This window comes from Microvirga guangxiensis, from assembly GCF_900102135.1.
Lineage (GTDB): Bacteria > Pseudomonadota > Alphaproteobacteria > Rhizobiales > Beijerinckiaceae > Microvirga > Microvirga guangxiensis.
Genome location: NZ_FMVJ01000002.1, coordinates 169,434 through 210,788, shown reverse-complemented (window position 1 = coordinate 210,788; position 41,355 = coordinate 169,434). Strand labels below are relative to the sequence as shown.

Here is a 41,355-nt window from a genome sequence, read left to right as displayed (position 1 = left end):
GGGGGCTCGGTGTTCCTGGAGGGCATCAAGGCGGAGCAGCTGAAGGGCGGCATCGTGGATGGCGCTTGGCAGTGGTGGATGTAAGAGGCATCCTCTCGTCACGCCCATAAAACACACAAGTCCGCGGAGAAATCCGCGGGCTTTTTCTTTGAAATCAGTTCCGAGTTACGTCAGGCCTTCGTGTGCTTGGCCTGCGGCCCGTAGGCTGCAAAGAACACGCGGATCGCGTTGGCCACATTCCGCTCGATTTCTCCATCGGTTGGCGGATCGCCTACGGAGAAGAGCAGGCGGCGGATGAGGCCGGATTGACAGAGGTCGAGGAAGTGCTGGGCGGCCACTTCCGTGTCGGCAATGGCAAGGCGACCTGCCTCGTTCTGGCGCTTGAGATAGGCCGCAAGCCGCGCGGTGCCTTGGCAGGGGCCTGCTTCGTAGAAAGCCTGACCCAGCCTGGGGAACTTCTCGGCGACGCCGATGACCATGCGGATCGAGGAGATGTGCTCAGGCTTGCTGAAGTGGTCGATATACGTCTCGCCGAGCTTGGTCAGGACAGCGCGGACATCCGGATCCTCCGCGTCCAGCTTGAAGAGAACCTCGGCCAAGCTGCGCTTCTCTTCAGTCGTCAGCGCTGCGAACAGGCTTTCCTTGCTGTCGAAGTAGACATAGAGCGTGCCTTTGGAAACGCCGGCGGTCTTCGCGATCTCGCCCATGCTGGCCCCATCGAAGCCGCTTGCCAGGAAGACCTGACGGGCGCCCTCGAGGATCTGGCGGCGCTTAGCGTTTTCCGCACCTTCCTCAACGACGGAAAGGTTGGCCGTCACAGCCTCTGCGCGGGCAAGGTCTTTCAGGTCGCTCATGTGCGTTTTGTCACCTTCCGGCTATTGACCGAACGGTTCGGTCAAATCATATGGGGGTTACTTAGTCATTATAGTCCATAGCCGCAAGAACGGGTCCAAACTTCAGGAACTGGTCAGCGAAGGCTGTTGAAGAGGTTTCCATGGCGTATCGGGAAGAGTTCGAGCGAGGCGGCAAGGGTGACTCCAGGCCCGTCATGGATCGGCAACCCAGTCAGGTTCCTGAAACAGAGCAAGCCGCGCAGGAAGCGGGGCAGGGGACTCCGGCTCAGGCAGCAGCCTCGCCCAAGGCTAAATCGCGCAAGAAGCCTATCCTCATAGTGCTTGCCGGCGCGGCTTTGCTGTTTGGCGGCTATGAGGGCTTCCACTGGTGGACCGAAGGGCGTTTCATGGTCTCGACCGAGGATGCCTATGTGCAGGCCGATATCACGATCCTCTCGGCTAAAGTGTCAGGCTATGTGTCTTCCGTGGCGGTTACGAACAACCAGAGTGTCAAGGCCGGCGATTTGATCGCCACGATCGACGATGGCGACTACCGTTTCGCCCTTCAATCCGCCAAGGACAAGCTCGCTACCCAGGAAAGCGCCATCGAGCGCATCGGGCGTCAGATCGAAGCGGGCCGGGCCTCCGTAGCTCAGGCCGAGGCGCAGATCGCGTCTGCGCAGGCCGGCTTCGAGCGCGCCGAAAGCGATTACGGCCGTCAGCAGCAGCTTGCCCGTTCGGACTACACGAGCCGTGCAGCGCTGGAGAATGCCAAGGCTGCCCGCGATCAGGCTCAGGCCAGCGTGAAGAGCGCGCAGGCGGCACTCGCCGCCGCCTCGGCGAATGTCGATGTGCTGGGTGCGCAGCAGAACGAGGCGCGCCGGGTGGCGGCGGAGTTGCAGACTTCTGTCGAGAAGGCGCAGCGCGACCTCTCCTTCACGGAAATCCGCGCGCCTGCCGACGGTGTGATCGGCAACAAGGCTGTCGAGATCGGCACCTTCGTGCAGCCTGGGGCTCGCCTCGCCGCTCTCGTGCCGCTCACCAGCGTGCATGTGGATGCCAACTTCAAGGAAACGCAGCTTGCTTCCCTGAAGGTCGGCCAGAAGGTGAAGATAGAGGTCGATGCATTCCCGGACGCGGACATTGTCGGCACGGTGGAAAGCGTCTCGCCTGCGTCGGGTGCCGTGTTCAGCCTTCTGCCGCCGGAGAACGCCACCGGCAACTTCACCAAGATCGTGCAGCGCGTACCCGTGCGCGTGGCCGTGAACCCCGAGGTCGCGCGGCAGGGACTGCTGCGTCCGGGCCTGTCGGTCGTGGTCGATGTGGATACCCGTACCTCGGCCGAGCCGCAAAAGACGGCGAGCGTCAAGCCGTAACGAAAGAGAACAGCTCCCATGGCCGCTTCCGCTGCCATATCGAACCCGTCGGCTGTGGCGGCCGAGAAGCCTGCGCAGGTGAGTCCGCGCAGGACCTTCGCGTTCTTCTGCATGGTCTTCGGCATGTTCATGGCGATCCTGGACATCCAGATCGTCTCGGCTTCGCTTGCCGAAATTCAGGCGGGCCTTTCAGCCTCGTCGGATGAAATTTCCTGGGTGCAGACGAGCTATCTGATTGCGGAAGTGATCATGATCCCGCTCTCCGGCATGCTCTCGCGCGTGCTCTCCACGCGCTGGATGTTCGTGATCTCCGCGGGCGGCTTCACGTTCATGAGCTTCATGTGCGCGACGGCGACGAACATCGACCAGATGATCGTGTATCGCGCGCTGCAGGGCTTCATCGGCGGCGGCATGATCCCGACCGTGTTCGCCTCCGCCTTCACCGTCTTCCCACCGGAGAAGCGGCCCGTGATCTCGCCGCTCATCGGCCTCGTGGCGACGCTCGCGCCCACCATCGGCCCGACGCTCGGCGGTTACCTGACCGATCTGTTTTCCTGGCACTGGCTGTTCCTGATCAACATCGTGCCCGGCATCTTCGTGACGATCTCCACTTACCTGCTGGTGGATTTCGACGAGCCGAACTTCGAGTTGTTCAAGAGCTTCGACTGGGCGGGGCTTGGCTTCATGGCGGCGTTCCTGGGCAGCCTTGAATACGTTCTCGAGGAGGGGCCCCTGAACGAATGGTTCCAGGACGAGATCGTGCTCGTCCTCACCATCGTCTGCGTGATCGGCGCCATCGGCTTCTTCTATCGGGCGTTCACGGCCAAGCAGCCGATCGTGGATCTGCGTGCTTTCTCCGACCGCAACTTCCTTGCCGGTTCGTCCTTCAGCTTTGTAATGGGCATCGGCCTTTACGGCCTGACTTATCTCTACCCGATCTATCTCGCTCGCGTGCGGGGCTATTCCTCCCTGCAGATTGGCGAGACGATGTTCGTGTCGGGCGCGGTCATGTTCCTGATGGCGCCTGTCGCGGGGTTCCTGTCGCGCAAGATGGACCCGCGTGTCATGATGGGCATCGGCTTTGCAGCGTTTGCCTTCGGCACGTTCCTGATGAGCGGGCTCACCAAGGATTGGGATTTCTGGGAGCTGTTCATCCCGCAGGTCTTCCGCGGTGTGGGTCTCATGATCTGCATGGTGCCGATCAACAATATCGCGCTTGGAACTCTTCCGCCCGAGCGCATCAAGAATGCGTCCGGCCTCTACAACCTCACCCGCAACCTGGGCGGTGCCGTCGGCTTGGCGCTCATCAACACGATTCTCAACAATCGCTTGGATCTCCACCTTCAGCGGTTGCGCGAGAACGTGAACTGGGGCCGCTCCACGGCGGTCGAGACGCTGAACGCCATGACCATGAAGTTTCAGTCTCTCGGCACCGATGCGAGCGCGGCGGCGATCAAGACCATGTCCAACATGGTTCGGCGTGAGGCCATGGTCATGTCCTTCGCGGATGTGTTCCTGCTGCTGACCGTGCTGTTCCTCTGCCTGATCCTTGCCTTGCCCTTCATCAAGAAACCGCGTGCGGCTCCCGCCGGTGCCGGCGGCCATTGATGACCTCCCGGGACTAACCTCCAAGAACTTCAGCCCGGCTGTCCAAGCCGGGCTTTTTTATTCCTTGCGGGTTGGAGAACGAACTGCTCCCATTTCATCTTTAATCCCGTCGATCTGCCCTGCATCAGTTCGATGCTTGAGATTGCGCGTTCGTTCCAGTCTCCGACACAGCACCTAGCGATGTGTCGGCGCTCACCACCACGGACATGCCGGGGGACAGACGCTCTGCGAGAGGCTGGTTCGGGTCGATGGAGATGCGCTCCGGCACCAGCGTGAGAAGCTGCGTGCCTGCGGATACGTATTGCCAGGGCGCGCTCCCTTCCCAGGCCTTGCGTCAAGGACAGGAGAAGGGACGCCAGCATGTACAGGCCTGCCCGCGGCCAAGGCCTGGGAGGAGCCATGGGGGCAGGCGCCGCCGGGGAGGCGGGCGGCACCTGTTGTTCCTGACTGCCCTGGGTTTCCGAGAGGAGCACAATCTCGGAAGCCTCGGCGGGGCGAGCGGAATCGTTCGAGCGATCCCCTCCAGTCGTTGTCATCGAGAAAGCACCACTCTCAGCACGCGGCTTCCATATTCCGTGCTATGGCATGGAAAACGCGGATCGCGGCTTTTAGGTCGTCTTCGCTGACGTCCTTTAGAACATCGCTGCGGAAGTCCTTGACGAGACCGTTCACGTGAGAAGCCTGCTCCTGGCCGGCTGCGGTAAGAGCGACCTGCTTGGCGCGCCGGTCCCCGTCGACGGGCTTACGCACGATGAGACCCTGCCTCTCAAGCCCATCGAGGAGGGGAACGAGAGTCGGTCCCTCAATCTCCAGGGCTTCCGCGAGCTCGGTCTGGTTCACGCAATCCTTCTTGGCGAGAAGGATCAAGGCGCGCGCACGGGGAAGGGTCAGGCCCTCGGCGCGAACGCGAGCGTCGAACAACGTCCGCATCTTGCGGCTAACCTTCCACAGCTCCTCGGAGAAAATCATCTTTGCGGTCATCGGCGTGCCTGATGAGAGTGCATATTGATAGTATACTAATTATATGGAGGCTTTATATGCATCCTCTCATGGACCTTCAAGGGCCCGCCCCAAGCTTGGCCGGAGACCCGGGCATGCGCGGAGGGCGGAGGTGGTGGAAATCCGGTTTTTAAGTTGTTGTTCTTGCAGCCCGGACGTCATAGCTTGCGCGGCAGGTTCTCTCGCTTAGGTGAAGTTCAAACATCTTGCCTCCTCCAGTACGCCAATCCGCTTCTGCTTCCGTCGGCGCCGTGCGCCGCACCTTCGCTCCCTGGGCCGATCCCCAAGCCAAGCCGCTGATCCGTGTTGATAACGTAACGAAGCGCTTCGGCGACGCGGTCGCGGTGGATCACCTGACACTGGACATTTTCGAGGGCGAATTCTTCTGCCTGCTCGGCCCTTCCGGGTGCGGCAAGACGACCCTCATGCGCATGCTGGCGGGATTCGAATACCCGACCGAAGGCGTGATCACCCTGGCGGGCCAGAGCCTGGAAGGAGTTCCGCCTTACCGGCGCCCCGTGAACATGATGTTCCAGTCCTATGCGCTCTTCCCGCATATGAGCGTCGAGAAGAACATCGCCTTCGGCCTGAAGCAGGATGGCTTGCCCAAGCCCGAGATCGCCGACCGTGTCGGTGAAATGCTGCGCCTCGTACAGCTCGAGAAACTCGCAAAGCGCTATCCGAGCCAGCTCTCCGGAGGCCAGCGTCAGCGAGTGGCCCTGGCCCGCGCGCTCGCCAAGAGGCCGAAGGTGCTCCTGCTCGACGAGCCGCTCGGCGCCCTCGACAAGAAGCTGCGCGAGGAAACCCAGTTCGAGCTCATGGACATCCAGCACGAGCTTGGCATGACCTTCGTGGTGGTCACCCACGACCAGGAAGAGGCGATGACCATGGCCGACCGCATCGCGGTCATGGACCATGGGCGCATCGTGCAGGTGGCCGACCCCGGCGAGATCTATGAGCAGCCCAAGACCCGCTTCATCGCGGAGTTCGTGGGCGATGTTAACATCCTCGAAGGCCATGTGATGGGCCAGGAGAACGGCCTCTGGCGCGTGAAGACCGCGTCCGCCGAAACTCCGCTCACCATCGACGATCCGGACGAGGTGCTGCATTCCGGTCAGGCCGTCGCCATCGCGGTGCGGCCCGAGAAGATGACGATCCAGCGCGAGAAGCCGGGCCCCGAGGCTGTGAACGTGCTGACCGGTGAGGTGTGGGATATCGGTTATCTCGGGGACTGGACCGTCTACAGGATCAAGCTGGCCACCGGCGAAATCCTCCGCGTGTCGCGTGCCAATGTCTCTCGATTCGTGGAAAGTCCCATCGATTGGGATGAGCAGGTTTATGTCACCTTCGAGCCGGGTGCGGCTGTCATCCTGGCGGAATAAGCCATGAAAGAGCGTTCCTTCATGAAGAGCCTGAGCGCAGGGCTCGTGCCCGCCGTGCCATATCTCTGGCTCGGCGTGTTCTTCCTTGTGCCGTTCCTGATCGTCCTCAAGATCAGCCTGTCCGATCCCGCCGTCGCACAACCGCCCTACAGACCGCTCTTCGAGTGGAGCGACATCATGGGCTTTTTCAGCGCGCTCGATTTCGAGAATTTCGAGCTGCTGACCCAGGACGATCTCTATTTCCGCGCAACGCTTTCCTCGGTGCGGATCGCAGCGATCTCAACCCTGCTGCTTCTGCTGGTCGGTTTTCCCATCGCCTATGGCATGGCGCGCGCACCCGAGCGGCATCGCTCCCTGCTGGTGGCGCTCGTCATTCTGCCTTTCTGGACGAGCTTCCTCATCCGCATCTATGCGTGGATCGCCATCCTGAAGCCTGAAGGTCTGCTCACGCAGGCTCTCTCGGGGATCGGCCTCATCTCCGAGCCGATCGAGATTCTCAATACGGAATGGGCAGTCTATATCGGCATCGTCTACGCCTATCTGCCCTTCATGGTGCTGCCGCTCTATGCGACGCTCGAGAAGATGGACGACACGCTTCTGGAAGCAGCCCTCGATCTCGGCTCGACACCTTGGCGTTCGTTCTGGACCATCACGGTGCCGCTGGCGATGCCCGGCATCATTGCAGGCTCGCTGCTCTGTTTCATTCCAGCTGTGGGCGAGTTCGTGATCCCCGACCTTCTCGGCGGATCGGAAACCCTCATGATCGGCCGTCAGCTCTGGAGCGAGTTCTTCTCGAACCGTGACTGGCCGTTGGCGTCGTCCGTCGCCATCCTTCTGCTCATCATCCTCGTTCTGCCCATCGTGATCTATCGCGATGTGGAAGCACGGCGCTTGGAGACACGGCCATGACAAGGCGTCTGAGCGTTTTCAACGTCACGTCCCTGGTTCTGGGTTTCGCGTTCCTCTACCTGCCGATCCTGCTGCTCGTCATTTATTCCTTCAATGCTTCGCGGCTCGTGACGGTGTGGGGTGGCTTCTCGACGCAATGGTACGGCGCGCTCTTCCGCAATCAGGCGCTCATGGAAGCTGCCTGGGTGACTTTGCGCATCGCGCTTCTGTCCGCCAGCATTGCGACGGTGCTCGGCACGCTCGCGGCGCTTGCGCTTACCCGTTACGGCCGCTTTACGGGGCGCACGCTGTTCACCGGCATGATCTATGCGCCGATGGTCATGCCTGAGGTCATCACCGGCCTGTCGCTGCTGCTGTTCTTCGTGGCCATCGACCTCGACCGCGGCTTCTGGACGGTCACGCTCGCGCATACCACGCTCACCATGTGCTTCGTCACGGTGGTGGTGCAGTCGCGCCTCATGACCTTCGACCGCTCGCTGGAAGAGGCGGCGATGGATCTCGGCGCGCCGCCCTTGCGCACGTTCTTCGCCGTGACGCTGCCGTTGATCGCGCCGTCCATCGTGGCGGGTTTCCTGCTCGCCTTCACGCTGTCCCTGGATGATCTCGTGATTGCGAGCTTCAACACGGGTCCGGGCGCGACGACGTTGCCGATCAGGATTTACAGTCAGGTCCGCCTCGGCCTGTCGCCTGAGATCAACGCAGCCTCGACGATCCTGATCGGTCTCGTGACGCTCGGCGTGATCTCAGCGACCCTGCTCAGCAAGCGCTCGGTGCTCCGCTCCCAGCGGAACGCTCACTGAGCGGTCGCCTGCGGCCTCTGTTCGTTTGGAAGAATGCGATTGGGGAGGAGCGGCTTTGCCGCTCCCGACCGCTCGATGAGGGAGCGGGCCTTCGGTGAAATGCTCACGTTGTCCCAGCCGCCGCCGATGTCGAAAGCGATGGCGGGCACGGCCTGCGAGGCGGCGGGTGAGATCTCCGCCTTCAGGTTGAGCGTGCGATCAACCATGAGCACCTGGCCCTTCATTTCGGCCATGACCTCTTCGGATACGAGACTGCCTTCCGTCACCTCGCCGATGCCGTCCCGAACGACGATCTGGGCCTGCGCCTCCTGAAACGGCGTGCGTCCGCCCTTCCAGTTCAGGGAGGCGAGGAGAGGGTGCTTCTCGACGCGCTTCAATGCGTCTCCGAGGGCGATGCCGACGAGCTCGCCGCGATGAATGGTGACAGAGCTGCGCCCCTGCGCCTTCCGCACCACCTCGACCGGATTGCGTCCCTTGCCTTCGAAAGAGAATTGCCCCTGGGCATGGCCGGTGATCCAGCGCGGCTCGCCGATGCTGGCCAGGAAAGGCGCAATCTCGACACCGGCGAAAGTGCCCTGACTCTTGAACTCTGTTTCCCCGCCGATGGAGGCGAGCGACAGGCGGCCCTTGAGAGTGCCGTCATGAAACCCGGCGCGGCCGATCGAGGCTTCGATCTCACCGGGACGTACGAGGACGCTGGCAGCCATGTCTTCGACGCGTAGCTTGCCCAAGCGGGCCGAGGCCGCCGAGAGGCGCAGATCGAGATCGCTGCCGGTCACATGAGCCAGATCGAGCGTCTCCTCGCTCCAGGCTCCGGACGAGGTGCGGGCCTGTGAGAACGGGGCGAACAGATCGGCGAGGTTCAGGTCGTCCGCCGCAAGGGTGCCCGTGATCATGGGGCGCTCGGTGTCGATGCGAACCGCCATGGTGCCTTCGAGCTTGTCGTTGCCGAGCATGACTGCGACCGACGGCCAGGACAGGCGGCGGCGGTCCATGGAGAAGTCGCCCTTCACGGAAAAGGCCTGAACCAGAGAGCCGAAGGGCAGCTTCATGCCGCTCCAGCGCGTGAAGTCTCTCATCGAACCCGTCTCGATGGAGCCGTGGCCGGTGAGGCTGGGGTTCACGCCGAGCTGCGCCTCGCCCTGCAGGTTCAGGCGCAATGTTGGAGCAATAACGCTCAGTTCGATGGGGCTGATGCGGTCGGTCGTGAGACGATCCGGGTGAATGGCGGCTTCCTCAACGACGATCCGCTCGCCCCGCCAAAGGGCTGTGCCATAAGCCGTGAGCGGCTCTTTCTCGCCGACCCAGCGGATCACGAACTCGGAAACATCCAGGTCGGCGTCCTTCAGGTCGGTCCATCGGATAGCGGTGCGGCTGAGGATCAGGCGGCGGGCGTGGAGCGCGCTGGAGCGGCTCTTGAACACGTCGTTCCACTTCACGTTCCGGAGCGCCTCGGCCGAAGCCGTGACCTTGCTGTCGCTCAGGTTGAAATCCGACAGCTCGACCCGCCCCAGCAGGAGAGGAAGCACGCGGATCTCGCCGCGAAGCGTGCCGCCTTCCGCCTTGAGAGCCTGATCGGGGAAGCGGATGGTGACATCCTCGAACTTGACCCGCGGGATCGGCAGCACGGCAAAGGTGGAGCGGCCCTCGACCGTCAGGTCCAGTCCATAACGCTCCTTCATGTGGTCGGAGAGGGCAGACGACAGGCCGTTCTCCCTGAGGGTCCAGGGAGCAGTGGCCGCTCCGAGAGCGGCGAGCGCAATCAACGCGATGAAAAAGACGACGCGGCGAGACATGAGCTTAAGTGTTTAAACCTTGTGCCCCACCTCGCAAGTAACGGATGGTCAACACTTTGTGGGCGGCGGGGCGATTATCATTTGTTCCCATATATCCATAGGAAGGGATTGTCTAAATTGAGGCCAAGTTGCAGGGTGCGACCCGATTGCATGAGGGCCTTGAAGGGCAGGTTGAGCCCTAGGAGGAATTGTTGATGAATAAGGTTTACAGCGACGCGCAAGCCGCGCTGGCTGGTATCGTGAAGGACGGGATGACGATCATGGCCGGAGGCTTCGGCCTGTGCGGCATTCCCGAGACCCTGATCGAGGCGATCCGTGATTCGGGGGCAAAGGACCTCACGTTTATTTCCAACAATGCTGGCGTCGATGGGGTGGGGCTTGGCCGCCTGCTCGAGACCCGCCAGATCCGCAAGATGATCAGTTCCTATGTGGGCGAGAACAAGCTCTTCGCCCAACAGTACCTGTCCGGCGAACTGGAGCTTGAGTTCAACCCGCAGGGGACGCTCGCCGAGCGCATCCGCGCCGGCGGTGCGGGCATTCCCGCCTTCTATACCAAGACCGGCGTGGGCACCCTGATCGCCGAAGGCAAGGAAGTGCGTGAGTTCAATGGCGAGAAATACGTCATGGAAACCGGCCTCTTTGCCGACATCTCCGTCGTTCACGCCTGGAAGGGCGATACGGAGGGCAACCTCGTCTACCGCAAGACCGCCCGCAACTTCAATCCGATGATGGCGACCGCATCGCGTCTGACGATTGCCGAGGTCGAGCATCTGGTACCTGCCGGCGAGATCGACCCCGACTGCATCCACACGCCCGGTATTTTCGTGAAACGCATGGTGCATGTGTCGAACCCGGTCAAACACATCGAGCAGCGCACCACCCGCAAGCGCGAGGAGACAGTCTGATGGCATGGACCCGTGAACAGATGGCGGCCCGCGCCGCCAAGGAGCTGCGCGACGGCTATTACGTGAATCTCGGCATCGGCATTCCGACACTGGTGTCGAACTACATTCCGTCCGGAATGCACGTGCAGCTCCAGTCGGAAAACGGCATGCTCGGCATGGGTCCTTTCCCGTTCGAGGGAGAGGAAGACGCCGACCTGATCAATGCGGGCAAGCAGACGATCACCGAACTTCCCACCACGAGCTATTTCTCCAGCTCGGACTCCTTCGGGATGATCCGCGGCGGCCATATCGACCTGTCGATCCTCGGCGCCATGCAGGTGGCGAGCAATGGGGATCTCGCCAACTGGATGATCCCCGGCAAGATGGTGAAGGGCATGGGCGGCGCCATGGACCTTGTAGCCGGCGTGAAGCGCGTGGTCGTGGTCATGGAGCATGTGGCTCGGGCCAAGGACGGTTCGGAAGAGCCGAAGCTCCTCAAGGCCTGCTCCCTGCCGCTCACGGGCGCGGGCGTCGTTGATCTCGTGATCACGGATCTCGGCGTGTTCTCCATCGACAAGAAGGGCGGCAGCGGCATGACGCTGATCGAGCTTGCCGACGGCGTGACGGTGGACGAAATCAAGGCGAAGACGGAAGCCGAGTTCAAGGTGGACCTGAACGGCAAGCAGTCAAACGCGGCCTGAGCCGACGGCCCAAAACGAATGTGACACTTCAGCAGGCCTCGGGAGCTCCCCGGGGCCTGATTGCTGTCGGAGGGAACCGGGGCAGGGCCGTTCCGTTTGCCTCACATCATTCCCATTCGATCAGCGAACATGATTCCTTTCGGCCCCAACACGCTTCACCTGTGCATCGACATGCAGCGCCTCTTCTCCTCCGAAGGGCCGTGGCCGACCCCCTGGATGGAGCGTGTCCTGCCGACCGTGGCGCAGATTGCCGAGCAGGCGCCGGACCGCACGGTCTTTACCCGATTCATTCCGCCTTACCGGCCCGAGGACATGCCGGGCGCATGGCGCATCTATTATGAGCGCTGGCGCGAGGTCACGCGCGAGCATCTCGATCCGCGGCTTCTGGAGCTGATGCCGCCGCTGCAGCGGCTCGTGCCGCCTGCTACCATGCTGGACAAACCGGTCTATTCGGCCTTCGCCGGTCACAAGCTGCGCGATCTCGTGAGCGAACGCGGGATCGACACCTTGCTGGTCACCGGCTCCGAAACCGACATGTGCGTTCTCGCCACCGTGCTCGGTGCCGTCGATCTGGGACTGCGTGTCGTGATCGTGTCCGATGGCGTCTGCAGCTCCTCCGACGAGGGTCACGATTCACTGCTCACGCTCTATACCAAGCGATACAGCTATCAGGTCGAGACCGTCAGCAGCGAAGCCGTGCTGGCGCAATGGCCTTCCTGAAGGGTCGAGAGAGTGCCTTTCACAGGCTCGGGCTGCTCGATGGCGAATCCGGGCGCTCCGGCCTCCGCAGCCGCGTCTCGGCGCTGCGCACGAGTTGAATCACGGGGACAAGGCCGATCAGCACAATGACGAGCGCGGCAAGAGAGCCGTCCTCGAAGCGTCCGCGCGAGGCGTAAGTATAGACCTGCGTGGCGAGGGTTTCCGTGTTCAGGGGGCGTAGCAGCAGGGTCGCGGGCAACTCCTTGATGCAATCCACGAAGATCAGCAGGGCTGCGCTCGCGAGCGCAGGGCGCATGAGCGGGATCTGGATGCGCCAGACCATGTCCTTGCGGGATGAGCCCAGGGTACGCGCCGCATCCTCGAGACTCGGCGAGACCCGGTCGAGACCTGCGGAGAGCGAACCGGTCGCAATCGACAGGAACCGCAGCACATAAGCGATGATGATGGCGGTTGCCGTGCCCATGAGAAGCAGGCCCAGACGTTCGCCGGTGAGATAGCGCCAGATCGTGCCGATCAGACCGTCGATCGTGACCAGCGGCGTCATGAGTCCGAGGGCGAGGACCGTGCCAGGGATCGCATAGCCCAGGCCCGCGATGAACAGGGTGCTTCGCGTGAGCGGTGACTTGGCGATGCGTGCCGCGGAGACGAGCAATGTCGCCACCGCCAGAACTGCGAGGGTCGCCGTGATCGACAAACCCAGCGTTGTCAGAAGGTGTTCGAGAAACTCCGCATCGAACTGCTCGAACAGGCTTCCGCGCAGGATCTCACGGATCAGGAATGCGCAAGGCAGGATGAAGCCGAGGAAAACCGGAACGCTGCACAGCATGGCGGCGATCCATGCCCGCCCGCCGAAGAGGGGCGCCGGATGCACCACGCGCGAACGTTTGGCCGATGTGGCATAGCGGCGATCCTTGCGGCCATAACGTTCGATCAGGATGAGCGCGACGACGAAGGCAAGCATCACGCAGGCGATTTGCGCCGCGCCTGGGAGGCTGCCGCGGTTGAGCCACGTGTTGTAGACGGCGACGGTGAGAGTACGCACGCCGAGATACTCGCTCGCGCCGATATCGTTCAACGCTTCGAGCAAGGCGAGCGACAGGCCCACGGCCAGGGCAGGGCGAGCGAGGGGAAGAGCGATGACGGTGAAGAGCTTGAAGCGACCCGCGCCGAGAACCCTGGCCACTTCAAGCATGCTCGCGCTCTGCGTCAGGAACATCGCCCGCGCCGCGATATAAACATAGGGATAGAGGACGGCGGACATCACGAGGATGCAGCCGTAGAGAGAACGGATCTCGGGAAACCAGTAATCGCTGCGCGACGTCCAGCCCATGACATCCCGCATAGCCATCTGAACGAGGCCGGCGGAGTCGAAAATCTCCACGTAGATATAGGCCGTGATGTAGGTCGGCACGGCGAGGGGGAGAGGCAAAAGCCACACGAGGATGTTGCGGCCTGGAAAGCGGTGAGCGGTGACGAGCCAGGCGGACGTGATGCCCATGGAGCCTGCGACGACTGCGATGCCCGCAAGCAACGCAAGCGTGTCCACGATGCTCGATGGCAGGACGTTCCGGATCAGATGCGGCCAGATCTCCGCATCGCCTTGTGCGGCTATTCCGGTCAGCGCCGCAACCGGCATGAGCACGAGAAGTCCCACCGCAACCACTGCGGCGGAGAGCCACCAGGGAATGCGGTTTATCGCCCCGAAGGGAATGGCGCGAAAAAGGTTCTGAACTTCTGCGGTCGCTTTCAACGTGAAACGGCGCTGCCGTTGCCGGCAGCGCCTCCTATCAAGAGAGCAGCTCTAAGGACTGCTCTATGGATTACTGATCGAAGCCGACCTTGTCGACCAATTCGCTGGCCTTCTTGCGAAGCTTGGCGATCTCCGCAATCGACACGTTGTCGGCCTTGAGTTCGCCGAACGAAGCAATCGTCGGGTGGATCTTGATGCCGGCCTTGACCGGATACTCGGAATTGGCTTCGGCGTGAATGCGCTGCGAGTCGTCGGAGACCATGAACTCCATGAACTTCACGGCATTCGCCTTGTTCGGCGCATTCTTGGCAAGGGCAAGGCCCGAAACGTTCACGTGCGTACCGCCGCCTTCGAAGGTTGGGAGGATCACGTTGATCGCCTCGCCCCACTTCTTCTGTTCCTCGTCCTTGCCGTTGCGCATGAGCGAGACGTAGTAAGTGTTGCCAATGGCGATGTCGCAGACACCGGCGAGGATGTCCTTGGCCTGCTCGCGGTCGCCGCCCGAAGGCTTCTTGGCGAGATTGGCCTTCACGCCCTTCAGCCATTCCTCGGCCTTGGCTTCGCCCATGTGAGCGATGGCGGCGGCGATGAGGCTGACGTTGTAGAGATGCTGGCCGGAGCGAATGCAGACCTTGCCCTTCCACTTGGGATCGGCAAGCTCTTCATAGGTGATCTTGTCCTGCTTCACGCGCTCCTTGGAGGCGTAGACCACGCGGCCGCGCAGAGCGATGCCGAACCAGTGGCCTTCCGGATCGCGATAGGCGGCGGGGATCACCTTCTCGAGCACTTCGGATTTTAGAGGCTGGGTGACGCCGTAATCCTTGGCGGCTGCCAGGCGGCCGATGTCGACGGTGAGGATGATGTCCGCCGGGCTGTTCTCGCCTTCGGTGCGAACGCGCTCCTCGAGGCCGTTATTGATGAAAATCGTGTTGACCTTGATGCCGGTCTCTTTGGTGAACTCATCGAGAACCGGCTTGATCAGACCCGGCTCGCGGGTGGTGTAGATGTTCAACGCCTGATCGGCGGCCTGCGCCGAACCGGCCAGAGTGCCTATAGCAGCCGCACCGACAAGCAGGCCGCGAGCGAATTTCATCGTCAGGTTCATGAAGTTTTCCTCACCCACAATTCGGGTCATCGCAACGATGCACCCCGGTTGCGCCGGAAAAACCACGGTCGCCATGTCGGGTCAAGAAAAAACTTAATTAAAACAATAACTTATAAGAGTTCTAAACTGGGTGCTGATTTGAGGAGTTCTAAGCTGAAGCCATCTGCTTGAGAGGGGCGGCTTCCGCAGCATCCCTTTTCAGCCGCTCGATTTCCGCTTCCATTCTCTCCATGTTCTTGAACAGCCGCTCGCTGGTGAGCCTGAGGAAGTAGAAGCCGAACTCGGGGTTCTGGAAATAGAGCTGGCGCACTTCGTCATAGGAGATGTTCAGTATCTCCCCGCTCTCCAGGCACTCCAGGGTCTGGGTCCGCTTGTTGTCGGGGGACATGAAGCCCATCTCGCCGACCACCTGCCCCTGCAGCAGTTCGATATTCAGCTCCTTCAAGCGGTAGCGGCCCGAGAGAGTATAGAACATGCAATTGGCGCTATCGCCCCGTGCAAACAGCACTTCGCCTGCCTCCACCTTGCGGCGTGTCATGAACGGTTTGAGCCATTCCATCGAGAGGTCGCTCTTGGAGGCCTGCCTCACCTGACGGATCAGGCGGATCATCTGATAGAGCCGCATCGAGTTGAGGGGCAGGAGGATCAGATTGACGGTCATGCTGGGATAGAGATTCATGACCACGGCATAAGTGAGCCCGACGCTATTGGCCGCGATCCCTATGCAGCGCAGAGGGATGATCGTGCGCATCGCGCTGCCGGTGATGGTGAGAGTGGCGCCCAGCCACCCCAGTGCATCGATCCAGGTCAGTGAATAGAGCCAAGACATGAAGCCCCCTCAAATCATTCCGCTAGGTCATATACGTAACATTACCCTTCGCAAGAGCGATACCTGTGCTTTGGCGCACTCTGCTGAATTTCCTGCGCCATCAAATGAAAAAAGCCCCCGTTCGGGGGCTTTGAACATCTGCGCCGAGGCAGAAGCCGGGGATCGTCAGGAGCGCGGGGCAGGGCGCGGCGGCACGAGCGTGCTCGGTACGCTCAGGCCGCGGCGCTGCGGCTGCGCACCGACCGATGAAGTGGTTGCGCGGTCCCGCTGGCTGCGGCCGATGGAAGGCGGCGGGGGAAGATCGGTTCGCGGCAGCACGCCTTCGGGCGTAGCCGAAGTCGAACATCCGGCGAGAGCCAGACCTGCTAGTCCGAGAAGGGAAACGATCATTATCCGATGCATGCGATCACTCTCCGATTTTCCGCTAAAGCTAGGCCATAAGAATGTGAAGTCGAGTCGCCGACGCCTTAAAATTCCTAAGATCGGACCTCCAAATGGAGCATGCAAAGACCTACCTTTAGAGAGAGTTTCGAGGATCCTGCGAGCCCAAGAGAGGAGATTGTTGTGCCTGACCGCTTGAATGGGAGTGCCTGGGCGTTCGGCAAAGGATGCAGTCTGCTCGCGGGAGCAGGGCTGATCATGGCGGCTTATGTCAACGTCGCCGAAGCGAAATGCCAGGACGCGCCGGGACCGGGAGCCGATTGGTCGGGATGCTCGAAGGCGCGGATCATGCTGACCGGCGAGGATCTCGCCGGCACGAATTTCCAGCGCTCCCTTCTGACATTGAGCGATTTCGGCGGTTCGAAGATGATGGGAGCCAATCTCAGCGAGACCGAGATCAGCAGGACGCGTTTCGAAAAGGCCGATCTGACAAAGGCGAATTTCACCAAGGCGCTCGGATGGCGGGCGAATTTTTCCGAGGCTCTACTAGTCGAAACCAATTTCAGTTCGGCGGACATGAACCGTTCGAACTTCGCAAAGGCGAAGGCTTCCGGAGCCAACTTCCAGAAGGCGGAGCTGAACCGATCGGATTTCAGCGGTGCGAACCTGGAGCGCGCCGATATGGGGAAAGCCGAGCTCGCACGCGTGATCTTTCAGCAGACGAAGCTCGCGGGCGTCGATTTCAACCACTCGAACCTCTCCCGCGCGCAGCTTCAGGGAGCAGTGCTGCAGGACGTCAACATGGCCGGAGCCTATCTCTACCTCACCCAACTGGGCGGAGCCGATTTGACCTCCGCGAAGGGGCTTACGCAGGCGCAAATCGACATGGCCTGCGGCGATGCGCAAACCAAGCTTCCTTCGGGCCTGACAGCTCCCAAGACTTGGCCTTGCAGCAGCGAAGAGGATTGAGGCGCCTGCCGGCTGAAACAAAAGTGCCAGCTTAACCGTTGGATTCCTTGAGATACGACGGCCCGAACCACCAGAAATCTCGGGAGTAGGCCTAAGTGACGACGCTCAAGGAATTCGAGGATGCGCTTCGAGAGCAGGGCATGAACATGGCCCTCGCGATCCTGCAGAAGTTGCGTGAGAGGGATAAGGGCAAGCGTTCCGTGGCGCCGGCACGCCGCATCACCGGGCGCAAGATGACGCCCGAATTGGCCCGGCGCATTCTCGAGCTTCATGCCACGACGGAGATGACCCAGCAGGAAATCGCCTTCGAACTCGGAGTCAATCAGGGCCGGGTCAACGAGGTCATCAAACGCGGTAAGTGGCTCGATGACGATCCCAACTCGCCGGAGGCGGTCGCGCGGGACAAGGCGAAGGCGAGGATGAGCGCTGCTGCAGAGCGAAAGCGCCCCGTTCGGAGCGCAGGGGCTCCTGCTCCAAAACGTCAGCCTCAGAAGCCGCGCAATCAGGCGCAGCTGAGCCTCGGAGACCTTTAGCGCGAGCAAGGCCTATGACAGGCCAGAAAAAACCCTGCCCGGAGGGCAGGGTGGATAGTTGTCTCCTCGCCTTCGGTTAGTACCCGAAAACAGGGTCATTACGGCATGTAAAAAAAGTAAAGTCAATTTAATCTATTGCAACTTTCTTCTGTATTTGAATATATACCTGTAGTAGAGTGGATATACAAAAGTAGTACCACTTTTGATTATTAGCAATCTGAGCGCTAGTAGATGGCTGTTGCTTGTTTGCAATAGCTTTTTCTTGTCGAAAGAGCGAAGTTTTTGCCGTGGATCCTCACACTAGGGGTTACGGTTATGAGAAAGTGCGTACTAAGCCTTCTTGCAGGGGTTGCAAGTGTTACACTTGTTGCAGCCAGTGCTACAGCCGCGGACCTTCCGGCCCGCGCAGCGCCTCCCGCTCCGATTATCGCAGCAGCTCCGATCTTCACGTGGACGGGCTTCTATGCTGGTGTGAATGCCGGCTGGGGCTGGCGTAGCGATGATCGGGAATCCGTGGTTCTCGGCGGAGCGGTGCCAGGCACGCTGATCTTTGACAACAACAGCGACGGTGGCTTCACCGGCGGCGCGCAGATCGGCTACAACTACCAGATCGGCTCCTTTGTCATCGGTCTCGAGACCGACATCCAGTGGGCCGACACTGATCAGAATGTGGATGTGGCCTTCCTCCCGGCTGCAACCCCCGGCGTCTTCGTCCCTGGCACGTTCGACAACAACCTGTCCGATTGGTTCGGCACCGTGCGTGCCCGCGCCGGTGTGGCCTTCGATCGCGTGCTGATCTACGCCACCGGCGGTCTTGCCTATGCTGATGACAATACCGGTTGGGTTGTCGGCGGCGGTGTCGAGTGGGCGCTGCCGACCGGCCTGTTCGGGTCGTCCGCAGTCACCTTCGGTCTTGAAGGCCTGTGGCTGAACTTCGATAGCGATGACGACAACAATGGCGGGTTTGTCGGTACGTTCACGCCTGTGGGCGGAGTGGCAACCAACGTCTTTGCCCCGGATATCGGCAACGACGACAACGAGTTCTTCGTGGCCCGCGCCAAGTTGAACTTCAAGTTCGGTACATACTGATCATCCATCCTCCCAACGACTGGGCCCGGGAGAAATCCTGGGCCCTTTTTGTTGGGAGATCCTGCGATGGAGTGGTCGGCCGCGACCGGTCCACTAACGGGAACCTGATCGCGGCCTCGGCCCGGGTTTGCCCCCACGGGAAGTTCACTGCTAAACCGTTCAAACGTGACCTGAATAGGGCGAAGGGGGAGGCAAAATTTTTTCAAAAAATTTTGGAACCAAGAGGCCGGATGCGCGTTTTCAAGCATCTCCGGTCCTTTTTGCCCCTACGGCCGGACACCTCAGAGCGCCCTCAAGGCGCTCTTTTCTTTTTCTAAATCAAGTCTTTAGCGCCGGAGTCCAGGCAAGCTGAGACTTCTCAGCCGTAGCTTCGCTCATCAGCAATGACTTTGCCGTCGTTTGGCAAAGTTCCGGGCTCAACGAGGGCAACCGTGCCCTTGAGCTTAGTGACGGATTGCAGCGTAGCCGTGACGGCTGCGGCAAGATCCCCCGATACCGCCGCACATTCGGCTAGGAGCGTCATCTTGTCGGTTTCGTCTTCCCGCTCGACGCTCAGGCGGAGGCGGCCGAGTTCCGGATGCCGTCGGCCGATTTCCGCGACCTGTTCCGGACGGACGAACATGCCCTTCACCTTGGTGGCCTGATCGGCGCGCCCCATCCACCCTTTGATGCGCATGTTGGTGCGCCCGCAGGGGCTCAGCCCGGGCATTGCGGCTGTGAGATCGCCGAGGGCCAGACGGATGAAGGGATGGTGCGGGTCAAGGGTTGTCACCACGATCTCGCCGACCTCGCCCTCGGCCACAGGATCACCCGTGCCTGGGCGGACGATCTCCACGATGATGTCCTCATTCACCACCAGCCCCTCGCGAGCCGAGGTCTCATAGGCGATGAACCCCAGATCGGCGGTTGCATAGGCTTGATATGCATCGATGCCTCGGGACTGAAACTCCTCCTGCAGCGACTTCGGAAAGGCCGCGCCGGAAACGAGGGCACGTTTGATGGACGATGCATCCCGCCCCGCTGCGGCAGCCGCATCGAGCAGGATCTTCAGGAAATCCGGCGTGCCGCAAAAAGCCCGCGGGCGGTAAGCCTCGATCAGCTCGAGCTGCTGCTCGGTGTTGCCGGGTCCTGCGGGGATGACCGCACAGCCGAGCGCGCGTGCGCCGGAATCCATGATGAAGCCGCCCGGCGTCAGATGATAGCCGAAGGTGTTGAGGACGATGTCGCCCCGGCGAAACCCCGCAGCGAAAAGCCCGCGCGCCGAGCGCCAGGGATCAGTCGATGCAGGCTCTGCCTCGAAGATCGGGCCGGGCGAGGTGAAAAGGCGTCCGAACGAGCCCGGAGCGTCGGCAATGAAGCCGCCGAAGGGCAGGGCGGCTTTCTGCAATGTGGAGAGTTCGCTTTTACGCAGGATGGGTAGCGCGGCCAGCGCCTCGCGGCTCGTGATGCTCGCCGGGTCGAAGCCCTTGAACCGCTCCGCATAGGCCGGAGCGTCCAAGGCTTTACGAAGGATGTCCGGAAGGCGGTGAAAGAGATCAGCCTCCCGTTCCGCCGGGTTGCGCGTCTCGAGATGATCGTGATGGTCAGTCATCGGCTTTAAAAGAGCTCCAAATTGTTGATCATCAGTGGCGAACCGCGCTTCGACGGTGTTGATCAGGCGGCAGGCTGGATGCCCGCCCGCGTTGCAGGAGCCGATAGAGGATCGGCACCGAACCGGTTCGGTCCAACATTTCCGCGGGTGCAGTACCAGACGAGCAGGACGATCCAGCCAACCAGCGGAACGAATAGGAGCAGCTGCCACCAGCCCGAGCGGTCGATGTCATGCAAACGACGTGTGGCGACCGCGATGCTCGGGATCAGCAGACCGAACGTGGCGATCATGTCCAGTCCCACAATTCCAATAGACACAGCCAGAAGAGCATCCAGGATCTGTGCGACGATAGAGATGAGGATCGTGAAGAGCGCAAACCACCAATATTCAGAGCGCGATGCACGCCCCGAGAATGTAGCGTACTTGGATAGGCAAGTTGAGACCGATTGACCAAAGTCCATTTTCGAAGCCCCAGAATTCAAGATAAGTCCTGTGAGTCTCTGCTCACAGGACCAGGGACGCTATGAAGAGGTTGCTGTACCGTCAAGCAAGGCGGAAAGGCTTTCCGTTGTTTTCAAGCCAACCAGCGCTTGCGGCGCTTGTAGCTCTTAACGGCGCGGAACGATTTGCGGTCTCCCTCCGAGACGCCGAGGTAAAATTCCTTCACGTCCTCGTTCTCGCGCAGGGCCTGCGCCGGGCCGTCCATCACCACGCGGCCCGTTTCGAGAATGTATCCATAGGTGGCGTATTTCAGCGCCATGTTGGTGTTCTGCTCCGCGAGCAGGAAGGAAACGCCTTCGCTTGAATTGAGGATGCGAACGATCTCGAAGATCTCTTCCACGATCTGCGGGGCCAGGCCCATCGACGGTTCGTCGAGCAGGATCATGGAAGGCTTCGACATCATGGCGCGGCCGATGGCGCACATCTGTTGCTCGCCGCCGGAGGTGTAGCCCGCCATGGAGGTGCGCCGCTGTTTCAGGCGCGGGAAATACTCGTAGATCGCCTCCAGGTCGCGCTTGATGGCGGCATTGCCATCCTTGCGCGTGAAAGCGCCGGTCAGGAGGTTTTCCTCGATGGTGAGGTGGCCGAAGCAATGACGGCCTTCGAGCACCTGAATGCAGCCGCGCCGCACCAGCTCGTTGGGCGAGAGCTTGTCGACGCGCTCTCCCTTGAATTCGATGGAGCCCTTCGTCACTTCGCCGCGCTCGGCGTGCAGAAGGTTGGAGATGGCCTTCAGCGTCGTCGTCTTGCCCGCGCCGTTCGCGCCGAGGAGCGCGACGATCCCGCCCTTCGGCACGGTGAGCGACACGCCTTTCAGCACGAGGATCACGTGGTCGTAGACCACCTCGATGTTGTTGACGGTCAGAACGGTTTCGGCAGATGCGGGCTGCATCTGAACGGCGCTGCTCATGAGTTGTTTCCTCTGTTGTCCCTCTCCCCCGAAGGGGAGAGGGTTTGCAGCTCACTTGCCTCAGCTTGCCTTGTCGCAGGCTTCCGTGCGCTTGGGCCAGCCGGCGTTCTTCTCGGCATAGTCCTTCGCCGCGGCGTCGAGCTGGGCCTTCACCCGGTCGGTCATCGGCTCGATGGGGTCAGAGATCTTCACCCATTTCGTGCCGTCCCATTCCTGCATGAAGGCGGGACGATGGCCGTTATGATCGGAGCAGCTGAGGGTAAGGGTTTCCGTAAAGCCCTCGAGGCCGAGCTCCTTCAGGCGTGCCGGATCGAGCTTGATGTTCTCGATGCCGCGGCGCACATCCTCGCCGGTGACGGCCTTCTTGCCCGTGATCTTCTGCGCCTGCGCGATGCCTTCCGCGATCAGCAGCGAGTTATAGACGCCGCGATTGTAGAGAAGCTCGCCGACCTTTTCCTTCGGAGACTTGGAAAGTCCCTTCTCCACCACGTGCTTCTGAATGTCCTGGAGCGCCGGGAAGTTGGTTCCCACCGCATGCCAGTTGAGCATCTTGAAGCCCTTGGCGCCTGCGCCGCCGCTCTTCGCGTCGTCCTCGCTCGGCCACCACACGGAATAGAACTTGTCCATCGGATAGCCGGAGCGCACCGCTTCCTTCACGGCTGCGCCGTTCATGGTGCCCCAGCCCCACATGATCATGTAATCGGGGCGGTCGCGGCGGGCGCTGAGCCACTGGGAGGACTGGTTCTGCATGTCCTGCGCGGCGACGGGATAGAGCGCCACCTCGAAGCCGATTTCCTTCGACAGTTCCTGCAGCAGCGGGATCGGTTCCTTGCCGAAGGCCGCATCGAGATGGATGAAGCCGATTTTCTTGCCCTTCAGCTTTTCAAGGCCGCCTTCCTTCTCGCCGATGTACTTGATGATCATCGACAGGCCGTCCCAATAGGTGGCCGGCGGATTGAAAACCCAGGGGAAGATGTCGCCACGCGCGGAAGCCGAGAGGCCGTAGGCCATGGAGAGGATCGGGATCTTGTCCACGGAGGCGCGCGGAATCAGCGGCAGGGTGATGCCGGTGGACCAGGGGTTGACCATGACCGGGTTCTTGCCCTTCACCGCCTCATAGCACTCGACGCCCTTCTTGGTGTCGTAGCCGGTCTCGCATTCCTCGATGACGAGCTTCACGCCGCCGATGCCGCCGTCGCGCTGGTTCAGCATCTGCAGGTAGTCGTGCATGCCGTCGGCAATGTAGGTGCCGGAGCCCGCGAAAGCGCCTGTGCGGTAGGTGAAGAGGGGGACGTAGATGGAATCCTGCGCGAAGGCAGGCAGTGCTGTGCCGGCGAGCATGGTTGCGGCGGCCAGTCCGAGGCTCATTTTGCGAAACGACATTCTCGTTTCCTCCCGTTGTTGGTCCGGCTGAGCCGGTTTTGTTGAGTTCCCGTCTCCTTTGAGCCAGCCGTCAGTAGGGGAACGGCCAGACCAGGAGCTTCTGCTTGCCGATCTGCCAGAGCCGCGCGAGGCCGTGCGGTTCCACGATCAGGAAAAAGATGATGAGCGCGCCCACGATCATGAAGCGCAGGTGTTCGATGACGTCGGACCCGACCGAGATTCCGAAGGGCGACAGGACCGCCGGCAGGACGATGCCGAGAACGATGGGCAGGATGAAGATGAGGGCCGCGCCGAAGAACGAACCGATGAGGCTGCCCAATCCGCCGATGATCACCATGAAGAGGATGAAGAAGGACTGGTTGATGTTGAACACGTCGTATTCCGCGCCGCCGTACCACATGAACACGAGAAGCGCGCCCGCAACGCCGCAGTAATAGGACGAGACGGCAAAGGCCAGGAGCTTGGTCTGCAACGGGCGGATGCCCATGAGCTCCGCCGCGAGATCCATGTCGCGGATCGCGATCCACATGCGCCCGATGCGGCCGTGGACGAGGTTGGAGGCAAGCCAGGTGAGCACGATGACGATGGTGAGCACCAGCAGGTAGCGCGTCTGCGGCGTGGCGTTCGGCCCCATGATCGGAATGCCGAAGAGGGTGCGCAAAGGCGCGTCGAGAGCGCCTGAGACGTTGTAGTTCACGAGCCACGGAATACGGATGAAGCACCATTGCAGGAAGAACTGCGCGGCAAGCGTTGCCACGGCGAGGTAGAAGCCCTTGATGCGAAGCGAGGGCAGGCCGAACAAGGCGCCGATGGCGGCGGAGAAGAAGCCGGACACGAAGATCCAGATGATCACGTTCACATCCGGAAAGGCCGTCATCAGCTTGTAGCAGGCATATGCGCCCACACCCATGAACGCGCCGGTTCCCAGCGACAGAAGGCCGGTATAGCCAGTGAGGATGTTGAGCCCGATGGAGGCGAGCGAGAACACCAGAAACGGGATCATCACCGCTTGCAGCAGGAAGCTGTTGCCCAGGAAGGCGAGCGCATAGGCGGCCAGGATGATGAGGCCGAGGCCGATCCTGTCCTGGCGCAAAGGAAAGATCGCGGAATCGCTGACGTAATTCGTCTTGAATTGACCGGCTTCGCGGTAGAGCACGTCAGAACTCCCTTAAATCCGTTCGATGATCTTCTCGCCGAACAAGCCCTGCGGCCTGTAGAGCAGGAAGAGGAGGGCGATGACATAAGCAAGCCAGGTCTCGATGCCGCCGCCGACCAGCGGGCCCCAATAGAACTCGCCGAGCTTCTCGCCCACGCCGATGATGAGCCCGCCGATGATCGCGCCTGGAATCGAGGTGAAGCCGCCGAGAATGAGGACGGGCAGAGCTTTCAGGGCGATGATCTGGAGCGAAAAGGATACGCCCGAGCGCGCGCCCCACATGATGCCCGCCACGAGGGCGACGAGGCCCGCGGCGAACCACACGATCACCCAGATCTGGTTGAGCGAGATGCCGACCGAGAGCGCGGCCTTGTGGCTGTCCGCCACCGCGCGCAAGGCGCGTCCGATGCGCGTCTTGGAGAAGAACACCGCGAGGATGCCGATCATGATGGACGCGATAATGGCCGCGGCGATATCGAGATGCTGCAGGCGGATGGAGCCGCCGAAGGCGTCGAGCTCCGTCGTGCCCTGCGGCAGGAGAAGCGCATCCGTGATCATCTCGCGCGGATTGCCGCCGAAGATCAGCTCGCCGAAGCCGATGAGGAAATAGGTAAGGCCGAAGGTGGCCATGAAGAGGATGATGTCGGGCTGGTTCACAAGGGGGCGCAGCACCACACGCTCCACAACGATGGCGAGGACCAGCATCGCGACGGCGGCGAGGATCAGCGCCAAGAAAGCGGGAACGCCTTTCTCGTAAAGGCCGACGAGGATCAGGGCCGCGAACACGACCATAATGCCTTGCGCGAAGTTGAACACGCCCGAGGCCTTGAAGATCAGCACGAAGCCCAGCGCAATGAGCGCATAGAGCACCCCGGAGACGAGGCCTTCCCAGAGGGTCTGAATGAGAAGGTCCGGCGCTTCGCCCATGAAAAGGAACGGCTCGACGAAGACCTTGTAGAGAATGTCCATCGATCAGCCCCTCAATGCGCCACGCCGAGATAGGCGTCGATCACGCGCTGGTCGCGCTTCACTTCATCGGGCGTGCCGTCGGCGATCTTGCGGCCGTATTCCAGCACCACCACGCGGTCCGAGAGGTCCATCACCACGCCCATGTCGTGCTCGATCAGCGCGATGGTGGTGCCGTATTGCTGGTTCACTTCCAGGATGAAGCGGGACATGTCCTCCTTCTCCTCGAGGTTCATGCCGGCCATCGGTTCATCGAGGAGCAGCAGGTCCGGCTCCATGGCGAGCGCGCGGCCGAGCTCCACCCGCTTCTGCAAGCCGTAGGGCAGGCGGCCCACGGGAGTCTTTCGAATGTGCTGGATTTCGAGGAAGTCGATGATCTCCTCCACGAACTTCCGGTGCTCCACTTCTTCCTTCATGGCCGGGCCGTGGCGGAAGAGCTGCCAGAAGAAGCTGGAGTTCATCCTGATGGAGCGGCCCGCCATGATGTTGTCCAGCGTCGACATGCTCTTGAAGAGCGCGACGTTCTGGAAGGTGCGGGCGATGCCGCCGCGGGCGGCCTCATAGGGGCGCATCTTCGGGCGCTTGACGCCTTTGAAGGTGATGCGGCCTTCCGTCGGATAATAGAAGCCGTTGATGCAGTTGAGCATCGAGGTCTTCCCAGCGCCGTTCGGGCCGATGATGGCGCGGATTTCGCTCTTGCGGATGTCGAAGGATACGTCGGTCAGCGCCTTCACGCCGCCGAAGCCCAGCGAGACGTTCTCGACGGCGAGCAGCACGTCGCCTTTCGACATGACGGGATGATCGGGCGCTCTCATTCGGCGGCCTCCGGGATGAGAGTAGTCTTATCAATGGGATAGAGCTTCATGTCCCTGATCTTCACGCGAGCGGAGATCACGCCTTTGCGCCCGTCTTCGAAGGTGACTTCCGTGGAAATGTCGGCCTCGGGCGAACCGTCGTAGAGCGCCTCGATCAGCGGCGCGTAACGCTCGGCGATGAAGCCGCGGCGCACCTTCTGGGTTCGGGTCAGCTCGCCGTCGTCGGCGTCGAGTTCCTTGTGCAGGATGAGGAAGCGCTTGATCTGCGCACCGCCCATGAGCGGCTCGGATGCAAGCGAGCGGTTCACCTCGTCCACGTGCTTCTCGATCATCTCATACACGCGGGGGTGGCCTGCAAGCTCCTGATAGGAAGCGTAGGTGACGCCGTTGCGCTCGGCCCAGTTGCTCACGGCCACGAGGTCGATGTTGATGAAGGTGGAGACGTAATCCCGCCCGTCGCCGAAGCAGACCGCCTCTTTGATGTTGGGATAGAACTTCAGCTTGTTCTCGACATATTTCGGCGGGAAGAGCGCACCGTCGCGCATCTTGCCTACGTCCTTGGCACGGTCGATGATCTTCAGATGCCCATTGGCGTCGAAGAAACCCGCATCGCCCGAATGCACGAAGCCGTCCGGCGTCTTTGTTTCGGCGGTCTTCTCGTCGTCCTTGTAATAGCCGATGAAAACGCCGGGCGAGCGGTAGAGCACCTCGCCGTTCTCAGCGATGCGGATCTCTACTTCGGGGGCAGGGCGGCCCACGGTATCCGCGCGGATCTCGCCGTCCGGCTGCATGGTGATGTAGACGGAGGCCTCCGTCTGGCCGTAGAGCTGTTTCAGGTTGACGCCGATGGAACGGTAGAAGCGGAAGATCTCGGGGCCGATGGCCTCGCCCGCGGTGTATCCCACCTTCACGCGCGTCATGCCGAAGCGGTTGCGCAGGGGCGCGTAGACGAGCACGTTGCCAATCTGCCAGAGCAGGCGGTCCCACGCGCCGACGCCGGGCTCCTTGTTGAGGATCTTCTCGCCCACCTTGTTGGCGTGCTTGATGAAGTAGTGGAACATGCGCCGCTTCAGCGCGCTCGCATCTTCGATACGCACCATGGTGAGCGTGAGAATGCTCTCGAACACGCGCGGCGGGGCGAAGATGTAAGTCGCGCCGACCTCCCGCCGATCTTCGGCGACGGTCTCGGGACTCTCGGGGCAGTTCACACACAGTCCTGCAAGGAAGGCCTGTGCATAGGAGAAGATGTGATCGCCCACCCATGCGATGGGCAGGTAGGCCATGATTTCGTCGCTCTCGTTGAGATTGTCGAAGTCGCAGCCGATCCGCGCGGCCGCGATCACCGCGTCGGAGGTGAGCATGACGCCTTTCGGGCGTCCCGTCGTGCCGGATGTATAGAGAATAATCGCGAGATCGGAGCCCTTGCCGGTCTGCAATTCGTTCTCGATCTTCGCGGCCTCTCCCCCATCCGCCAGTCGCGCGCGTCCTTCCTCGACAACGGAAGCGATGGAGTGCAGGCGGCTATGGTCGTAGTCCCGCAGGCCCTTCTCTTCGTCGTAGAGCACATGCTCCAGCTTCGGGAGCTGGTCGGAGACGGTGAGAAGCTTGTCCACCTGCTCCTGATCCTGAACCGCAGCGTGAGTCACCTCGGCATGGCTGAGCACATAGGCCATCTCTTCGGCGACGGAATCCGCATAAACCGGAATGGGGATCGCGCCGAGCCATTGGGCGGCGGTGATGGTCCAATAGAGATAGGGGCGGTTATAGCCGATGACGGCGATCTTGCTGCCGCGTTTGAGGCCGAGCGCCTCAAGGCCCGCCGCATAGGCGCGGACGATGTCGTGGACTTCCTTCCACGTCCAGGATTGCCAGATGCCGAGATCCTTGTGGCGGAACGCGGTGCGGGCAGGGCGGATGCGTGCATTCCGCGCCAGCAATTTAGGGAACGTATCTTCGCGCGAGTCCGCAGCCGCCGTCACCGACGTCTCCTCCCTGGACACCGCATGGTTTCAAGCATGCGGGTTGGCCTCGTTTCCTCTGGCGCGGCGGTTTGAGGTGCCGCGCTGTTCTTGCCGGTCTGTCGCCGGATGCTCTTGCGAGCTTTATGGGAGGTATTCTGTCGTGCCCCTCCGGCATCGGCAAGGGCGGCTCACCCATACCATGGGCTAATATCCCGCCGACCGCTTTCGGGGCAGGGGCACAGGCCTGATTCAGCGCTTATGGCACAGCCGTGAGAGCGGCAGGCTCGATCTCGTCGCCTTTGACCAACCGCTCGATGCCAACCGTGTTCTTGATGCGGTAGAGCCGTTCGCCATGATCCTGGTCAACCAGGCAGACGACGCAATAGATCCGATGGTCCGCGGAACCTGCTGACGGGTGGGCGAACCTGACAAGTTGGCCGATGTGGAACATGTTCTGCATCAGCGCCTCCACGATCTTCGAGATGCATCAGCACGAACGAGCGAAGCGAGGCTATTGCGACGCAGGTCAATCCGTGCGCGCCGGATGAAGGCTGATGGCTGCGGCAAAACGATGACAAACGCCCGTTCCAAAGCAGGTCGAAGTCCTGATCCAGCACACAGTCATGGGAACGTAATTGCGCAGCCGGTGCATTAACATAGATTGATGTTAACGGCGCAGCCTGACGCGGAAGGTGTCGGGTCGATTGCGGCCTCGGCCAAAAGAAAAGCCGCGTCCGGATCTGATCCGATGACGCGGCTCGTGCCGTGCAAGCCCCCATGCACAGCAGTGACTTTTTGAAAATTGGTCGGTTATTTGTCGTGAATCGTTGGAACCAATGATGTGGCGTGTAACTGAACTTCTCATCCGGAAGAAGTAAGTAATATCACGTAACTTATTGCCGAGCTTCGCTTCGTAAATCTTCCTATGAATGGGAATGCTTGTGAATTCAGAGTTTGATCTTAAATTCTGGAGCATCGGTAGCGACGAAGTCTTTTTGTCGCAGGGCAAGGGTGTGCTCCAGGTCAGGACGTTCTACGGAGAGGCAATCGATAGGAAGGACACCTGATGGATCCGGAGACACGAAACAGCATTCTGACCATTTTAGGCTTCGCGGCAGGGGTCCTTGCACTAGGCGCCCTGATCTCGGTCATGCTGATCTTCGGATGAAGCCTGTCTCTCCACTATGGGCGTGACGTAAGGGAATGCGCGCGCTGCCAAGCTGTGCTAGAGACACGGCAATCCTCCCAAAGTGGAGATGAATGGGGCGGCAGGATGCGCTTTCTTTTGATACTTGCAGGCATGATCGGATGTTCCCTCGTGCCGGCCGAGGCACAGACGCGGGTTCCCCGCAACGAATGCCCGCCCAATACGCGTCCCAGCGGCGCTTTCTGCCTTGTCAACATTCCCGATTCCGTGCGGAACAGGGGAGCCTGCCCCGCCGATTACGTCAGCACTTCCGACGGCACCTATTGCGTTCTGGCCCCGAGGAAGGATTGGGTCAGGGCAAGGATTGGCTGCCCAGCCGGTTATCAGCCGAGCCCCGGCGGAGAATTCTGCATCGCAAATTGAGACAGCTGCTTACCGCAGGCGCGAGCAATCCCTCATGGGAAGCGTGGTCTGGCTCTTGTGGTTGTAATAGGCCCGCTCGGTTCTGCTGTAGCTCCACGGCTCGTCGCGGCAATTGCGCCCGAATGCACCGAGATCATTCTCGAAGATGACCCACTTCACCTCAGAGTTGGGACATTGTCCCTCGTATTGCGACGATACGGTGCCCATGCGCGGATAGCATTGATCACTCTGCGCCAACGCGCCGACGCTCGATGTGAGAACCAGGAACGAAACAATCGAGACACGCAGCATGTCGAACCCATCGGATATTCTGCAACCGGTTGCCGACCGACACGAACGCGTTCGACAGCCCAGCTTCATTAACACCGATCTCGCCGAGGCCATAGTTGTTTGAAAGTGGGTGCGACTCAGCCTGAATGCTGTTTTGTTACGTTTTTATCGGGTTTCGTCCGCTCGACTCAAACCCCAGGCAGAAGAACCGCTACGAGGAGCAGGATGACCCCGAGCAACGAGACGAGCCACACCAGGGAGCGGATATAGGGAATGCCGAGTGCATAGAGCGGCACGTAGATGATCCGGGCCCAGAAATAGAGGTTAGCGCCCCACCACGTGAGGGCGCCGTTCCGTCCAGCGACATGTGCGATCAAAACCGCTGCTGCAAAGAGCGGTAACGTCTCGAAGAGATTCCGTTGAGCCCTCTGCAGGCGACCCGTGAGCTTGCCGACGGGCGGTCCCTCCTGATCCCTGGCGCTGGCGTTGTAATCCACCCCGGTCTCGCCGGTTCGCAACGTAGCCGGCAGCAGGATCTGCACGAGAGCGAGCACGAGGGTCCAGCCCAGAAGGGTGAGTTCAGTTGTCATGAAAAGCGCCAAGCAGGTTCGATCAGGAACAGGCAATATGGCGCGGACAATAAACCTGACAATCCAGCGACCCTACCCATCGATGATCGATCGATTCCTGAAGCGAGTACGAGGCGCTGTTTCTGCCGGTTTATCGAGAAGCTAAGAAGCCGGGCTGGAAACTACCGCTTGGGAGCTTTCCGGGCGGCGTCTTCCATCCCTTTCGGATTCTTCGCAACCCCTTCCCGGAGAACCTTCGCGGCGGCGTCCTGTTCCTGCTCCAAAGGCGCAGGGATCGGAGCGGTGTCGCCGCGTGCTTCGAGACCCTGCTCCGGCGGCTTCTGGCTTCCTGCCTTCGTCGCGGATTTCAGGGAGCGTAGGGCCTCGGGCTGTTGACCATCCTGGGTGCGGCCGGGCATTGGGCGAACTCCTCAAAAGGGCGCTTCATCGCGGCGGCTTCATTGCCGCGTCCCAAAGGCAATTCGTGGCGCAGCGAGGCGGTTCCATCCTTGACGTCTCGCCGGATCGCCAGTGCCTGGCGTCCGTCGTCCAAGCCGTGTTCGAGCCTCAGGATGCCCGCAGCCAATGCCGGGGATTGGATTTCGTGCTGGGCTCGCCGGACAATGCCCGGCAAAGCTCCGTCATCGACGCCAGATTGTGGATGGGGCGGAATTCATCCACGTGCGGCAGCATCGCCCGGATGCCTGAAGCACGGGCTTCGAAAGCGTCGAACCGAAGAAGCGGATTCAGCCAGATCAGGCGTCGGCAGGACCGCTTGAGCCGGTCCATCTCGAATGTCAGTTCCGGCGTCACCTCCCGCTCGAGGCCGTCCGTGAAGAGAAGAACGATGGCGCCCTGGCCCAGCACGCGGCGGGACCAATGCCGGTTGAATTCGTGCAGGGCGTGGGCGATCCGCGTTCCGCCTTCCCAATCCTGCACGCGCTTCGAGGCGCGCGCGAGCGCCTCGTCCGGATCGCGGCTCGTCAGCTCGCGGCTGATATTGGTCAGGCGGGTTGCAAAGACGAACGAATGCACACGCCGCCGCTTCTCCGCGATGGCGTGAAGGAAATGCAGGAAAAGCCGGGAGTAGTCGGCCATGGAACCTGAGATGTCCATGAGCGCCACCACGGGCGCATGCCGCACCGCATGAGAGCGGTATGCCAGATCGATGACTGCCCCGCCGCCGCGCAGGGATCGCCGGAAGGTGCGGCGCGGATCGATCCGCCGGCCCCTTGCATCGGCAAGGAAGCGGCGCGTGATCACCTCGTCGTCCGGCAGGGACATCTCGGCGATCAGGCGCTTGGACAATGCGATTTCGGAGGCCGTCATCTGAGCGAAATCCCTGGTCTTCAGGACTTCGCGATCCGAAACGGTGAGGCGGGCGGAGAATTCCGTTTTCTCGACCGGCTCCGGCTTCTCCTGCCGGGGAGTGGCAAGAGCCTCGGCAACGCGCAGGGCTCCCGCCTGTGGCTTCTTCTCTTCCTTCGCTCCTCCGGGAGCGATAGGCGACATCTGGGCGATCAGCTTCTCGATCAGCGCGCGCCGCCGCCAGAAGATCCTGAAGGCCTGGTCGAAGAGAGTGCTGTGCTCGTGCCGCTTCACGAAAACCGCGTGAAGGGTCCAATAGAAATCCTCGCGCGTGCCGACCCGCGCAGCCGCAACCGCTTCGATGGCATCGAGAACCGCGCCGGGCCCGACCGGCAGGCCGGCCGCCCGCAAAGCCCGGGCGAAATAGGCGATGTTGTCCGCAAGGCGGCCTTCACCTTGCGGAGCGACGGCCTCGGTCACTCGACGATCCTCACCGCATCCAGGATCCGGTCGAGCATCTCTTTCGTCCGGCTGCCCTGCATCTTCTGGATGTCGTCCTGGTACTTCAGGAGAACGCCGAGCGTATCCGAGACCAGCGCGGGATCGAGAGCCACCGCGTCGAGCTCCACCAGCGCGGAGGCCCAGTCGAGGGTTTCAGCGACGCCGGGCGCCTTGAACAGGTCTTCCTTGCGAATGGCCTGGACGAATGCGACGATCTCTTGCGACAGGCGCGCCGGTGCGCCCGGCACGCGGCTTGCCAGGATCGCGAGCTCCCGTTCCGCATCCGGATAATCCACCCAGTGATAAAGGCAGCGGCGCTTGAGCGCGTCGTGAATCTCGCGCGTGCGGTTCGAGGTGATGATCACGATGGGCGGGTGATCAGCCTTGATCGTACCCAGTTCCGGAATCGTGACCTGGAAGTCGGAGAGCACCTCCAGCAGAAAGGCCTCGAAGGCTTCGTCAGTGCGGTCGAGTTCGTCGATGAGAAGAACCGGCGCTCCGGCGGTATCGGGCTCGAGCGCCTGCAGAAGCGGCCGCTTCACCAAATAGCGTTCCGAGAACAGGTCGCTTTCGAGCGTGTCCCGGTCCACCGTTCCACCGGCTTCGGCAAGGCGAATGGCCATCATCTGACCGGCATAGTTCCACTCGTAGACCGCCGAGGCGACGTCGAGACCCTCGTAGCATTGCAGGCGGATGAGACGCCGCCCAAGCGCCGACGATAGCACTTTCGCGATTTCGGTTTTTCCGACGCCGGCCTCGCCTTCGAGAAAGAGCGGGCGTCCGAGCCTGAGCGCCAGGAAGAGCACGGTCGCAAGCGGCCGGTCCGCCACATAGCCCGTGCCTTTCAGAAGTGCCAGCGTATCGTCGATGGAACCGGGTTGGTCGGCCACGGGCTTTGCTGCTCCATAAGGACATGATGCCCGGGCTCTGGCCCGGGCATTGGCTTTGATGTCGCTTCAACAGGCGCGTTCAGGCACGCGTTGCCGCTTCCACGGCGCGACGGGCCATGACGCCGACGAGGTGGGCGCGATAGGCGGCATCCGCATGGATGTCGCTGTTCATCTCATCCTCCGCCACGACGATGCCGTTGAGAGCATCCGGCGTGAAGTTCGCGCTCAGCGCCTGCTCCATCTCCTGAACCCTGAATACGCCGTTCGAGCCCGCGCCGGTCACGGCGACGCGTACGCCATCCGCGTGCTTGGCCACGAAGACGCCGACGAGCGCATAGCGCGAGGCCGGGTTGCGGAATTTGGCATAGGCGGCCTGAGACGGGATCGGGAACGAGACGTGGGTGATGATCTCTCCCTCTTCCAGAGCCGTCGTGAAGATGCCCTGGAAGAAGTCGTCCGCGGCAATCTTCCGCTGATTGGTGACGATGGTCGCGTTCAAGGCAAGACAGGCCGCCGGATAATCCGCAGAGGGGTCATTATTGGCAATCGAGCCGCCGATGGTGCCGCGGTTGCGCACGTGCGGATCGCCGATGAGTTCGGCCATCTCGGCGAGAGCCGGAACAGCCTGTTTCACCTCGGCGGAGTTCGCCACCTCGCCGTGTTTCATCATGGCGCCGATCGTGAGCGCATCACCGGCTCGCTCGATCCCCCGAAGCTCGGCGATCTGGCCGAGGTCGATCAGGTTCGCGGGGCCTGCGAGCCTCAGTTTCATGGTCGGCAGCAGCGTGTGCCCACCGGCGAGGAACTTCATGTCCTCGGCCTGTCCGGCGAGGCTTGCAGCCTCCTTGACGCTCGTGGGGCGGTGGTATTCGAAAGCGTACATGTCCGTCCTCCCTTATTCCGCCGCCATGGGCATGTTTGCCTTCTGAGCCGCCCGCCAGACGGCCTGCGGCGTTGCCGGCATTGCGATGTCCTCGTGGCCGAGGGCATCGGTGATTGCGTTGATGACGGCGGGTGGGGCGGCAATTGCTCCCGCCTCGCCGCAGCCCTTGATGCCGAGCGGGTTCGAAGGGCAGGGCGTTACCGTCATGCCGACCTGGAACGACGGCAGGTCGATGGCGCGCGGCATGCAGTAATCGTTGAAGCTGGCGGTGATGAGCTGTCCGCTCTGATCGTAGACGGCGCCTTCGAGAAGCGCCTGACCGACGCCCTGCGCGATGCCGCCATGAACCTGACCTTCGACGATCATTGGGTTGATGATCACTCCGAAATCGTCCACCGCCGTCCAGCGCTCGATCTTCGTCACGCCGGTGTCGGGATCGATCTCCACCTCGCAGATATGGACGCCTGCCGGGAAGGTGAAGTTGGTGGGGTCGTAGAACGCCCCCTCCTTCAGGCCCGGCTCCAGATCCTGGCCCGAGAACTTGTGGGCGATGTAGGCTTGGAGGGCGACCTCGCCGAAGGCGAGCGAACGGTCTGTGCCGGCAACGCCGAAGCGACCGTCCTTGAACTCGATATCGCCTTCGGACGCTTCGAGTACGTGGGCCGCCACCTTCTTGCCCTTGGCGATCACCTTGTCGATGGCTTTCGCTATGGCCGACATGCCGACGGCGCCGGAGCGCGAGCCGTAGGTGCCCATGCCGAACTGCACCTTGTCGGTGTCGCCATGAACGATGCTCACCTGATCGATCGGAATTCCGAGCCGGTCAGAGACGAGCTGCGCGAAGGTGGTCTCGTGGCCCTGGCCATGGCTGTGCGAGCCTGTGAGCACCTCGACGGAGCCTGTCGGGTTGACGCGCACCTCGGCGGATTCCCACAAGCCCACACCGGCGCCCAGCGACCCGACCGCCTGCGAGGGCGCGATGCCGCAAGCCTCGATATAGCTCGAGAAGCCGATGCCGCGCAGCTTTCCACGGAGCGCGCTGTCCTGCTTGCGCTGTTGGAAATTCTTGTAGTCTGCAAGCTCCAGCGCCTTGTCGAGGGAGGCGGCATAATCGCCTGTGTCATAGGTCATGATCACCGGCGTCGCATGCGGGAACTGCGTGATGTAATTCTTGCGGCGAAACTCCGCTGGATCCTGACCAAGCTCTCGGGCAGCCTTCTCCACGAGGCGCTCGACCACGAAGGTCGCCTCGGGACGTCCTGCGCCGCGATATGCATCGACGGGCGCCGTGTTGGTATAGACCCCGTCCACCTCGCAGTAGATTGCCGGAATGTCGTACTGCCCCGACAGGAGAGGGGCGTAGAGATAGGTTGGCACGGAAGAGGAGAAGGTGGAGAGATAGGCACCGAGATTGGCGATGGTGTGGACCCGCAATCCGATGATCTTGCCGTTCTCGTCTGTGGCCATCTCCGCATGAGTAACGTGGTCGCGGCCATGGGCGTCGGACAGGAAGGCTTCCGAGCGGTCGGAGGTCCACTTCACCGGGCGCTTCACCTTCTTCGCCGCCCAGACGCAGACCGTCTCCTCGGCATAAATGAAGATCTTTGAACCGAAACCGCCGCCCACATCGGGCGCGATGACGCGCAGCTTGTGCTCGGGCGCGACGCCGATGAAGGCCGAGAGCACGAGGCGGGCGACATGGGGGTTCTGGCTTGTGGTGTAGAGCGTGTAGTTGTCGGTGCCGGGATCGTACTCGCCCACAGCCGCGCGCGGTTCGAGGGCGTTGGGCACCAGCCTGTTGTTGACGAGATCGATCGTCGTCACGTGCTTGGCGCGCGCGAAAGCCGCTTCCGTCTCGTCCTTGTTGCCGAGATGCCAGTTGAACACGGTGTTGTCGGGCGAGACCTCATGCACCTGGACCGATGCCTTCGTGGCCTGGGCGGTGTCGGCGATGGCGGGAAGCATGTCGTAGTCGACGACGATGGCTTCCGCGGCGTCCTTCGCCTGCGCCAGCGTCTCGGCAATGACCACGGCCACGTGGTCGCCCACGTAGCGCACCTTGCCCTGCGCGAGGGCGGGATGCGGTCCCGCCTTCATCGGGGAACCGTCCTTGGAATGGATCATCCAGCCGCAGATGAGGCCTCCGATCTTGTCCGCCGCGAGATCGTCACCCGTGAAGATGGCGATTACGCCGGGCATGATCGCGGCAGGGCCGGTATCGATTGATCGGATCGTTGCATGGGCATGCGGCGAACGAAGGAAGTAGGCGTAAGCCTGGCCAGGACGATTGAAGTCGTCGACATAACGCCCCTGGCCGGTGACGAAACGCTGATCCTCTTTGCGGCGAACGGGCGCGCCGATCCCTGTTGCGGTCATGAATTCCTCCCTGGTCTTCGTTGGCCCTCACCGGAGCTGAAGCGAAGCGAAAACCTCGAACAGGGAGCCGAGAAGATAAGGCCTGTTTCGAGGCTCGCCTGCCGCCTGCGCCTGTCGGGAGGGCGCCGTGCATTGGACGAGCGTTGTCCGATCTTACTCGGCAGCCTGCGACAGAGGCTCCTGGGCCATTCCCCGGGCACCCGCGGCAACGGCTTTGACGATGTTGTGATAGCCTGTGCAGCGGCACAGATTGCCTTCGAGCTCGGCCCGGATGGTCTGCTCGTCCAGAGCGTTCCCTTTCCGGTTCACGATATCGATGGCGGACATGATCATGCCGGGCGTGCAGAACCCGCATTGCAGGCCGTGATGCTCGCGGAAGGCGGCCTGCATCGGGTGCAGCTCGCCTCCATCGGCGATGCCTTCGATGGTGGTGACGACGCTGGCATTGGCCTGGACGGCAAGGACCGTGCAGGATTTCACCGCCTGTCCGTTGAGGTGAACGACGCAGGCGCCGCATTGGCTGGTGTCGCAGCCCACATGGGTTCCGGTGAGCCGTAGATTGTCGCGGAGAAACTGAACGAGCAGGGTACGGGGATCGACGTCTGCGGTGACGGATTGACCGTTCACCGTCAGGGAGACGGTGGTCATGCGTGATATCCTCCTCAAACGCCGGGAGGCCCGGCCAACCTTCAGGTGGTCTCAGGCACCGGCAGGTATTCTTATTGGACGACCGCACGGATGCGATCCGTCAAAGCCGAGTGTGGACTCCCCTCCTTGAGCGGTCAAGTATTGGAAAATCGTGCCAAGTGCCCTAGTGCGCGATTACGCAGCGGATTCTGCCGGAGACAGGATCTTGGCGAAATTCGCGAAGAACTCGTCGGCATATTTCTTTGCAACGCCGTTGATCAGCCGTCCGCCGAGCTGGGCGATCTTGCCGCCCACATTGGCCTCCACGTCGTAGACCAGCCGGGTGCCGCCCTCGACGTCTTCGAGGCGCACTTTCGCGCCGCCTTTCGCCCAGCCGGCAACGCCGCCCTGTCCTTCGCCGCTGATGGTGTAGCCGTTGGGAGGATCGAGATCGGAGAGGGTGACGCCGCCTTTGAAGGTCGCCTTCACGGGACCGACCGAGACTTTCGCCGTCGCCTGGAATTCCGTGTCGCTGATCTTCTCGAGTTCCTGGCAGCCGGGGATGGATTGCTTGAGAATGTCCGGGCTGTTGAGGGCCGCCCATACCGTTGCCCGATCGGCGGGGAGGGTGACTTCACCCTGCATCGTCATCGCCATGCTGCTTCCTCCTATCGACGCTCCAAAGGCAGAGTAAGCGCAAATCAGGGGATACGTCACCTCACAAGCCTTGCTGCAGCGCACCCTCAATGGCGCAAAGGGATACGCTATGAATCGTTGGCGGCTTGGCTCTTTTGGGCTGTCTCTGCCTTGGCAAGCGCATCGGCGACCGCGTCGAAGGTGAGAAGGATCGAGGCATGACGGGCCTTCAGGTCCCGCGCCGGTTCCAACAGGGCGAGATCCGCCCACTTGCCGGAAGGCGGCTTGCCGCCTGCCTTCAGCATCCGGTGCATCTCCTCCCGAACTGTCCGCAATTCCTCCACCGTCGAGCCGACCACATGACGGCCCATGATCGACGAGGAGGCCTGACCGAGAGCGCACGCCTTGACCTCGTGTGCGAAGGCGCTGACGACGTCGCCGTCGAGTTTCACGTGCACGATGACCGTCGAGCCGCACAGTTTCGAATAGGCTTTCGCGCTGGCATCCGCATCCGGCAGGGTGCCCAGCAGCGGGATGTTGCCCGCAAGCTCCAATATGCGCCGATTGTAGATATCGTCCAGCATCCTGCCCGCGACGGTTCGACGGTCGTGCCTGTTCGAGACCGATCAGACTCCCCATCGCAGGGCGTGTCAATGCTCCCCCTGCCGCTCACGCGCATGTGCCGACGGGCGCCGGTTGCGGTTTGAGGCGAGCCAATGGCATTATCGAAGCAGACATCGCTCGGAGCCCGTTTTCTTGAGCTGGAAATCTCATGCAAGCAACTGACACGGATATCCTGAAGGCTGCGGAAGACTGGAGGCGCGAGGGCAGGGGCGTCGCCATCGCGACGGTGGTCGAAACCTGGGGCTCCGCGCCGCGCCCTGTCGGCAGCCATCTGGTGATCGACGAAGATACGAATTTTCTCGGCTCCGTTTCCGGCGGCTGCGTCGAAGGCTCGGTCATCACCGAGGCTTTGGATGTCATTGCCGATGGAAAGCCGCGCATGCTCGAGTTCGGCGTCGCGGACGAGACCGCCTGGCAGGTCGGATTGTCGTGCGGAGGGCGGATCAGGGTCTATGTGGAGCGGGTGGATTAGAATGCTCGATTGCTGCCTTTCGCATCCGTTCATCAGCGATCCCATGGGGAGGCGAGAGAAAACCGCATGCGGCTGAACCTCCTGTCCGATCTCAACGCGGAGCGCAGTGCCCGGCGGGCTGCTGTCCTCGTGACCGATATCGCTTCCGGCGAGCAGCGCCTCGTTCGGGAGGCGGAGATCGGGAGCGATCCTCTCGCCCAGGAGCTGCGGGAACGGCTTCGCCAAGGCAAGAGCGGGCTTGTGGAGCAGGACGGCCACCAGTTCTTCCTGACGGTACAGGCGCCGCCGGTGAGGCTCATCGTGATCGGCGCCGTGCATATCAGCCAGGCGCTGGCTCCTATCGCCAAGGGACTGGATCTCGATGTCACCATCATCGATCCGCGCACGGCCTTCGCGACGCCGGAGCGCTTTCCGGATGTGCCGGTGCGGGCCGAATGGCCCGATATTGTCCTGCCGCAGCTTGGCATCGACCGGTATACGGCTGTTGTGGCGCTGACCCACGATCCGAAGATCGACGATCCTGCGCTGAGCGCCGCGCTCAAGTCGGAGTGCTTCTACATCGGCGCGCTCGGCTCGCGAAAAACCCATGAACGCCGCATTCAGCGCCTGATGGAAGCCGGTTTCACCGAAGCAGACATCGCCCGCATTCACGCTCCCATCGGCCTCGACATCGGAGCCATTTCACCGGCGGAAATCGCCGTCTCGATTCTTGCAGAGATCGTGGCGACCCTGCGCAAGGATCGGAGGCGCTCGGCGTGAAATTCGGATCGGTTGCAATCGAGGAGGCCATCGGGGCCGTGGCGGCTCATTCCGTTCGGATGGGCGACGCGGTCGTGAAAAAGGGAACTCTCATCTCGTCGGACGTCGCGACGCGTTTGCGGCAGGCCGGCATCGAGACCATTGCCGTGGCACGGTTCGAGCCCGGCGACATCGGCGAGGACGAGGCGGCCTTCCGGCTTGCTCGGATTCTTGCGGGAGATCATGTCCGCGTCGAAGCGCCCTTCACCGGGCGCTCCAATCTCTATGCGGAAAGCTCAGGAATTCTCCTGATCGATGCCGATGCCATCAACGGCCTCAATGCTGTCGACGAGGCCATGACAGCGGCCACATTGCCCGCCTACAAACCCGTCGTCGCCGGGGAGATGGTCGGCACCGTCAAGATCATTCCCTATGCGCTTCCTGAAAGCCTGCTGCTGAAGGGGGCCGCGAGGCTCGGCACGGGCGCCTTGCGCGTTGCGCCTTATGCCCGCCGTTCGGTGGGAGTCGTCTCGACGACGCTTCCAGGTCTCAAGCCGAGTGTCATCGACAAGACCGTCGCGGTGCTTGAGAACCGGCTGGAGCCCGCAGAAGCGCACATCGTGAGAAATAGCCGCGTCACGCACGATACCGACACATTGGCGCGGGAAATCGCCGATCAGGCGAAAGGGGAGGCGCAACTCATCGTCATCTTCGGTGCCTCGGCCATCGCCGACCGACGCGACGTCATTCCGTCGGCCATCGAGATGGCAGGCGGACGGGTGGAGCATTTCGGCATGCCGGTCGATCCGGGAAATCTGCTGCTCGTGGGCTCGATTGCCGGAAAGCCGGTCATCGGCGCGCCCGGTTGCGCCCGCTCCCCGAAGGAGAACGGCTTCGACTGGATCCTGCATCGCCTCCTGGCCGACGTTCCCGTGACGCGCGCCGACATCACATCGCTCGGGGTCGGGGGACTTCTCATGGAGATCATCTCAAGGCCGCAGCCGCGCGAGGGCGGTGAAAGCGCCGGTGAAGAATGAGCGATGTGGCGGCCATCGTTCTTGCGGCCGGGCGGGGCACCCGTTTCGGGGAGGAGCCGAAGCTCCTGGCCCGGCTCGGCGGCAAGCCCCTCGTGCGCCACGTGGCCGAGGCAGCCGCTCATTCCAGGGCGCACCCGGTCATTGTGGTGACGGGCCATCGCGCCGAAGAGGTTGAGTTTCAGCTGCAAGGACTTCCTGTCGGAATCGTCCGCAACGACCTGTTCGGCGATGGGCTTTCGACGTCCTTGAAAGCCGGTTTCTCTGCATTGCCACCGGAGACGCGGGCTGCGATCGTCCTCCTGGGGGACATGCCGTTCGTCACAACCGAGCTCATCGACGCTCTCATCGCCGGTTGGCAGGAAAAGGGAGAACCGGCGGCCTTGATCCCTACCTACGGCGGCCAAAGAGGAAATCCCGTTGTGCTCTCTTGCGCGCTTCAAGCTGCCGTAAAAACGCTGTCGGGAGATACGGGCGCGGGTCTTATCCTCCGCGGCAGAACCGACGTGGTCGAGTGGCCGACAGACGACGCCGCAATCGTGCGGGACATCGACACCTTGGAAGAATTTTCCAAGTATCAATCCTGAAGGGGCTCTTGCACAGAAGCGGGCAGGGATGTCGCCGTTCAGCTGTGATGGCTCATCAGAATGTCCTTGGCCTGGTTCACGCGCGCCGCGAGATAGGTCGAGCCGCCCTGATCGGGGTGGAGCTTCTTCATGAGAGTGCGGTGTGCCTGCCGGATTTCATCCGTGCTGGCGCCCGGTTCGAGGTTGAGGATCCGGTAAGCCTCATCGATGGTCATGATGCCCGAGGGCGACTGTGCCTCGGTGCGTGACTGCTCCTCATTCCGCATCTCTTCGCGCCACTCGGGAAACCGGCGGTCGAGATAGGCTTCGAGAAGACGAAGGCC

42 protein-coding genes (1 of these 42 cut by a window edge) are annotated in these 41,355 nt (G+C 61.8%); 15 read left to right on the top strand and 27 right to left on the bottom strand.

The features are described 5' to 3' along the window. Positions 1–170: 170 nt before the first annotated feature. Entirely contained in the window at positions 171–854 is a 684-nt protein-coding gene (locus tag BLP10_RS01040; protein ID WP_091128399.1) for a TetR/AcrR family transcriptional regulator, read from the bottom strand. A gap of 140 nt (positions 855–994) precedes the next feature. On the opposite strand from BLP10_RS01040, the gene BLP10_RS01035 reads away from it, so the two are divergent. Together BLP10_RS01035 and BLP10_RS01030 are read left to right on the top strand one after the other, a co-directional pair. Continuing rightward, positions 995–2,209, top strand: a complete 1,215-nt coding sequence (locus tag BLP10_RS01035) for an HlyD family secretion protein (RefSeq protein ID WP_091128396.1) — start codon at positions 995–997, stop codon at positions 2,207–2,209. A gap of 18 nt (positions 2,210–2,227) precedes the next feature. Further along, positions 2,228–3,817 carry a DHA2 family efflux MFS transporter permease subunit gene (locus BLP10_RS01030; RefSeq protein ID WP_091128393.1) on the top strand — a complete coding sequence of 530 codons (1,590 nt, stop codon included), beginning with the start codon at positions 2,228–2,230 and terminating at the stop codon, positions 3,815–3,817. A gap of 552 nt (positions 3,818–4,369) precedes the next feature. Here BLP10_RS01030 and BLP10_RS01020 read toward each other — a convergent pair. Beyond that, entirely contained in the window at positions 4,370–4,798 is a 429-nt protein-coding gene (locus BLP10_RS01020) for a MarR family winged helix-turn-helix transcriptional regulator (protein ID WP_091128386.1), read from the bottom strand. 224 nt (positions 4,799–5,022) lie between these two features. On the opposite strand from BLP10_RS01020, the gene BLP10_RS01015 reads away from it, so the two are divergent. The 3 genes from BLP10_RS01015 to BLP10_RS01005 are packed head-to-tail and all read left to right on the top strand — an operon-like array spanning position 5,023 to position 7,907. Further along, positions 5,023–6,198 (top strand): ABC transporter ATP-binding protein, encoded by a 1,176-nt coding sequence (locus tag BLP10_RS01015; RefSeq protein ID WP_175493718.1) that lies wholly within the window; start codon positions 5,023–5,025, stop codon positions 6,196–6,198. 3 nt (positions 6,199–6,201) lie between these two features. Continuing rightward, entirely contained in the window at positions 6,202–7,107 is a 906-nt protein-coding gene (locus BLP10_RS01010; protein WP_091128379.1) for an ABC transporter permease, read from the top strand. After that, positions 7,104–7,907: an ABC transporter permease gene (locus tag BLP10_RS01005; protein WP_091128376.1), complete on the top strand. Its 804-nt coding sequence runs from the start codon at positions 7,104–7,106 to the stop codon at positions 7,905–7,907. The genes BLP10_RS01010 and BLP10_RS01005 overlap by 4 nt, the downstream gene beginning before the upstream one ends. On the opposite strand, the gene BLP10_RS01000 is transcribed toward BLP10_RS01005, so the two are convergent. Then, positions 7,901–9,703 (bottom strand): AsmA family protein, encoded by a 1,803-nt coding sequence (locus tag BLP10_RS01000; RefSeq protein WP_091128373.1) that lies wholly within the window; start codon positions 9,701–9,703, stop codon positions 7,901–7,903. The two genes, BLP10_RS01005 and BLP10_RS01000, sit on opposite strands and share 7 nt — an antisense overlap. Positions 9,704–9,897: 194 nt before the next feature. Here BLP10_RS01000 and BLP10_RS00995 point away from each other — a divergent pair, with 194 nt between their 5' ends. From BLP10_RS00995 to BLP10_RS00985, 3 genes are all read left to right on the top strand, one after another. After that, positions 9,898–10,608, top strand: coding sequence for a CoA transferase subunit A (locus tag BLP10_RS00995; protein ID WP_091128367.1), 711 nt, complete (start codon positions 9,898–9,900; stop codon positions 10,606–10,608). After that, complete coding sequence (locus tag BLP10_RS00990) at positions 10,608–11,288, top strand: 3-oxoacid CoA-transferase subunit B (protein WP_091128361.1); 681 nt, start codon at positions 10,608–10,610, stop codon at positions 11,286–11,288. The genes BLP10_RS00995 and BLP10_RS00990 overlap by 1 nt, the downstream gene beginning before the upstream one ends. A gap of 129 nt (positions 11,289–11,417) precedes the next feature. After that, entirely contained in the window at positions 11,418–12,008 is a 591-nt protein-coding gene (locus tag BLP10_RS00985; protein ID WP_091128356.1) for a cysteine hydrolase family protein, read from the top strand. Between the two features lie 19 nt (positions 12,009–12,027). On the opposite strand, the gene BLP10_RS00980 is transcribed toward BLP10_RS00985, so the two are convergent. The 4 genes from BLP10_RS00980 to BLP10_RS00965 form a co-directional block, all read right to left on the bottom strand. Then, positions 12,028–13,758, bottom strand: a complete 1,731-nt coding sequence (locus tag BLP10_RS00980) for an ABC transporter permease (protein WP_244510339.1) — start codon at positions 13,756–13,758, stop codon at positions 12,028–12,030. Positions 13,759–13,828: 70 nt separating this feature from the next. Beyond that, a complete protein-coding gene (locus tag BLP10_RS00975; protein ID WP_091128354.1) occupies positions 13,829–14,863 on the bottom strand; it encodes a Fe(3+) ABC transporter substrate-binding protein in 1,035 nt (344 codons plus the stop codon). A gap of 148 nt (positions 14,864–15,011) precedes the next feature. Next, positions 15,012–15,692, bottom strand: a complete 681-nt coding sequence (locus tag BLP10_RS00970) for a Crp/Fnr family transcriptional regulator (protein ID WP_091128349.1) — start codon at positions 15,690–15,692, stop codon at positions 15,012–15,014. A 165-nt stretch (positions 15,693–15,857) separates the two neighbouring features. Further along, a complete protein-coding gene (locus BLP10_RS00965) occupies positions 15,858–16,094 on the bottom strand; it encodes a hypothetical protein (RefSeq protein WP_139165405.1) in 237 nt (78 codons plus the stop codon). A gap of 237 nt (positions 16,095–16,331) precedes the next feature. Between BLP10_RS00965 and BLP10_RS00960 the strand changes: the two genes are divergently transcribed. The 3 genes from BLP10_RS00960 (at position 16,332) to BLP10_RS00950 (ending at position 18,664) form a co-directional block, all read left to right on the top strand. Next, on the top strand, positions 16,332–17,042 hold the full coding sequence (locus BLP10_RS00960) for a pentapeptide repeat-containing protein (protein WP_175493717.1): 711 nt from the start codon (positions 16,332–16,334) through the stop codon (positions 17,040–17,042). A 95-nt stretch (positions 17,043–17,137) separates the two neighbouring features. Then, on the top strand, positions 17,138–17,575 hold the full coding sequence (locus BLP10_RS00955; RefSeq protein ID WP_091128339.1) for a sigma factor-like helix-turn-helix DNA-binding protein: 438 nt from the start codon (positions 17,138–17,140) through the stop codon (positions 17,573–17,575). 315 nt (positions 17,576–17,890) lie between these two features. Continuing rightward, on the top strand, positions 17,891–18,664 hold the full coding sequence (locus tag BLP10_RS00950; protein ID WP_091128335.1) for an outer membrane protein: 774 nt from the start codon (positions 17,891–17,893) through the stop codon (positions 18,662–18,664). A 358-nt stretch (positions 18,665–19,022) separates the two neighbouring features. Here the strand turns inward: BLP10_RS00950 and BLP10_RS00945 are convergent, their stop codons facing one another. From BLP10_RS00945 to BLP10_RS00850, 19 genes are all read right to left on the bottom strand, one after another. After that, entirely contained in the window at positions 19,023–20,255 is a 1,233-nt protein-coding gene (locus tag BLP10_RS00945) for a phenylacetate--CoA ligase family protein (RefSeq protein ID WP_091128331.1), read from the bottom strand. Positions 20,256–20,317: 62 nt separating this feature from the next. Next, positions 20,318–20,716 (bottom strand): DUF805 domain-containing protein, encoded by a 399-nt coding sequence (locus BLP10_RS00940; RefSeq protein WP_091128327.1) that lies wholly within the window; start codon positions 20,714–20,716, stop codon positions 20,318–20,320. Between the two features lie 113 nt (positions 20,717–20,829). Then, positions 20,830–21,666 carry an ABC transporter ATP-binding protein gene (locus BLP10_RS00935; protein WP_091128323.1) on the bottom strand — a complete coding sequence of 279 codons (837 nt, stop codon included), beginning with the start codon at positions 21,664–21,666 and terminating at the stop codon, positions 20,830–20,832. A 60-nt stretch (positions 21,667–21,726) separates the two neighbouring features. Beyond that, on the bottom strand, positions 21,727–23,049 hold the full coding sequence (locus BLP10_RS00930; RefSeq protein ID WP_091128320.1) for an ABC transporter substrate-binding protein: 1,323 nt from the start codon (positions 23,047–23,049) through the stop codon (positions 21,727–21,729). A 70-nt stretch (positions 23,050–23,119) separates the two neighbouring features. Further along, a complete protein-coding gene (locus BLP10_RS00925; RefSeq protein WP_091128319.1) occupies positions 23,120–24,205 on the bottom strand; it encodes a branched-chain amino acid ABC transporter permease in 1,086 nt (361 codons plus the stop codon). Between the two features lie 12 nt (positions 24,206–24,217). Next, complete coding sequence (locus BLP10_RS00920) at positions 24,218–25,174, bottom strand: branched-chain amino acid ABC transporter permease (protein WP_175493716.1); 957 nt, start codon at positions 25,172–25,174, stop codon at positions 24,218–24,220. 11 nt (positions 25,175–25,185) lie between these two features. After that, on the bottom strand, positions 25,186–25,986 hold the full coding sequence (locus BLP10_RS00915) for an ABC transporter ATP-binding protein (RefSeq protein ID WP_091128315.1): 801 nt from the start codon (positions 25,984–25,986) through the stop codon (positions 25,186–25,188). Next, positions 25,983–27,965: an AMP-dependent synthetase/ligase gene (locus BLP10_RS00910; protein ID WP_175493715.1), complete on the bottom strand. Its 1,983-nt coding sequence runs from the start codon at positions 27,963–27,965 to the stop codon at positions 25,983–25,985. The genes BLP10_RS00915 and BLP10_RS00910 overlap by 4 nt, the downstream gene beginning before the upstream one ends. Before the next feature lie 238 nt (positions 27,966–28,203). Further along, a complete protein-coding gene (locus tag BLP10_RS00905) occupies positions 28,204–28,407 on the bottom strand; it encodes a hypothetical protein (protein WP_091128311.1) in 204 nt (67 codons plus the stop codon). A 1,119-nt stretch (positions 28,408–29,526) separates the two neighbouring features. Next, positions 29,527–29,808, bottom strand: a complete 282-nt coding sequence (locus BLP10_RS00895; RefSeq protein ID WP_091128303.1) for a hypothetical protein — start codon at positions 29,806–29,808, stop codon at positions 29,527–29,529. Positions 29,809–29,975: 167 nt separating this feature from the next. Continuing rightward, on the bottom strand, positions 29,976–30,377 hold the full coding sequence (locus tag BLP10_RS00890; RefSeq protein WP_091129969.1) for an MAPEG family protein: 402 nt from the start codon (positions 30,375–30,377) through the stop codon (positions 29,976–29,978). A 161-nt stretch (positions 30,378–30,538) separates the two neighbouring features. After that, a complete protein-coding gene (locus BLP10_RS00885) occupies positions 30,539–30,775 on the bottom strand; it encodes a hypothetical protein (protein WP_091128300.1) in 237 nt (78 codons plus the stop codon). Between the two features lie 148 nt (positions 30,776–30,923). Next, complete coding sequence (locus BLP10_RS00880) at positions 30,924–32,144, bottom strand: vWA domain-containing protein (protein WP_091128297.1); 1,221 nt, start codon at positions 32,142–32,144, stop codon at positions 30,924–30,926. Next, positions 32,141–33,055: an AAA family ATPase gene (locus tag BLP10_RS00875; protein WP_091128294.1), complete on the bottom strand. Its 915-nt coding sequence runs from the start codon at positions 33,053–33,055 to the stop codon at positions 32,141–32,143. The genes BLP10_RS00880 and BLP10_RS00875 overlap by 4 nt, the downstream gene beginning before the upstream one ends. 79 nt (positions 33,056–33,134) lie before the next feature. Continuing rightward, a complete protein-coding gene (locus BLP10_RS00870) occupies positions 33,135–33,938 on the bottom strand; it encodes an FAD binding domain-containing protein (protein WP_091128290.1) in 804 nt (267 codons plus the stop codon). Positions 33,939–33,950: 12 nt separating this feature from the next. Next, entirely contained in the window at positions 33,951–36,314 is a 2,364-nt protein-coding gene (locus BLP10_RS00865) for a xanthine dehydrogenase family protein molybdopterin-binding subunit (protein WP_091128287.1), read from the bottom strand. A 153-nt stretch (positions 36,315–36,467) separates the two neighbouring features. After that, entirely contained in the window at positions 36,468–36,962 is a 495-nt protein-coding gene (locus tag BLP10_RS00860) for a (2Fe-2S)-binding protein (protein WP_091128284.1), read from the bottom strand. Between the two features lie 174 nt (positions 36,963–37,136). After that, positions 37,137–37,598, bottom strand: coding sequence for an SRPBCC family protein (locus BLP10_RS00855; protein ID WP_091128281.1), 462 nt, complete (start codon positions 37,596–37,598; stop codon positions 37,137–37,139). Between the two features lie 107 nt (positions 37,599–37,705). Beyond that, positions 37,706–38,161 (bottom strand): iron-sulfur cluster assembly scaffold protein, encoded by a 456-nt coding sequence (locus BLP10_RS00850; RefSeq protein WP_091128277.1) that lies wholly within the window; start codon positions 38,159–38,161, stop codon positions 37,706–37,708. A gap of 188 nt (positions 38,162–38,349) precedes the next feature. On the opposite strand from BLP10_RS00850, the gene BLP10_RS00845 reads away from it, so the two are divergent. The 4 genes from BLP10_RS00845 to BLP10_RS00830 all read left to right on the top strand — a co-directional run bounded on the left by BLP10_RS00845 (position 38,350) and on the right by BLP10_RS00830 (position 41,032). Further along, on the top strand, positions 38,350–38,673 hold the full coding sequence (locus tag BLP10_RS00845) for an XdhC family protein (protein ID WP_091128270.1): 324 nt from the start codon (positions 38,350–38,352) through the stop codon (positions 38,671–38,673). A 66-nt stretch (positions 38,674–38,739) separates the two neighbouring features. Next, positions 38,740–39,432 carry an XdhC family protein gene (locus BLP10_RS00840; RefSeq protein WP_091128267.1) on the top strand — a complete coding sequence of 231 codons (693 nt, stop codon included), beginning with the start codon at positions 38,740–38,742 and terminating at the stop codon, positions 39,430–39,432. Next, on the top strand, positions 39,429–40,448 hold the full coding sequence (locus BLP10_RS00835) for a molybdopterin-binding protein (protein WP_091128262.1): 1,020 nt from the start codon (positions 39,429–39,431) through the stop codon (positions 40,446–40,448). The genes BLP10_RS00840 and BLP10_RS00835 overlap by 4 nt, the downstream gene beginning before the upstream one ends. Further along, positions 40,445–41,032, top strand: coding sequence for a nucleotidyltransferase family protein (locus tag BLP10_RS00830; protein ID WP_091128258.1), 588 nt, complete (start codon positions 40,445–40,447; stop codon positions 41,030–41,032). The genes BLP10_RS00835 and BLP10_RS00830 overlap by 4 nt, the downstream gene beginning before the upstream one ends. A gap of 38 nt (positions 41,033–41,070) precedes the next feature. Here the strand turns inward: BLP10_RS00830 and BLP10_RS00825 are convergent, their stop codons facing one another. Beyond that, on the bottom strand, positions 41,071–41,355 hold the 3' portion of the coding sequence (locus BLP10_RS00825) for a DnaJ domain-containing protein (RefSeq protein ID WP_244510338.1). The gene runs 426 nt beyond the window's last position; only the last 285 of its 711 coding nucleotides appear in the window; the start codon falls outside the window, past its right edge; it ends in the stop codon at positions 41,071–41,073.

Coding starts and splice junctions, on each gene's coding strand:
- BLP10_RS00830 (WP_091128258.1), top strand. CDS start 40,445: ATGAGCGATGTGGCGGCCATCGTTCTTGCGGCCGGGCGGGGCACCCGT.
- BLP10_RS01010 (WP_091128379.1), top strand. CDS start 6,202: ATGAAAGAGCGTTCCTTCATGAAGAGCCTGAGCGCAGGGCTCGTGCCC.
- BLP10_RS00870 (WP_091128290.1), bottom strand. CDS start 33,938: ATGTACGCTTTCGAATACCACCGCCCCACGAGCGTCAAGGAGGCTGCA.
- BLP10_RS00995 (WP_091128367.1), top strand. CDS start 9,898: ATGAATAAGGTTTACAGCGACGCGCAAGCCGCGCTGGCTGGTATCGTG.
- BLP10_RS00970 (WP_091128349.1), bottom strand. CDS start 15,692: ATGTCTTGGCTCTATTCACTGACCTGGATCGATGCACTGGGGTGGCTG.
- BLP10_RS00950 (WP_091128335.1), top strand. CDS start 17,891: ATGAGAAAGTGCGTACTAAGCCTTCTTGCAGGGGTTGCAAGTGTTACA.
- BLP10_RS00905 (WP_091128311.1), bottom strand. CDS start 28,407: ATGCAGAACATGTTCCACATCGGCCAACTTGTCAGGTTCGCCCACCCG.
- BLP10_RS01000 (WP_091128373.1), bottom strand. CDS start 9,703: ATGTCTCGCCGCGTCGTCTTTTTCATCGCGTTGATTGCGCTCGCCGCT.
- BLP10_RS00990 (WP_091128361.1), top strand. CDS start 10,608: ATGGCATGGACCCGTGAACAGATGGCGGCCCGCGCCGCCAAGGAGCTG.
- BLP10_RS00960 (WP_175493717.1), top strand. CDS start 16,332: ATGGCGGCTTATGTCAACGTCGCCGAAGCGAAATGCCAGGACGCGCCG.
- BLP10_RS00850 (WP_091128277.1), bottom strand. CDS start 38,161: ATGCTGGACGATATCTACAATCGGCGCATATTGGAGCTTGCGGGCAAC.
- BLP10_RS00915 (WP_091128315.1), bottom strand. CDS start 25,986: ATGAGAGCGCCCGATCATCCCGTCATGTCGAAAGGCGACGTGCTGCTC.
- BLP10_RS00840 (WP_091128267.1), top strand. CDS start 38,740: ATGCGGCTGAACCTCCTGTCCGATCTCAACGCGGAGCGCAGTGCCCGG.
- BLP10_RS00895 (WP_091128303.1), bottom strand. CDS start 29,808: ATGCTGCGTGTCTCGATTGTTTCGTTCCTGGTTCTCACATCGAGCGTC.
- BLP10_RS00855 (WP_091128281.1), bottom strand. CDS start 37,598: ATGGCGATGACGATGCAGGGTGAAGTCACCCTCCCCGCCGATCGGGCA.
- BLP10_RS00865 (WP_091128287.1), bottom strand. CDS start 36,314: ATGACCGCAACAGGGATCGGCGCGCCCGTTCGCCGCAAAGAGGATCAG.
- BLP10_RS00885 (WP_091128300.1), bottom strand. CDS start 30,775: ATGCCCGGCCGCACCCAGGATGGTCAACAGCCCGAGGCCCTACGCTCC.
- BLP10_RS00890 (WP_091129969.1), bottom strand. CDS start 30,377: ATGACAACTGAACTCACCCTTCTGGGCTGGACCCTCGTGCTCGCTCTC.
- BLP10_RS00935 (WP_091128323.1), bottom strand. CDS start 21,666: ATGAGCAGCGCCGTTCAGATGCAGCCCGCATCTGCCGAAACCGTTCTG.
- BLP10_RS00965 (WP_139165405.1), bottom strand. CDS start 16,094: ATGCATCGGATAATGATCGTTTCCCTTCTCGGACTAGCAGGTCTGGCT.
- BLP10_RS00930 (WP_091128320.1), bottom strand. CDS start 23,049: ATGTCGTTTCGCAAAATGAGCCTCGGACTGGCCGCCGCAACCATGCTC.
- BLP10_RS00860 (WP_091128284.1), bottom strand. CDS start 36,962: ATGACCACCGTCTCCCTGACGGTGAACGGTCAATCCGTCACCGCAGAC.
- BLP10_RS00845 (WP_091128270.1), top strand. CDS start 38,350: ATGCAAGCAACTGACACGGATATCCTGAAGGCTGCGGAAGACTGGAGG.
- BLP10_RS01005 (WP_091128376.1), top strand. CDS start 7,104: ATGACAAGGCGTCTGAGCGTTTTCAACGTCACGTCCCTGGTTCTGGGT.
- BLP10_RS01035 (WP_091128396.1), top strand. CDS start 995: ATGGCGTATCGGGAAGAGTTCGAGCGAGGCGGCAAGGGTGACTCCAGG.
- BLP10_RS01040 (WP_091128399.1), bottom strand. CDS start 854: ATGAGCGACCTGAAAGACCTTGCCCGCGCAGAGGCTGTGACGGCCAAC.
- BLP10_RS00945 (WP_091128331.1), bottom strand. CDS start 20,255: ATGACTGACCATCACGATCATCTCGAGACGCGCAACCCGGCGGAACGG.
- BLP10_RS01020 (WP_091128386.1), bottom strand. CDS start 4,798: ATGACCGCAAAGATGATTTTCTCCGAGGAGCTGTGGAAGGTTAGCCGC.
- BLP10_RS00940 (WP_091128327.1), bottom strand. CDS start 20,716: ATGGACTTTGGTCAATCGGTCTCAACTTGCCTATCCAAGTACGCTACA.
- BLP10_RS01030 (WP_091128393.1), top strand. CDS start 2,228: ATGGCCGCTTCCGCTGCCATATCGAACCCGTCGGCTGTGGCGGCCGAG.
- BLP10_RS00985 (WP_091128356.1), top strand. CDS start 11,418: ATGATTCCTTTCGGCCCCAACACGCTTCACCTGTGCATCGACATGCAG.
- BLP10_RS00975 (WP_091128354.1), bottom strand. CDS start 14,863: ATGAACCTGACGATGAAATTCGCTCGCGGCCTGCTTGTCGGTGCGGCT.
- BLP10_RS00920 (WP_175493716.1), bottom strand. CDS start 25,174: ATGGACATTCTCTACAAGGTCTTCGTCGAGCCGTTCCTTTTCATGGGC.